The sequence below is a fragment of the Chitinophaga sp. YIM B06452 genome, from assembly GCF_039655965.1.
Taxonomy (GTDB): domain Bacteria; phylum Bacteroidota; class Bacteroidia; order Chitinophagales; family Chitinophagaceae; genus Chitinophaga.
This window is the reverse complement of the sequence record NZ_JAWLKY010000007.1, coordinates 1-57,671: the sequence shown is the minus strand read 5'-3', so window position 1 is coordinate 57,671 and position 57,671 is coordinate 1. Positions and strand designations below refer to the sequence as shown.

The following is a 57,671-nucleotide window of genomic DNA, read 5'->3' as shown; positions in this document are numbered from 1 at the left end:
AAAACCCAGCGGGCTCATGGCGCCGATGTAAAAATCCCTGTAAAACGCGGCGGGGCCGCCATAAGCGGCGATCATATCGTATACATACACGCTGCTCACCTCGTAGCTCGGGGGGCCGGGGAATTTAATGCCGCAGGGATCTTCCAGCCGTTTGGAGTCCGTGAAAGGCACGCCGGTAAGCGCTGCGCCGAAGCGGCCGGGGTTGATGCCGATGATCATCCGGCGGGTATGGTGGTCGTGGTAGAATTTATGGTAGAACTGTTTCATCACGTCCACCACCATGGGCTGTTCAGCGAAAGGGTTCATGATATTCACGCCCGGCGGAAGTTTGCCGGCATAGTGCAGGTGAGTGTTGAAGTAGATAATTTTATCAGCGAAAGTTTGCATCTTCAAAAATACCGAACCGCCGCGAAATATGGATGACCGCCAATAATCTCCGGGGCGGCCTTGGATTTTAAATTAAAACTTGTACTTTAGTTACGTTGAAGACGTCAGTGTGCGGCCCGGCTCCAGAATTCCATGTTAGAGATTTAACTTGTTCCACGTGCTCATGAATAAATATCCCGGGTATGAAAACTGACAAGACCTACCTGAATACATTATGGCAGAGAATATCCACGGAAAGCGACCAGCGGGCGTTCGAGGAGTTGTTCCATCACTGCTACCAGCGCCTGGTGCGGTTTGCCGTGGAATATGTGCAGAGCCATGAGTCTGCAGAAGAGATCGTATCCGATATTTTCCTGAAGCTCTGGGCGGGAAGGGAAACTTACCGGGATGTGCAGAACATCGAAAAATATCTTTTTACCGCCGTCCGCAACCAGTCGCTCAATCACCTCCGCAAGTTCTCCGCTTTCAGGGTGGTGAGCACCGACAATCCCGAACAGCTTAATATCGTTTATACCCACGACCCCTACAAAGCTTCCGAGTGGAAGGAGCTGCTTTCCCGGCTGGACAATGCCGTGGAAATGCTGCCGCCCAAGCGGCGCAGGATATTCCGCCTCGTGCGCGAAGAAGGTTTTAAACCCCGCGAGGTGGCCGAGATCATGAATATTTCGCCGCGCACAGTGGAAACGCAGTTGTTTAAGGCTGTGAAAACCCTGCATGCCGTACTGCAGCCGTATTTGTCCGCCCGGCAGAAAACATTCCCCACAGCCGCGGATACTGCGGCGTTGCTTTCTCTTTTACTGGCCGCTTCGGCTATTTAAGCCCGTCATTGCGTGGAGCGGTAGCGCCAAAGCGGGAGGGGCGACGAAGCAATCTCCAACGCCGGCTTATTTTTATTTTTTTTCCTTGAGTACGTAGACCGGTCACTTTTACGTGTCTTGTAATAAACGAGCGCAAACGCGGCTTTTATGCAAACGCACAAAGAACGGTATTTATGGCTGCTTTCCAGGAAGCTTTCCGGCGGCATCACCGAAGAGGAAAAGGAGGAACTGGAATCCCTGGTCAGGGCAGACCCGCAGCTCCGCAAGGAAGCGGAGGCCATGCAGGTATTCTGGGGGCACGACGGCAGGCAGAACGATGAAGATACCAAAACGGCCTTCGAACATCTCAAAGCCCGGATGCACGCCACAGACCCGCAGATGTGGCCGGAAGAAACCACCGGCCGGTCGGGCAAAGGATGGCGCAAATACCTGCTGCGTGCGGCGGCGGCCGTATTTTTTTTGGCGGCGGCCGGGTATATTATAAAGGCCTCCGGCCTGCTGCCTGGCGACGGGAGCGGGTTGCGGGCGGATTACAATGTGCGTGGCACACGCTCGCATATCAAACTGGCAGACGGAACTACGGTATGGCTGAATTCGGACAGTGAGCTGAAATATCCCATGCGCTTCAAAGGCGCTACCAGGGAGGTCTACCTGAGAGGGGAAGCTTTTTTTGACGTTGCCAAAGATGCATCGAAACCTTTTATCGTACATACGGAAACCATGCATGTGAATGTACTGGGCACCAGCTTCAACATCAAAGCCTATCCGGAAGACAGCGCCAGCGAAGCCACGCTGATCACGGGAGAAGTAATGGTGGAGCTGAAAAACAGCCCGGAAAAGAAGATCAGGCTGCGGCCGGCGGAAAAGCTGGTAGTGCCCAACAAGCCGGATTCCCTGCGGGAAGCTTCCGCCGGCGCCGCGCCGGTTATTATGAAACCAACGTATTTTCTGAAAGCAGACAGCGCCATTATTGAAACAGCCTGGGTAGATAACCGCCTGATCTTCCAGGATGAATCCTTCGACCGCCTCGCATCGAGAATGGAGCGCTGGTATAACGTAACCATCCATTTCGAGAATGCCTCCATCCAGCACCTGCGCTTCACCGGCATTTTCGGGAAAGAACAGCTGGAACAGGCGCTCAGGGCGCTCCAGCTCACAGAACATTTTAATTACAGGATAACAGACGACACCGTTATTATTTATTAAACGATCACCAAAATCAATGGCCTATTGACCAGCGAATAAAAAAACGGGAAATGTTGAAGCCATTCCCCGTTCATTAGCCTTTAATGGGAAACAGTCACTGTGAAGGGTTGGCTGTTTCCGGATATTTAATCAACTAATTCTATACAAGTTATGAAAAAAAAGCATTTAGTGCATGCTTGCAGTCCACCGCATGCGCTAATAAAGGTATGCCTGATTATGAAACTAGCCTTTAGCCTTCTCCTGCTCTCGTTTTTACATGTTTCCGGTGCCGTTCACTCGCAGGAAAAAGTTACCCTTAACATACAGTCTGCCGACCTTCGGAAAGTGCTGATGATGATTGAGGCGCAAACCAAGTATCACTTTATTTTCAGTGAACGCAAGGTGATCACCGACCGGAAGATAGACCTGTCGGTGAAAGAAGAGACCGTGTTCAAAGTGCTGGAAACCGTGCTGCCGATGGCTAACCTGGAATACAGGCTGCTGGAAGGCAACCTGATCGCCATTACTACCAAAGGCGAAACAGGAAGCCCCGCTGTCAAAAAAGATGTGCGCGGTACGGTAACCGATACTACCGGCATGCCGCTGCCCGGCGTCACCATTTCCGTGAAAAGCGCGCCCAGCATAGGTACTACTACAGACCTCAACGGGAAATATGTACTGGATATTCCAGACGGCGCCACCGTGCTGGTGTACAGCATGATCGGCTACGACCGCCAGGAGATCCCTATCAGCGGCCGCGACGTGATCAACGTGCAGCTGGCCATCGCTTCCAGCCAGCTGGAAGAAACAGTGATCGTGGGTTTCGGCACGCAAAAGAAAAGGGAAGTGGTAGGCGCAGTGACCACCATCAATCCCAAAGAGCTGAAAGTGCCTTCCAGCAACCTCACTACCGCGCTGGCCGGCAAGCTGGCCGGCGTGATCGCCTACCAGCGCAGCGGCGAGCCGGGGGCAGACAATGCTGATTTCTTCATCCGCGGCGTGACCACCTTCGGTTACAAAAAAGACCCGCTGATATTGATAGATGGTGTCGAAACCACCACCACAGACCTCGCGCGGCTTACGGTAGACGATATCGCGAGCTTCTCCATCCTGAAAGACGCCACGTCTACCGCGCTCTACGGCGCCAGGGGCGCTAACGGCGTGATCCTTATCACCACCAAGGAAGGTGTGGAAGGCAAAGCCCGCGTATCTGTCAGGATAGAAAATTCCAATTCGGCGCCCACGAAAAACGTGGAGCTGGCAGACCCGGTCACCTACATGCGCCTGGGCAACGAAGCCGTGCTCACCCGCGACCCGCTGGGCCAGCTGCCGTATTCCGAAGCCAAGATAGACAATACAGTGGCCGGCAAAAATCCTTACGTATACCCGGCTACAGACTGGCGCAGCGAGCTGTTCAAACAATCTACCATGAACCAGCGCGCCAACTTCAATGTATCCGGCGGCGGCAAAGTAGCCCGCTATTACCTGGCCGCAGCCGCGAACCGGGACAATGGCATGCTGAAAGTTGATAAACGCAATAATTTCAATAACAACATCCGGCTGAATACCTACTCCCTCCGCACGAACGTCAATATCAACCTCACCAAATCCACTGAAGTGGGCGTCCGCCTCTCCGGCGTATTCGACGACTACAATGGCCCGCTGGACGGGGGCACCAGCATGTATAAAAAAGTGGTGCAGTCCAACCCGGTGCTGTTTCCCGCCTATTACCCTGTGGACGATGCACACCAGTACGTGCAGCATATCATGTTCGGCAACGCCGGGAACACGGGCAATTACATCAACCCGTATGCGGATATGGTGAAGGGTTACAGGGAATACACCCGTTCCAAATTACAGGCACAGTTCGAGGTGAAGCAGAACCTTGCCTTCATCACAGAAGGGCTGAACCTGCATGCACTGTTCAACACTTCCCGCGCGTCTTACTTCGACGTTTCCCGCTTCTACAATCCTTTCTGGTACACCGTTTCCAGCTACGATAAATATGCGGACCAGTATACCCTCACCATGCTGAACCCCAATACCGGCACGGAGTACCTGAACTACGACGAGGGCGAAAAGAACATCACCTCCAACACTTACCTGCAGGCTACAGCCAATTACAACCGCACTTTCGGCGACAAACATAATGTGAGCGGCATGCTGGTGTTCCTGATGAACAACAACGTAGCCGCCAACGCAGGGTCGTTGCAGCTTTCGCTGCCGAGGAGGAACATCGGCCTTTCCGGCCGCCTCACTTATGCTTACGACCAGCGTTATTTCTTTGAATATGATTTCGGGTACAATGGTACCGAAAGATTTTACGAAGCCCAGCGTTTCGGTTTCTTCCCCTCAGTGGGCGCCGCCTGGCTGGTGTCTGCCGAGAAATGGTTCAAGCCTTTGCTGAATACCGTGAGCAACCTGAAGCTGCGCGCCACCTATGGACTCGTGGGCAACGACGCCATCGGCGACGAAAAATCCCGCTTCCTGTACCTGGCCGATGTGAATATGAACGATGGTTTCCGCAGCATGTCGTTCGGCACCGATTTCGCTTACACCCGGCCGGGTATTTTTATCAACCGCTACGGCAACAACGAGATCACCTGGGAAACTGCGAAGAAGACCAACTGGGGCGTTGAAGTGGGGCTGTTCAATAAAATCAACATCCTGCTGGATATCTATACCGAAGAAAGAAATAATATCCTCATGAGCAGGGCTTCCATTCCCGTTACCATGGGGGTGCTCAATAACGCGGACGTGCAGGCGAACCTGGGCGAGGCTTCCGGCAAAGGATTCGACCTCTCTGTAGATTACAGCCACAGCTTCAACACGAACCTCTGGCTGCAGGCCCGCGGCAACTTCACGTATGCTACCAGCAAGATCAAGGTTTTCGAAGAACCGGATTATGTAGAGAAATATCTTTCCCGTGTGGGCTACCCGGCTTCCCAGCAATGGGGGTACATCGCCGAGCGCCTGTTCGGCGACGATGCGGAAGTGGCTAACTCGCCGCTGCAGGGCTTTGGCGAATACAAAGCGGGAGACATCAAATACCATGATGTGAACGGCGACGGGCAGATCACCACGCGCGACAGGGTGCCCATCGGCTATCCCACCACGCCGGAGATCGTGTACGGCTTCGGTTTTTCCCTGGGGTATAAGAACTTCGACGTGTCCGCTTTCTTCCAGGGCCTCGCAAGGGAATCGTTCTGGATAGACGCCGATTCCACTGCGCCCTTCGTGAACGAACGTGCATTACTGCAGGCCTATGCAGACGACCACTGGTCGGAAAGCAGCCGCGACCTCTATGCCATCTGGCCCCGCCTCAGCGCCCGGCCTGTTGCCAACAACACCCAGCGGAGCACCTGGTTCATGCGCAACGGGGCTTTCCTGCGCCTGAAGACCGTGGAGATAGGCTACAGCATTCCGCCTGCGGTGCTGCGCCGATACAACATAGACCGCATCCGCATTTACGCCAGCGGCGTCAATCTCCTTACGCTCAGTAAATTCAAGATGTGGGATGTTGAAATGGGCGGCAATGGCCTCGGCTATCCCGTCCAGCGGGTCCTGAACGCAGGCGCGCAAGTTTCTTTCTGAACCAGATTTTTAAAGGCATCTGCTTGAAAAAATAAAACTGTTATGAAAATGTTTAAAAAGTGGCTGATCGTATTTTTCGGGCCTTTCCTCTTCTCCTGTAACTACCTGGACATTGTGCCGGACAACATAGCTACAGTGGATCATATATTCCGCATGCGCAGCACGGCGGAGCAATACCTGTTCACCATGTACAACTACCTGCCCAATTATGTGGATGCATACAACTACCACGTGTTCCTGGGCGGGGATGAGCTCTGGGCCAACGACTACAATGTTGGCCAACCGGCCCCGGCATGGCAGATCGCGAAAGGTTTCCAGAACATAGTGAACCCTTACTCCAACTACTGGGGCGGCGCCAACGGCGGCCGCGGCATGTTCGTCGCCATCCGCGACTGTAATACCTTCCTGGAGAATATCCACAAGGTACCGGACATGGACGATTATGAAAAGAACCGCTGGGCGGCGGAGGCTTTGTTCCTGAAAGCTTATTTTCATTTTTACCTTTTCCGCATGTATGGCCCTATTCCGCTGATTGAAAAGAACCTGCCCATTACCAGCAGTACGGAAGAGGTGAAAGTGAGCCAGATGCCAGTGGATTCCTGCGTAAATTTTATTGCCCGCCTGCTGGACGAAGCAGCGGTGAACCTGCCGGAGCGCATCCTGAATGAAGCTACCGAAAACGGCCGCGTCACCAGGTCTGCCGCAAAGGCCCTGAAGGCCCGGCTGCTGGTAACCGCCGCCAGCCCGCTGTTCAACGGTAATCCCGATTACGGCGCGTATACCGGGAAAGACGGTGTTCAATTGTTCAGTAAAACGTACGACGCCGCAAAATGGGAACGCGCCGCTATCGCCTGCAAAGAAGCGATAGAAGAATGCCATGCAGCCGGCCACCAGCTGTATTATTTCAATCCCGCTTTCCTGCCTTTCCCCGGATCCGCCGAAACGATCACGGAAATGAGTGTGCGAAACGCGCTGTGCGAAAAATTCAATAAAGAGGTGATCTGGACCAGCACCGCCAACAGGGCCACCACGCTGCAACGCGAGAACCTGCCGCGCCTCTATTCCGGCGATAAACAAAGCACCACGCTCTCTTCCTTCGGCGTGCCGATGAAAGTGGCTGAACAATTCTATACCAAAAACGGTGTGCCCATTTCAGAAGACGTGAACTGGAACTACAACACCCGCTACGGGACAAGAAACGCCACCACCGCGGATAAGCTCCGCCTCAAGCCCAACTATACCACCGCCAATCTCAACTTCGACCGGGAAGTGCGCTTCTACGCCAGTCTTGGTTTCGACGGCGCGCGCTGGTTCGGGCAAGGCCGGTTCAACGACGAAGAGCCGGTGTACATGGAAGCCAAGCTCGGCCAGATCGCCAACAACCACGCCTGGGCATATTCCATGACCGGTTACTGGGCTAAGAAGCTGGTGAACCCGCAATCCGTTTCTTCCGCTACCGAGATCACCATACAATCATATCCCTGGCCAGTGATAAGGCTGGCGGACATTTACCTGCTGTATGCCGAAGCGCTCAACGAATGGCAGGGGCCCAGCGCGGAAGCGTACCAGTGGATAGACCTGGTAAGGAAAAGAGCAGGGCTGCAGGACGTGGAAACATCCTGGCAGCAATTCTCCAAAAATCCCGGCGCGCCTGCCAGCAAAACGGGCCTGCGCAAGATCATCCACCAGGAAAGGCTCATCGAGCTTGCCTTTGAAGGGCAGCGTTTCTGGGACCTGCGCCGCTGGAAAGAAGCTGAGGCAGTGCTGAACCAGCCTATCACCGGCTGGAATGTGTTTGGCAAAACCGCGCCCGATTATTACCAGCTGAAATACATCTACACCCAGGTGTTCCGCAAAAAAGACTACCTCTGGCCGGTTCGCGAGGAAGACCTGATCGAAAACAAAAATCTCGTGCAAAGCCCCGGCTGGTAAGTTTTTTACGTTCATCAAACGACAACACAATGCGTAATTATTTTCTCTGCATAATAATCTTCCTCCTCGCAGCAGGCTGTAAAGAGGAAAAAATGGAACCGCTCACCAAAGGCGGCAATGCTCCCGGCCCCGTTACCAACGTGACCGCGGAAGCCCAACCGGGTAAGGTAGTGCTCAAATACAACATTCCCGGCGAACCGGAACTGCTGTACATCAAGGCTGTGTATGAAACGCGCCCCGGCAATAAAATGGAAACGATCGCCACTTTTTATAACAACAGCATGACGCTGGAAGGCTTTGGCGATACGGAAGAAAGAGAAGTGAAACTTTATTCCGTAAGCCGCTCCGAAGCAGCCTCCGAGCCCGTGATCATAAAGGTGCGCCCGCTTAAGCCGCCGGTGCAGTCCGTATTCGAATCGCTGGATTTTGTAGGTGATTTCGGCGGCATTACCGCTACATTCGTCAATGAAGATTCCGCCAATGTCGCCATCGGTGTGGTATCGCGGGATGCGAACGGCGAGGCGGTGCAGGCTGATATGTATTACACCAACCAGGAAGCGGGGGAGTTCTCCGTGCGCGGGTTCGGCGCTACAGAGCAGTGGTTCGGGCTGTACGTGCGCGACCGCTGGCTGAATTATTCAGATACCGTCTGGAAACAGCTTACGCCGCTCTTTGAAGAGCAGCTGGATAAAAAACTGTTCCGCGCCCTGAAACTTCCTACAGATGCGGCCACCTTCGGCTCCGGCAAACTGGAAAATCTCTGGAACAACAAAATAGCCGGCGGCTCCGGTTCGTCAGACACCTGGTTCCGCTCCGCCAACGGCTCGGGCATACCGCACTGGGTAACATTCGACATGGGCGTGACCGCCAAGCTGAGCCGCTTCTCTGAGATCCCGCGCGGCGCAATGGACGAACCAAACCTGCTCTACAGCTCCGGCGACCCGCAGCTGTACGAGATATGGGGAACAGATAACTACAATCCCGACGGCAGCTTCACCGGCTGGACCAAACTCATGGACTGCGAAGTGGTGAAACCCTCCGGCCTGCCCGTGGGCGTGAATTCCAACGAAGACCTGCTGCGCGCGCAGGAAGGCCACCAGTTCAAATTCCCGCCGGGCCTGCCGCCTGTCCGTTACCTGCGCATCAAACTGGTGCAGACCTTCGGCAATGCGGATTATTTCTGGATGGCAGAACTCACGTTCTTCGGCGAAAAACAGTAAAACCATTAAACCTGGAAAAATGAAACGGAATCGATTATATACAGGCTTGTTGCTGGCAGCAGGATTATACCTCGCGGCCTGCAATAAAGCAGATGAAGATTACAAGGATTTTGTGCCGGACGGGGAAAAAGTGTACCCCGGCAAGGTGGAAGAACTGGAAGCCAGTCCCGGCAAGAACCGCATCATGCTGGCATGGCTGCTGAAAACAGACCCGCGCATCGTGAAGTGCCGGATTTACTGGAATCGTAAAAAGGATTCCGCCGACGTAACCGTGAAGCGCACCAATGGCGTGGATACCATTAGCGCCGTACTGAACAACATGACGGAAGGACCTTATCTTTTTGAAGTGTATACCTACAATGCACAAGGCAACCAATCCATCAAAACAGAAGTGAATGGCGATGTGTACGGCGACTTCTACGAAAGCAACCTGCAGAACCGCGGTCTGAAAAAAGCAGCTATCGTGAACGGCACTACCAAACTGGAATGGGACGAGCCGGACCCGCGCTCGCCTGGCGTGAGGCTCACATTCCTGGATGAAGGCGGAGAAACGCACAGCATCACCGTACTGCCCGATGAAAACATGACCGTTCTGAATATTATTCCCAAAACAGGTACAATGGAATTCAAAACCTTGTATCTTCCGGTGGCGAACGCGATAGACACGTTTGCCGCGCCTGTTGTAAAAGTGAATCTATAGACCAGAAAACATAACCCGTGCAAAGAAGGACATTCCTGTATACCGCCGCCCTGGGCGCCCTCGCCGGGGCGGCGGGCATTCCGGCCCTGGCAAAAGGGCAGGAGGCCGGCTACACCGTGATCAACGCCGGCATTGGCGGCAACAATACCGTAGACCTGCTGCAGCGCATAGACCGCGATTGCCTCGCCCATCAGCCGGAACTGACCGTGCTGATGATCGGCACGAACGACATGAACAGCAAGAAATACGTGCCGTTGGAGCAATACCGCAGCAACCTTGCCACGCTCATTGGAAAGATACAGGCAAAAAAGAGCAAAGTGCTGCTGATGACCATCTGCCCGTTCATCGAAGAATTCCTGCTCACCCGCCACAACCGCGAACATTACGGCTCGGAAGGGCCGTCTGGCAGGAGAGCGGCGGTGAACAAAACCATCCGTGAGCTGGCGGCGCAGTACAATACAGCGCTCCTGGACCTCGGCGCGCTGTTCGACAAAGCCGGGAAGATCGGCACCGGCAAAGATTCCCTGCTTCAGAACGTGGAGAATTCCAACAAAACGGACGGCGTGCATCCTACCATGGAAGGCTATCGTTTTATTGGCCTGGCTGTATATGATTTCATCGTATACAACCGCCTGCCGCAGCAGCGTATCGTTTGCTTCGGCGACAGCATCACCGTGGGAGACGGCGGCGTGGAGAAGAATAGCTACCCGGCTGTGCTGAAAAGATTACTCTCGTAAAACATCGCAACATTCATCAACAGATAGTCATTCATGAAGTGTAAAATCTTAATCTCCGCTACGGCGCTCTTTTTCAGCCTGCAAACGGCAAAGGCCCAGCATAAGGTGGACGTATGTGTTTACGGCGGCAGCTCCGCCGGTGTAATAGCCGCCTACACCGCGCAAAAAGCCGGGCGTACGGTGTTGCTGGTGGAACCCGGCGCTTACCTCGGAGGTCTTACCACCGGCGGGCTCGGGTATACAGACATCGGTAACAAATACGCCATCCGCGGGCTGTCCCTGGAATTTTACCGGCAGATCGGCCGGCATTACGGCAAGTTTGAACAATGGGTGTTTGAACCACATGTGGCAGACAGCCTGTTCCAGGACTATGTGAAAAAAGGCGGCTTCCCCGTGCTGTACAAGCACAGGCTCACTACAGCCAGCACCAGCAACGGCGCTATCAAAGAGATCAAACTGAACGCAGGCGGCAAAACGGTGACCGTATCTGCAAAAATTTTCATCGACTGCACCTACGAAGGCGATCTGATGGCCAAAGCCGGCGTCAGCTATACCGTTGGCCGCGAAAGCAACGACGTGTACAACGAAACCTGGAACGGCGTACAGCTGCTGGACGGCCACCAGTTCCCCGACGGCGTGGATCCTTACAAGGTGCCCGGCGACCCGAACAGCGGGCTGCTCTGGGGGATCACTCCCTTCCCGCTGGCGCAGAAAGGCAGCGGCGACAAAAAAGTACAGGCCTACAACTACCGCATCTGCCTCACGAACGATCCCAACAATATGGTGCCCATCACGCAGCCGGATAACTATGATCCTTCCCGCTATGAGCTGCTGGCAAGGCTTTTCAAGGCACAGCCCAATAGGGTGACGCTGAGCGATTATTTCATCTGGAGCCGCATGCCCAATAATAAAACGGACATCAACAACCGGAACGGATTTTCTACCGATATGATCGGGATGAACTACGATTATGCTGAAGCGGATTACGAAACCCGGGAAAAGATCATCAAGCAGCACGAGGATTACACCAAAGGCCTGCTGTACTTCTGCGCTACGGACCGCCGCGTACCCGTGCCCATGCAGGAAGAGATCAAAAAATGGGGATACCCGAAAGATGAATACGTCAACAACGGCCACTGGTCGCCGCAGCTATATGTACGCGAAGCCCGCCGCATGAAAGGCGCTTACATCATGACCCAGGCCAACTGCACCGGGGAAGAAGTGGTGACAGACGGCGTAGGCATGGCCGCTTATACCATGGATTCCCACAACACCCAGCGCCTGGTGATCCATAAAGACGGCAAGGATATGGTGAAGAATGAAGGGAACGTGGAAGTAGGCGGTTTCCCGCCGTATCCTGTTTCGTACCGCGCGCTGATACCGAAAGAAGGCGAGTGCAGCAACCTGCTGGTACCCGTTTGCCTTTCCGCCAGCCACATTGCATACGGCTCTATCCGCATGGAACCCGTATTTATGGCATTAGGCCAAGCCACAGCCGTAGCGGCGGACCTTGCGATCGCCAAAAACATTCCCGTACAAAAAGTAGACGCCGCGCAGGTGAGCAGCATACTGGCCCGTAACCCGCTGGCAGACGGCCGCCAGGGCGATATACTTATGGATAATGCCACCGCTTCCATCCAAAAGGAAGGCGAATGGAAAACCGTGAAAGGCAGTGGAAGTTATGGTACGGATATGCTCGCAGCAGAGAAGAACGCGAAAGCCATTTTCAGGCCGGAGATCGCGAAAACAGGCGATTACACAGTGTACCTGTATTACCCGCGGCTGAAGAACAATGCAGCCGTTACGAACGTAAAAGTAGTAAGCGGTAAAAAAGAACAACTGGTGCCGGTGAAAGCTGACGATGTGAAAGTAGTAGGCCAAACCTCCGGCGAATGGGTGAAGCTTGGTACTTTCAATATCGAGAAAGGGAATGAAGCTTACGTGGAGATTTCCGCGGGTAGCAGCGGGGAAGGGCTTGTGGTAGCGGATGCTGTGATATTTGTGCCGGAGAAGAGATGATTATTTCTATATGAAAAAATAGCCCTCGCAGAATGCGGGGGCTTTTTCGTTACTTCTTTTGAGTACGACCACTTTAAATTAGTTTGGCACTATTTTCTGGTTCTTCTTCAAAATAAAATTGGATAAAATGGGAGCATTCAACATTCTTGAGGCGATGGTGGTTTGTATCAATTGCGGCCATACATATGAAGGCAGGATTCAATATAAATTTGGGAACACGTTTCAGTATCATTATAAGATCGGCGATAAGATCAGATGGGGCGGTAATGATAAGGGCATTCCTGGCCTGGCCAGGGTCAGAGCTTATGGTATTGTGGAAACAATATGCCCTAATTGCCTTGAAGACACTGAGAATCTGTATGACGTTATTATTGAAAAAGATGTCATTACCGGGATAAATAAAATGGTGGACATGTCTGATTATTTAGAGGGCGATAGCGAAGGGAATTACATTGATCTCAGTAATTATCCGTTATAAACAATCCCCCAGATCAAACAATTCATGATCGTATACACTATTAATACCTTACTGATCACGTTGCTGCTGCGCATCATCTTCTTCGTTACCGGGCCTTCATCTGATTGATATTCGGGGGACCATCTCAGCGTGAAAACAGCTAAAACAATCTGCGGAACATCATACCCGCGCCGGAAATCTTCAAATTCCTCTTTTTCGATCCTGATATAGATTATGATATTCAAATAAAAATGTATACTAAAAACAACCACCCATCCCCAATAAAACCAATTGCTATAATCAGCCAGGAAGTCCCTCATATTTCATAAGTATTATACTTAATAATAAGAAAAATCCGGGGAGGAATTCCCTTTCCGTTAACCCATCCGCCCCATTCATTAATCCGCTAACCACTGCAAGCCGCCTCCGCCGCATCTTTGCTGCGTTAAAATTTTTCACCCCCAAAACACTACAATGAAAACGTTATTGAAAAAAACACTGTTGGTATCCATAACAGTTGTCGCAGCAAGTTCCTGTATCAAGGATAAAGCACCAAATCCCGTGAAAAAGTTCAACCCTGCAACGTTTAAGGAAGAACTGAAGAAGAATATTTCCAAGCTCGCTATTACCCAGCCCCGTGGCTATTCCTTCGTGATCAGCCAGAATGGGCGCCTGGCAGACACCTGCTCTATGGGCATCGCCTCCTTTTCATCCGCCGCAGGCGCCAAGATCGGCGGTAACCTTATGCACCCGGATAAAGAGACGAATGTGGCCAGCGTCACCAAAACCTTTACTGCCGTGGCTGTCATAAAGCTGATGGAAAAGAACAACATCAAGCTGGATGACGCGATCGGCCAGTGGCTGCCGAAATATTTTAACGCCGTACAGCCGGTGAAGGACATCACTTTCCGCCAGCTGCTTACGCACCGCTCCGGGATTTCCCAGAGCGCCGGCAAAATTGAATTCATCAAACAAATGGCGCTCAACGGGCTGGATAATCCCGCCAAGCCGAAGAAATACGCCAATATGAACTTCGCGCTGTTCCGTGTAATGATCCCTTACATGATCAACAAAACAGCCGCGCAGCAGGTGGAAGCCAGCCTGGTACCGGGGCAAACCGCGACGTTCGAAAACTGGCTGAGCATACAATACGTTAAATATCTCCAGGAAAATATCTTCACGCCCATCGGTATCACCGAAGCGCTTTGCAAGCCCGGACCGGATTGCGCACAGGCCCTGGGTGAAGGCGAAAGCACCGCCGCATACACGCACTTCGACTGGACGCAGGAGTCCGGCGGCGGCGGGTATTACCTTTCCACGATGGAGATGGCGCGTTTTATGGCTTTCCTTGGCAATACAGAGAAACTGCTCACTAATGAACAGCGTGAGATGATGGATAAGAACTTCCTGGGCTGGGATACCGAAGACAGCTTCATGACCGGCCACGGGCAGAGCTATGGGAAAGACGGCGCCCTGCAATGGGGAGCGCCCGGCATGCAGACGCTGGTGGTGAAATACCCCGGCAACATAGAACTCAGCATATCCGTAACCTCCTGGCCCGGCGACGATTTCCGGAACCTGGCAGAAGCTGCGATGTTTGCTTATAACGATAGTTGGGAATAGGGGAGGCGCAATCCTCCACGAGAATGGGATATTCAGGCGCAGGCCGTACGTATTTGGGCGTACGGCCTTTTTTATGTTACCTGAATTGAAAAGATATACTAGATTTAGATCAACGTTGATCCACTTATTATGGCAGGAAAAATGCAGCTCAACCTCACCCATCACCAACATTTCCCCGGCATCCCCAGCGCCAGCGGTCTTGCTTTTTACAAAGAGCATTACTACATCGTTGGCGACGATGCCACGCGTTTATTCATTCTCAACGCAGACCTCACACCGGCGGACCAGTTGCTGATACCCGGCCATGATCCCACCACGACCGGCCGCATACCCAAGCCCGTGAAAAAGGATTGGGAAAGCCTCAGTACCATACAAACCAATGGCCGCACGGCATTACTGGCACTGGGTTCCGGCTCCCTGAGCCCGCACCGGGATGCGGCACTGCTCTTTTTTCCTGATACGCAAAACATGGAAATAAAAGATCTCAGCGCTTTTTATAAACGATTAAGTGATATCGGGGAACTGAATATTGAAGCTGCCACGGAAATGGGAGAGTGCCTGCTGCTGGGTAACCGTGGCCACATGGGCAGGCCTGAGAACCTGCTGGTGTTGGCGAATACGCAAGAGATATGGCAGCAAGCGGGAAAGCCGCACGTCTGCCGCCTGCAACTGCCGCGGGAAACAGGTTTTTCGGGTATTTCAGGACTGGCATGGTACCCCGAAAAGGACTGGCTCTTTTTCACCACGTCCACGGAAGAAACCGCCAGCACTTACCTCGACGGCAAAATAGGAGAGAGCCGCATCGGCATTATAAAAAACGCCACCACAGCCCTGCGGCAGACCGAAGCCTCCCCGGATGAATGGTTCCCGCTGGAAAAAGTGCACCCCGTTTTCAAAGGCCAAAAGATTGAGTCGATCTGCCTGCGCGGAGAGGCCGATTGGCAGGAAATTACACTGGTAGCGGATAACGACGATGGCGGCAGCCATCTTTTCAGGCTGCGCGCCACGCTTTAAAGAGTTTAATAGAAGAACTGCTCCGATACGATCTGCCCGTCTCTCACTTCGTACAGCATGATCTGGTGGATCTGTATCCTTCCGTGCGGCCGCACAGTTATATCTTTTTTCCTTACTACCGCGAAATGATTGCCGCTCACCAATGGCTCGGAGGTAAACAAGCTGTGCACCGCTTCTATCCGCGATACAAATTCCTCGCCCTTTTTGCGGACATCCGCTTTGCCTTCCGCATACCCGAAATAAGGAGAACCGGCCGGGTCTATGCTTTTCACGTTGTCCGCAAAAAATTCGTCCTGTATCTCGAACCATTTTTCTTGCTGTGCCAGTTCATTGAACCGGTCGGCTACTTCCCGGGTGCCGGGTACTTTTTTATGAGTTGTCATATAGTGCTGATTTTTATTGGAATTGATTGCTAAGCCGGTACGCCTTTGCCTGTGGTGATTAGTTGGGACAGACTTTGGTGCAGGAACCTGTTCCAGCCTTTCACGCAGTCCTCATAGTCTGGCAGTCCCGGCACCATGCCGATGTGCGTGAAATGGATGGCCGCCCCATTTTTTTCAGCGGAGATCACAAACCTGATCCTGGTATCTATCCATTCGCTGACATTGCTGTCTGTAACATGCCAGACAACTGTTTTACCGGGAACGGATTCCGCGACTTTGTGCGTAATGAAGACCTTTCCGAAACGAACGGTAAATACATCGCCCACTTCCTGTGACTGGCCTTCTATGGCCGTCCACCATTCACTGACATTGTTGATGGCCCTGAATACCGCTTCCGGCGTTTTATCAACCTGCAGGGTCGTTGCTATATCTTGTGCTGCCATTGCTGGGTATTTTAAGTGTTTGTAGATTTTCCAATACAAAACTATCGCCCGGGCAGCACTCTGAAGGGGTGTAGAACAGACTTTGTAGCGGGCTGATTTGGACAGTGGGTTAATGGTTGAAATCTTTTTTGATCTTCAGCAGGAAATCCTTCACCGGGAAAAACAGGTTCTTCTTCCCGCGTGTGCGCATTTCGAGCAATCCCTGGTCTGCCAGTCCTGCGAGGTCCGTACGGGCTGTCTGGTTGCTTACGCCATACCGGTTCTGTACCTGCTGCACGGAAAAATACATGTCCTGGTCCTGGATAAGTTCTTGTACGATGAGCACCTGCCGTTCGTTGAAAGTGCTTTCCCGGAGCAGTACCAATGCCCGCTTTTTTTCTTCTGCTTTACGGTACAGGTATTTCTTCAGGTCATCCAGCGCAGCGGCCATGGATTTGAGGTTGTATAGCAGGAAATAGGTGAGGTCGTTGTCGTCCAGTTCCGTATGCAGATAGGCTTTGGCGTATTGTGCTTTAGAATTCAGCAGGATCCTGGAGAGCGGCATGTATTCGATCAGCCAATATTCTTTTTTGACCAGGTACCAGTAAAAGAGTGTGCGGGCCGTTCTGCCGTTGCCGTCTGCAAAAGGGTGGATATAACCCAGCATGAAATGCAGGAAAATAGCTTTCAGGACGGGGTGGAAAAAGAAGGATTGTTTTTCTTCATCATTGGCAAAACGGCAAAGGTCTTCCATCAGCTGCTCCAGCTGGCCGTGAGCGGGAGGGGAGTACATGGTATGGCCCGTTTGCGCATCTACGACTTTTACTTCGTCATCTTTCCGGAAAGCGCCTTCCGCAGAACGTTCGGGCAACGTGCGGCGGGTGATGAGCGCGTGCAGCGTACGGATATTGGCAGGGGTTACAGCTTCATCCTTATGCGCCAGTATCCACTTCATGGCTTCATAATTGTTCAGGATCATCTGCTCAGACGTGTTGCGCGGTTTCCGGCTGGTTTCGAGCATTTCCTTTGCCACCTTGCGGGTGGTAACGGAGCCCTCCAACTGGCTGGAGGCAATGGCTTCTTCCATGAGGGAACTGATGAGGTAACGTTCCCTGTCTTCGGCGGCAATAATGCTTTCCCCCTGGAAAGCGCCTCCCAGGCTGAGATCGAAGGCATGAAGATAATTCAGCAGCACGGAAGGCGCGCCGAGCTGGAAGCTGAAACCTTCCAGGGATGAGAAATGGAATCTTTTATTGCTGATGCGGATGGATTTGACGGCGGCCCAAAGCCGTTTTTCGTCCATATCCCAGTCTTTGGCTGTGTATTTCCATTTATCGAAGTAGGGATATTTGTTTTCATTGATGTCCAGCAGGTCCTGGAACCGCGCTTTGCCGCCCAGTTCGTCCATCACGCTGCGGGAGCTGATCCTGCCGGTATATGGCGGCCGTTCGGGTACTTTCATAATATCTCCTAATTTTTATAAAGTTAGGAGATATTTGGAATAAAAACGATTTCCACCCACCGCCGCCCCATCACAGTCAAATTACCTTATTTCACCATCCGTAAATACCGGCAATTGTGAGAGCAATTTTGTAATTTCGCATGCATTTTATTTACGAACAGGATTTATGATCAACATTACATTCCCGGATGGCGCAGTCAGGCAGTACGAGCAAGGTATTACAGCACTGGACATTGCTAAATCCATCAGCGAAGGGCTCGCCCGAAAAGTATTGGCGGCAAAAGTAAACGGACAGGTGATAGACGCTACCCGCCCCATCACCCACGATGCAACCCTCCAGCTCCTTACCTGGACAGATGCAGACGGAAAAGCCACCATGTGGCACTCTTCCGCCCACCTCATGGCGGAAGCGCTGGAAGCCCTGTACCCGGGAGTGAAGTTCGGCTACGGCCCCCCGCTGGAGAACGGCGGTTTTTTCTATGATGTGGACCTTGACGGCCGTGCTATCTCCGATGAGGAACTGCGCAAGCTGGAAGCCAAAATGGCCGAACTGGCCAAACTGAACAGCGTATACGTGCGCAAAGACGTGTCCAAGGCCGACGCCATCAAGTATTTCACCGAAAAAGGCGATCCTTACAAGATAGACCTGCTCCAGAAGCTGGAAGACGGGTCCATCACCTTCTATACCCAGGGCAACTTCACCGACCTCTGCCGCGGGCCTCACATCCCCAGCACCGGTTTCATAAAAGCCGTGAAGCTGACCAATATTGCCGGCGCATACTGGCAGGGCAATGAGAACAACAAGATGCTCACCCGCATCTATGGCATCACTTTCCCTTCCCAAAAGGAACTGGACGAGTATCTGGCCCTCATCGAGGAAGCCAAAAAGCGCGACCACCGCAAGCTGGGCAAGGAACTGGAACTGTTTGCCTTCTCCGAGAAAGTAGGCCTCGGCCTGCCGCTGTGGCTGCCCAAAGGCGCCATGCTGCGCGAACGCCTGCAGAACTTCCTGCAGAAAGCGCAGATAGAGAGCGGGTATCTGCCCGTGGTAACACCGCACATCGGCAGCAAACAGCTGTATGTGACCAGCGGCCATTACGAGAAATACGGTAAAGACAGCTTTCAGCCCATCCATACGCCGGAAGAAGGGGAGGAATTCATGCTTAAACCCATGAACTGCCCCCATCACTGCGAGATCTATAAAACCTCTCCCAAGAGCTATAAAGACCTGCCGGTACGCTTTGCCGAGTTTGGCACCGTTTACCGCTACGAGCAGCACGGGGAGCTGCATGGCCTTACCCGCGTGCGCGGCTTTACCCAGGACGATGCGCACCTTTTCTGCCGGCCCGACCAGGTGAAAGAAGAGTTCGAAAAGGTGATAGACCTGGTGCTGTATGTATTCAACAGCCTGAGTTTCACCGATTTTACGGCACAGATCTCGCTGAGGGACCAGGAAGACCGCAGCAAATACATCGGTTCGGAAGAGAACTGGAAAATAGCCGAACAGGCGATCATCGATTCCGCTGCGGAAAAAGGGCTCAAAACCGTGATAGAATACGGGGAAGCGGCTTTTTACGGCCCCAAGCTGGATTTCATGGTGAAAGACGCCCTGGGCCGCAAATGGCAGCTGGGCACCATCCAGGTGGATTACAACCTGCCGGAGCGCTTTGAGCTGGAATATATCGGGGCAGACAACAAGCCGCACCGCCCGGTGATGATCCACCGCGCGCCTTTTGGCAGCATGGAGCGGTTTATTGCCGTACTGATAGAGCATTGCGCCGGGAAATTCCCCCTGTGGCTCACACCCACACAGGTGAAAATCCTGCCCATCAGCGACAAGTTCCTGCCCTATACAGAAAAAGTAGCAGAATTGCTAAAAAAAGCGGAAATTCGCGCTGAAATTGATGACAGGAACGAAAAGATCGGCAAGAAGATACGAGAAGCGGAATTAGCAAAAATACCCTATATGCTGGTGGTAGGTGAAAAAGAAGAAGCGGAAGGAAAGGTGTCCGTGCGCAGGCAGGCAAAAGGGGACCTGGGCGCGATGAGCATCGAAGAGTTCAGCAGGATAGTAGGTGAGGAAGTGATCAATCGCAAACCTTTTGAATGATCCGTTTGTTTTTATAAAACAATTTTAACCATTGCAATGGCTTGCCGGTTTAAAATTTAAAGTCCACCGTCAGCGCCATTATTTTTATCTAACAATTCAACATTTTAATGCAACAAGGACCAAGACCAAATTTTAACAACCGGGGCAGAAACCCCAATTTCAGAAGAGAACAACAGCAGGAGCATCGTACCAACCGTATGATCCGTGTACCCGAAGTGAGGCTGGTGGGCGACAACGTGGAACCGGGCATTTACAGGACCGATGAAGCGTTGCGCATGGCTGAAGACCAGGCGCTCGACCTGGTGGAGATCTCCCCCAACGCAGCCCCTCCCGTTTGCCGCATCATCGACTATAATAAATTCCTTTACGAGAAGAAGAAGAAGGAAAAGGAAATGAAGGCCAACGCTCATAAGAGCGAGGTGAAAGAGATCCGTTTTACGCCTAATACAGACGATCACGACTTTGATTTCAAAGCCAAACACGCCGAAAAATTCCTCAAAGAAGGCAATAAAGTAAAAACATACGTGCAGTTCAAAGGCCGCGCCATCATGTTCAAGGAACGTGGTGAGCTCATCCTGCTGAAATTCGCCGAACGCCTTGCGGAAGTAGGCGCCCTGGAAGGGATGCCGCTCATGGAAGGTAAACGTATGATCGCCATCTTCGCACCCAAATCCGCGAAGAAAAAGCCGGCCGGCGCTCCCAAGGAACCAAGGGAAAACACCGGCGAACCGCAGGCTCCACGTCCGCAACAGCCCCGCGAAGAGCAGCCCCAGGCAGCTCCCGTGCGCAGGCCTATCGAGATAAAATACGCGAAGCCGCCCGCGCCTAAAACACCCGCCCCGGACGATAAACCGGCAGACAACGGCGGCAACTAAGTTTTAAGTGTTATTTCGAAATAGATTTCAATAAAAGCCCGGGTGGTTACCCGGGCTTTTTTATGCGTTCATATGAGCGCTCTTCCGCTACCGCTTTTCGCGGGAAGACCGTGCTTTCCCGTTGAAATCAAGGGCCAGTGCCACCCAGTAATTGAAGGCCGCCGCCGGCCGGATGATGTCCTCTCCGACGTGCACGTATCCTTTGTATTCCCGGCCGCCCATGATCACTGTGCTGCCTCCCCGGCCTTTAGCTTCTTCGTGCAAAGCAGGGTCTATACGGCACATCATCCTGCCTTCGCCTGCGTTGAGGCACATTTTGCCGTTTACCATAAAGGCGATGCCGCCGAACATCTTTTTTTCTTCCACCCGTGGTAAATGCGCCAGCGCCTGCCGTATCCTTCCCGCTAATTTTTCATTGTAGGCCATGGGTCATGGTTTCGGTGTGTTCTTATCGAATGTAAGCGTATCGAACCATATCGACAGCGAAGCCAGCTTCCCGTTCCGGGCCTTCCAGATCTCCGCCACATCGCCGTTGATGTTTGCGCCGTTAGGAAAGGTGAAGTCGTAGTTACCGATCACGCAGGCATTTTCACCCTCAACGATCATTTCTTTCACATGCATACGCCGGAACGCGCGCGAGAATCTTTTAATGACCTCGATGTAAGCTGCCTTTCCCGCCAGGGGCACGTTTTGGGTCATATCGCCGCCGATAAAGGTAAAGTCATCTGCAATCACGGATTCCCATCCTTCCTTGCGGACGAAACCTTCGTAGTAAATGTCAAGCAGTTGTTTTGTTGTGTTTGCCATTTTCAAGGTTTTTAAGATTAGTTATCTTTGTTATTGCAATTTGCAAGTACTAAGTTAATAAGTTATTTCAAATTGCAAGTACTTTTCAAAAACAACCGTATGGAAAAAACCAGGTCAGATTGCCCTATCAGCTGTTCGCTCGACGTTTTTGGGGATAAATGGTCGCTGCTGATCATCAGGGATGTGATGCTCCGTGGGAAGGCCTCTTACAGCGAATTCCTGGAGTCTGAAGAAAGGATAGCCACGAATATCCTGGCCAACAGGCTGAGCGTACTGGAAGCGGAAGGCATCCTGCTCAAACAGGTATCCCCGGCCAACCGGTCCAAGTTCATTTACAGCCTTACGCCCAAAGGGATAGACCTGCTGCCGATCGTGATCGAGATCATGGATTGGGGCGCCAAATACAACGCCAACTGCCCGCGCAGGGAACTGGGGAAAAAGATCAAAAAAGATAAAGCGGCAGTGGTGAAGGAATATTACCGGAAATTGAAGGAACAATTCCGTTAAGTTACTTTCCCGTTTTTCAGCGCGGCCAGCTCCTTCAGCGTTTTCATCCCGCGGCTGCGGATGCCGGGTGTGGCTCCTTCGCGCAGATGGTCTTCTATCAGCATTACGATCTCGTTCCGGATATCCGGGTATATTTTGGCCAGGCGGCCGAGAATGGTCATGGAAAAAGCTTTCACGGCCACCGTCTCTTTGGGATCTTCCAGGAACTGGAAACAAAAGTTCATCACTGGCCCCTGCAGGTCTTCCGGGACGGGCATATCGCGCAGGATGCGCACCACGTTGCGCTTTACCGCCACGGGTATGCCGGGGTGCCCCATGCGGTCCACCATAGCGGCCAGGTGCGGCGCCATCAACCGGGGATGTTTATCGCCTACATAGCTCAGTATCCAGGCGGCGCGCTGCACTACGCGGTATTCGTCGTGCAGGAAAAGGTCCACTAGTTGCGCCAGGCGTTTGGGATTGCCGCCCACCCAGGCTGCAAGGGCTTCAGTGTGTTCCTTCGAATTTTCACGAAGTATTTCATCACGCAGTTCCATAGTGCTAAGATAAAAAAGAGCGGCCACAATGGACCGCTCTTTGGTTATTAAACCGCACTGGAAAGATCACTGTACGATGAGCGCGGAAACATGCGGCACCAGCGTGCCTTTTCCGCCTTTGTAACCGCGGGCAAAGAACGTATAGATACGCTGGTTGCCTGTTGCGATGGAACGGGGGCCGGAGAGCACCGCGCCGTTAGGCCCGCTGCCGGCTTCGCGGATATAATACTGGAAGGTGCCGTTGCTGATGTTCACATAAGGCGTTACCGTTTTGTAAGCAACGTTCGCCGCAACCAGGGTAGTGCCCTGGTAAAAATCGACAGCCGGTACATTCGGCATAAGGTTCAGGAATTTGACGCGCGAAAGGCTGTCCGGCGGAGTAGTATCATCTTCTACCATTACGCCGGTGGCATTAGGTACAGAATCCGTAATGAACAAGGTGTACCGCTTATTGGCCTGCAACGATTGGGAAAAACTGAATACAGCCACAGAATCCACGTCTGTGCCTGCTTTTGGCACACTTACATCCACATTGGTTTCGCCTTGCGGGATATTCAGGTAATCGCTGTTGTTGGAACCGCCTGTGTTAAGCCCGCCGCCGGGGAAAGGAGTGGCGTAGCTTACGATGCCGCTCATGCGCTGGCCGTTCACTTTTATTTGTACACCCTGGTTGGTAATACTGGGCGTGAAGATGCCCACTTTCAACCTCACCATGTTGTCCACATACGTGCGCGCGGTGATGTTGAACTCATTCTTCTTACAGGCCGCCAAAATGCTTGTGGCTGCCACTATTCCGATGATATATAATGCTTTCATAAATAGACAGGTTTAATTAAGGGAGCATAAACCACACAGGTTTGGTATGATAGTTTCCTTCCAGTGCGCCAATACGGGCCAGCTCTTCCAGGTTCCATACGTACTCGGAATTGTACCTGGGCCGTGCCCTGGATACCAGCAGGCCATTGTTTTGGGACGATAAGGGAGCGGGCGGCACAAAGCCTTTGTAAACCACCTGGCCGTTGCGCGGATCGGGAATGGCGCCGTAATAGAACCTGCGCAGGTCCACCCATGTTTCAGTGAAGCCCCAGCCCCATAAGGCAATGTATTTCTGCAGCATGATGTCTGCCAGCGTAAGGTCCGCTTCTGTGCGTTTCACATTAGGGGAATTCAGGTAAATGGCCCGCGCAGTGTTTGAAATGGGCTGCCCGTTGTACAGCACGTTGTTGTTGCGGGGAAGGTTAGACCTGTTGATGAAATCGAAATGAGCGTTGATGCCTTTCGTGTATGCATCCAATGCAGTAGCATTGTCGCCCATGCGGTAAGCGGCTTCGGCTTTGATGAACTGTATCTCGGCGTAGGTCATAACCGGCGATACGGCTTTGTCCTTGAAAAGGAACTTACCTGCATTGGGCGTAAATACGGATGCGCTGGGATTTTGATATAAGCTGTCGCCCCAAAGGTTGGCCGCTCTTTTACGGGCGTTGGCCGCGCCGGTACCATTAGGGTCGCCCATGCCGGGATCTACGCCGCGGTAGCCGCCGTTGCCATTCGTGGTATCCTGGCCGGCAGACAGCATGTGGCTGATGCGCGGGTCGCGGTTTTCGTATATACTGGTGTCCCCGGCCAGGATAGTACCGTCAAGCAGCTGCACAATAAAGTTGCTTTGCCTGTAATTGGTGAGGTTGTTCCTGTAAGGGCCGAAGAAATTACTGTCGTCATTCTTGCTGGCATCATGGGGCACCAGGAAGTCGTCTGAAACGTCAGACAGAGATTGATTACAGAATTCGATCACTTTCGCCGGGTCGTAAATGGCTTTGTTGGAAAGATGGTTGTAATTCCTGGCCAATATGCCATACACGAATTTGATCCATTTCTGCCGGTCGCCGCCTAAAGAGTAGTCACCGCGGCTCAGTGGTTTATTGGAAGGGTTGAGGTCTGTCCGGTTCAGGTAGAACAGCGCTGAATCGCACCATACGCGCACGCCGTTGTACACCGTATCCTGCCCGTCGAATTTGAACAAAGCGGTGTTCTCTTTAAATGCTTCGGTGAAGATGATCTCTCCATGATGATCGGTGCAGCTCTGGAACATAAAGGCCTGCAATGCATAAGCTGCGCCCACGTAATCCCACTGGCCTTTTTCACGGCCTACGTTGATAATATAACGAAGGTTCTGGCCCAACCCGAAATAGGTCTGCCGCCAAACGTCGCCGTTGGCATCGCTGCCGCCGGTATAGCCCATCCTGTCCCAGTTCACATCCGCCGAGAGCGTGCTGGATGACGTCAGCCAGTTCTGAACATAGCGGCCAACATACCTTGCGTCGTATTGAATGCCGCGTGGGATACCGGCCAGCTGGGTCGGGAATACAGAAGCGGGATCCGGGTTCTGGGGGGTATCCGGGTCGCTGTTTACGTCCAGCCACTTTTTACAGCCGGCAAGGGTTACCAGCAATAAGTATAGTATGATGAATATCCTTTTCATGGTTTAGTTTTTAGGTCTTAGAACTGCACTTTGATACCGAAGTTGATACCCCTGGGCGTAGACAATGAACCGAAGTCGATGCCGGCCCCGCCGTAGCCGCGGTTGGCGGCAGTATTGGCGTTCACTGCGGGATCGGCCCCGGTGTAGTTGGTGATAATGAACAGGTCTGTTCCAGTCATGAACACGGATGCGTTGGTGATCAGCTTCTGCCTTGCCAGCAGGGTGCGCGGCAGGCGGTACATCAGTGTTACGTCACGCAGGCGCATCCAGTCTACAGACTCAATGAAATCCGCTTCTGTGGCCACGGTGGAGCCCCAGTAATCGGTCCTGTAATAGGGGTTGATCGCGATATTGTTGGGCGTGGGTTTGGAAGTTTCTTCCAGTCCGTCTGCCAATACGCCTTCTATCACAAACTGCTGCTCCCTGTTCAACGTGCGTTTGCTGAGGCCGGCAAGGTAGAGGTAATATTCGTTGCCGTTGAAAACGTCGCCGCCACGGCGGAAGTCCAGGTTGAAGCTCAGGCTCCAGTCTTTGTACGTGAATTCGTTGATAAGCCCCACTTTGAAATCAGGCTGGCGGTCGCCCACGATCACGAAATCGCCGGAAGAAACAGGCAGGCCCGATGATGGATTAATGAGCAACTTGCCCTGGCTGTTGCGGCGCAGGCTGTAACCGCTAAGGTTGCCGGTGAACGCACCTTTGTATGCCTGCGAGCGCAGGTTGCCGAACACCCAGGTGTCTGAATCATAATAAGTGGGCAGGCCGGCCGGCATCTCCAGTATCTGGCCCCTGTTGCGGTCGAAGTTGGCCAGCACGTGCCAGCGGAATTTGCTGGTTTGTATGGGATCGCCGGAAAGCTGTATCTCAATTCCACGATTTTCCACCAGGCCGCCGTTCAGGTATTTGATTACATAACCGGTACCGTAGCTGGCACGGGCGGAAAGTATCTGGTTGCTGCTGCGCAGGGAATACCTTGTAATGTCGATCCCCAGCCTGTTCTCGAAGAACTTCAATTCGGCGCCGAACTCGAAGTTCTTTGTTTTCTCAGGCACCAGCCCCTGGTTGTTGCCGGTAAAACCGAAAGCGTAACCACCGCCAGTGGTGATCTGCGACTGCATCGTATAGTCGATTACGTAAGGCGTGGCTGGTCCTTTACCGGTGGTGGCGTAGGAGATGCGCGCCTTCCCGTAGCTGAGCCATTTCCAGTCCTTCAGCAGGTCGGAGAACACGAAGCTCAGGCCCGCGGCCCCATAGTTGAAGAAGGGATCTTTATCTACGAAGCGGCTCATGAAAGTAGAGTTGCCCTCCCGGGAACCTGCCAGGGATAAGTATAACAGACGGTTCCAGCTTACCTCATAGTTGCCGAAGAGACGTGTTTTGCGGATGTTGCTGTAAGTAAGCTTCGCATCACGGCTCAGCGGTTCGGTGTTGTTGATGGAGATGAACTCAGGCTCGTAGAAACGTTCGCCTTTGTAGGCATCTATCTGCGTGGTGAAATCGTCGAACGCAAAACCAACGGTGAGGATGTTGCCGAATTTCCCGAAAGTCTTATTCGCAGTGCCGCGCAGGATGCCGGAGAAGTTGCGCGTCATGATGTCCTGCCCGGAAAGGAAGCCGTTGCTGGCAAAACCGTAACGGGATTGCGGGTGTGTCATGAAGTAACCGTCTGTCGTGTAAATATCCGCGCTGCCGATGCCGCTGAAGGTGAGCCAGTCTGCCGGGTTGAGGTTCAGCTGCACGTTGCCGGTAAAACGCTCGGTATGGTCGTTGGAAAGGTTTTTATTCACGTCCCAAAAGGGGTTGTCGAACTCGGTGTTGTAAGCCACGCCTCGCAAGGTCTTGCGGCTGCCGTCCGGGTTCATGTAGTCCCGTACATCTTCGTCCACAGGCCAGGTAAGCAGCGTCAGGAAGTAGCTGCCCGCGCCTTTGGAACCTTTATCTGTGGTGGAGTTGGTATAGGTAAAAGAAGCATTCATATCAAACAGCGGGCTTACCTTAGCGGAGCCGGAAAGCCGCACGGTACCGCGGTTGAAGGAGGTATTAGGCACTACGCCTTTCTGGTCCAGGTAGCTGGAAGAAAGCCGGAATGTGTATTTCTCGTTGCCGCCATCCACGGTGAGGCTGTGCCTTTGCTGGAAGCCTTTCTGGAAAAATGCATCGAAGTTGTCGTAGAAGGTGACAGTATCGAGGTCATATTTTGGCCCGAAGAAAGCGCTCATCTGCCCGAATGAAAAGGGATTCACGGTGGCGTTGGGATCGGCAACCCCGTTCAGCCCGCGGCTGTAGGTGGTTTGCACTTCCGGGAACATGTATACGTCTTCTATACGGAAGTTATTGTCGTAGGTAACGGCCGCTCTGCCTGCGCGCCCCCTGCGGGTGGTGATGAGGATGGCGCCGGAAGCCCCGTCTGACCCGTAGAGCGCTGCCGCTTCGGGGCCTTTCAGCACAGTGATATTTTCAATGTCTTCTGGATTCAGGTCCATGGCGCGGTTGCCGTAGTCTGAGTTGCGGTTGGCAAAGGATACGCTCTGGCCGCTGATGAGGGCTTCCTGGTTCAGCGTCTGGTTGTCGAACGGCACACCATCTACCACGAACAGCGGCTGGTTGTTGCCGCCAATGGAGGTAGCCCCGCGGAGTATGATCTGCGAAGACGACCCGGGCGCACCGGAAGTGCCGGTAACGGTAGCGCCCGCAATGCGGCCCGCAAGGCCGTTGATAAAGTTTTCGCGTTGCGTCTGCGCCACGTCAGCGCCATCTACCTTTTGTACGGAAGAGGCAAGGGAGCGGGGATCCTTGGAAATGTTGTAAGCCGTTTTCACGAACTCCTGCAGGTTCTTCCTGTCCACGCTCAGCTCCACATGGATCGTGTTGCTGCTGCCCACGGTAATGTTGCGGGGCACATAGCCGATGTAGCTGAATACCAGTACCTGGCCGGGATTGGCCGCAATACCATAGTTTCCGTTGGCGTCGGTGGCCACGCCGGTACTGGTGCCCTGTATGCGCACCGTTACCCCGGGCAGGGGCTGCCTGTCTTCAGCAGCCGTTACGGTGCCACGCACCATGTTCTGTGCCTGTACGGCAGGAATGATCCCCAGTAATAATAGGAAGAGGAATAGACTTCTCATCATAAAGAACGAGATTTTGGTGATGGAATAAAAGCGATGCCTGTTACTAAAAAAACGGATGCAAGGCATACAACGCGGCCTGTTGCCGGGATATGCCCTGAGCAATGATTTAATTCACGGGAGCGCCATGTCTGGATTTGATTGCTACGCTTGAATTTAGATTTTCGATTACTGCCTGTTGACAATTAGATTTCGATTACTTGTTTGACCCGGTATAGCTGAATTTTAAATGCTGTCAGTGATCCATGTCTTTTCGGATAGCGGTTCTTTCCTGGAACGGTTTAGATTTTGATCAAAACTGAAACAATGTAAAAGGGGCGCCGGATCAATGCGTAAACTAATTTAATCAATTTTAACCGAATAAAAAACCCGGCGCAACTGGTATCGCAACACATTTTACCGTTTCTTTGCTCCTGTTACCAACAAATCTAAACTTGATAAGAAAAGAACTGCGGATCATCCTGCTTTCCCTGGGAATCAGCCTGCTGTTGACGGTTGCCAAGTTTGTGGCTTACTTTTTCACGCATTCCGTAGCCATTCTTTCCGATGCGCTTGAATCCATCATCAACGTAGTGGCGGGCGGCTTTGCCTGTTACAGCATTTACCTGACCGGCAAACCGAAAGACGAGAACCATCCCTATGGCCACGGCAAGGTGGAATTCTTTTCCATCGGCTTCGAAGGCGCCATGATCTTTATCGCGGGCATTCTGATCCTTTTTAAGGCCGGCCAGTATTTCATTTTACAGCCGGCGCTGGAAAAGATAGACCAGGGCATCTGGCTCATTACCGGCACTTCAGTGGCCAACTTCCTGCTGGGGCTGTACCTGGTACGGAGCGGCCGGAAGCTCAATTCCATCACCCTCAACGGCAACGGCCAGCATATCCTTACAGACGCCTACAGCTCCGTGGCCCTCATCATCGCCTTGTTCATCATCCACTATACCGGCCTCCGCTGGCTGGACCCCGCCGTATCCGTAGCCATGGCCATCCTCATCCTCCGCAAAGGCTACCAGCTCATGCGGCAGTCTATCTCAGGGCTCATGGATGAAACGGATATGAAAGTGGTGGACCAGGTGATCGGCATCCTGAACCGGCACCGCCGCGAACATCCCAACTGGATAGACGTGCACAATATGCGCGTGCAGCAGTATGGCAACAATTATCATATAGATTGCCACGTAACCCTGCCGTATTACCTGGAGCTGACCCTTGTGCATGAGGAGGTCAAGGCCATGGAAGAGCTTGTAAATAAAGAACTGGAGGGTCATGAAGTGGAATTCTTCATCCATGTGGACCCCTGCATTCCCAGCAGCTGCCCCCATTGCACCCTGGAAGAATGCCCGGTACGCCAGCACCCTTTCAGCCACACCATCGAATGGACGCGGGAAAACGTGCTGCCCAACCGCAGGCATACCGCATGACGCCGTTTATAAGACAAACAAGTCTCCCTTAACCGTTACTCCCTTTCCCCGGTTATTTCATTTTTTCCTAGATTAGCAGATTATGCAAAGGATCCTGATCGTGGAAGATGAAGTAAAAGTGGCCAACGCCGTGAAAATGGGGCTGGAAGAAAATGGCTTCGAGGTAGACGTGGCCTACGACGGCCGCATCGGCAAAGGCCTGGCAGCCAGCCAGGACTACGACCTGGTGATACTCGACCTTAACCTGCCCCACCACAACGGCTACGAGATCTGCGAAGTGATCCGCCGCCGCAACAACAAAGTGCCCGTTATCATGCTCACCGCCCTCGGCGGCATGGACGACAAAATGCAGGCCTTTGAACTGGGGGCGGACGATTACCTGGTGAAACCCTTCGATTTCCGGGAACTGCTGGCCCGCATCCGCGTATTCCTCAAGCGCGCCGGGGCCGACGTTTCCGCCGCGCAACGCTACAAGCTCATGATCGCGGACCTGGAGATAGACCGGGAGCGGAAAGAAGTGAGCCGCGCCGGGAAAAAGATACCCCTTACCGCCAAGGAATTCCAGCTACTGGAGCTGCTCGCCCTGCACAAAGGAAAAGTGATCTCCAAGCTCACCATCGCGGAAAAGGTCTGGAATATCGATTTTGATACAGGCACCAACGTGATAGAGGTATATATGAACTTCCTCCGCAAAAAAATAGACAAGGACTTTGAACTGAAGCTGCTCCATACCAAAACAGGGATGGGGTATTATATTTCGGAAGACCAATAGCGCCCGGTTTGAATATCAAGTACAAAATAGCCGTCTATTATACGCTGTCTGCCGCAGTGCTGCTGATCGCATTCGCCGTGCTGGCCTACTACTTTTCTTCGGAAAGCAGGCGCGCAGAGTACCAGGACCGGCTGGAATACCGCGCCCGCTCCATTGGCAGCGTGATCATCGAGAACGATCATGTGCAGATCAACCTGCTGCGCAAGCTTGATAAGACCACTTTCCAGGACCTTTACCGCGAAACCATCCTCGTATACAACGAGCGCTACGACCTGCTCTACACCAATATGCGCGACACCGCGGTGCGCACGCCCAAGCACCTGCTGGATTACATCAAAGAGCATAAGTATTACATACACAACGACAGCAACGGCGAAACGGCCGGTATTTATTATACGGAAGACAATGTATCCGTACTCGTGATCGTGTCTTCCTTCGACAAATACGGTTTCCAGAACCTGCAGAACCTCAGCCGCATCCTCGTGATAGAACTGCTCGTGGCCGTGGTGCTGCTGGTGGGAGTGGGGTACTTCTTCGCGAAAAAGATGGTGCAGCCGATAGACAGCCTCGTGCAGCAGGTAGATTCCATCAATGCCAACAACCTGCAGGACGTAAAGGTGGACGTAAAAGGCAAGGACGAAATAGCCCAGCTGGGCGCCAACTTCAATACCATGCTGCAGCGGCTCAGCCATAGTTTCGACCTGCAGAAGAGCTTCGTGAGCAATGCCTCCCACGAGCTGAGAACCCCGCTGGCGGCCATTATCAGCCAGCTGCAGGTGGCGCTTGCCAAAGACCGGACGGGAGCGGAATATGCAGTGGTGCTGCATTCCGTACTGGAAGACGCGCAAAGTTTATCCGACCTGTCTAACGGTTTGCTGCAGCTCGCGCAATCGGAGCTGAACCGGCAGGAATTTGTATTCACGCCCGTGCGGGTAGACGAATTGCTTTGGGAAACCAGCGAGCAGGTACGCGAAAAAAGAAAACCTAACGGGAAAGTGGAGATACAGTTCCTGCGCGAGCCCGAGCTGGAAACCTATCTCACCAGCAACGGCAACGAAACGCTGCTGAAAGTGCTTTTCCTCAACCTGCTGGACAATGCCTGCAAATTCTCCGCAGACCAGTCTGCCTGGGTTACGATCGACTTCAACGACAAGTATATCATCGTGCATGTAAAAGACCAGGGGATGGGCATACCGGCGGATGAGCAGGGCCGCGTGTTTGAGCCTTTCTTTCGCGGCAGCAACGGTCAAACAGTGAGAGGGCACGGGCTGGGGCTGTCTATCTGCAAAAAGATCGTGGAGCTGCATGAAGGGCGGCTGAGTTTGTTTTCCATACCTGGCGAAGGTTCTACCTTTACTGTGCAGTTGCTGCACGTGTAGGGCGACAAACCCCGTCATTACGAGGAACAGCATAGCCAAAACGGGCGCGCGGCCACGCACTTGCGCTCTGCTTCCCGCAATGATGACACCTCTTATTTTAATCCTTTTTTAAGCCGCCTTAAAGCCCCCTTTAATTCCCGGTTTGGAGCTTTGTATTCAAATGAAACAGCTCCGGCTCATATTATTCGTTCTTCTATCAACAAAAGCACTGGCACAGGATGCACAGCCGCTTACGCTCCCGGAAGCGGAAAAACAATTCCTGCAAAACAACCTGCTGCTGCTGGCGCAGCGCTACCATGTGGATGCGGATGAAGCGCTGGTAGAGCAGGCCCGTAAATGGAACAATCCCTCTTTTTCGACCACCCTGGGCTTCGGCACCCTCAACAAGGTGCAGCCCTTCAATATAGGCAGCGGCGGACAGTTTGAAGGCAATATAGACCAGCTGATCTTACTGGCAGGCAAAAGGAACAAACAGGTACAACTGGCACAATGGAATGCAGCCTCGTCCGCCGCCGCCTTTAATGAACTGATGCGCACCCTGCGCCTGCAGCTGCGCAGCAGCTACTACCAATTATACTTCCTGAAAGAAACCGAAAAAACACTCCGCGAACAGCTGGGCAATCTCCAGAAAATATTAGACGCATACCGCGAAGCAGACAGCAAAGGCAGTGTGGCGCATGCTGACGTGATCCGCCTGCAGGCCCTGCAGGTAGGCATTTCAAATGATTATACCGATCTGCGGCAGCAGGAGCTCGCTGCTTCGCTGAACCTGCAAACCTTGTTGGGAAGTCCGCTCCCGGTTACACCAGTGGTGGGTGGTGATGTGCTGCAGCAATATACAATAGGGTCATACACGCTGCAGTCGCTCACCGACACCGCCCTGGCTAACCGGCCGGACCTTGCACTGGCGGGCAACCAGCTGCAAATGGCCCGTGTGAACTACAAGCTGCAAAAAGCCCTGGCAGTACCAGACCTGCACCTGGGCGCTACTTACGACAAAAACGGCAGCTACGCCGCTAATTTCGTCGGGCTCACCCTGGGCATAGACCTCCCGCTCTGGAACCGCAACAAAGGCAATATCAAAGCGGCCGCCGGCGAAATGAAAGCACAGGACGCACTTTTTCAACAGCAACGCCTCAACGTAAGCGCAGAAGTGGCTAACGCCCTGGAAAAGATCCGGTTCCTGGAAAATGGCTCCGGCTGGCCCGATCTCAAATCCTTCAACACCGAATACGAACAGCTGATCGCCGAAGTAGCCGCCAACTTCCGCAAGGGCAATATTTCCCTGCTCCAGTTCATCGACTACTTCAACAGCTACAGCGATCACGTAAAACATACCAATAAGTTCCTGAACGACCGCGTGCTGGCCTACGAGGAGCTGAATTACACCACCGGCACGCAATTATTCAACACCGTGAATTAACCGTTTTGACAATGAGAACATTTGCACTTCCCCTTGCGCTTATCGCTGCGCTCGCCACCTGGTCGGGCTGCAAACATACGCAGGCGGAAGCCGCGGAAGCCGCCACCTTCGTGCTCAGCGATACCATGCTGGCCTCAATAAAAATAGATACCACCGTGATCAAACCCGTCGAAAACGAGCTGCGCCTCTCCGGCAAAGTAACGCCGGACATGAGCAAGGTGCTCAAGCTCTACCCGCTGGTGAGCGGCTACGTGAAAGACATCAAAGTGCAGCTCGGCGATTACGTAAAAAAAGGGCAGGTGCTGGCGGTGATCCAGAGCGGCGAAATAGCCGATTACGACAAGCAGCTGGCACAGGCGCGTACAGACCTCGCCGTGGCGGAAAAAGGGCTGAAAGTAGCGCAGGACCTCTACAAAAGCCAGCTCTCCACCGAAAAGGACGTCGTGAATGCCGAAGGCGAAGTGAACAAAGCCCAGGCTGAGATCGCCCGGCTCAATGAGCTGCTGCTGATCTACCGCAAAGGCAGCGGTTCCACTTCCATCGTAACGGCGCCTATCAGCGGTTACGTGATAGAAAAGAACATCAACAACGGCATGGAGCTGCGGGCAGACAACAGCCAGCATATGTTCACCATCTCCGAGCTGGACGATGTGTGGATCATGGCCAACGTGTTCGAGACAGACATCGCCCGCGTGAAAGAAGGATATCCTGCGGATATTTCCACCATCAGCTACCCGGATAAGGTTTTCCATGGACGGATAGACAAAGTCTACAACGTGCTGGACCCGGAAACGAAAACCATGCAGGTGCGCATCCGGCTGGACAATGAAGGCATGCTGCTGAAGCCCGAGATGTTTGCCTCCGTATTGCTGCGGTATAGCGAAGGCACTGAAATGCCCGCCATTCCCAGCTCTGCCGTCATTTTCGACAAAGGGAAAAATTTCGTGATGGTGTTCCGGGACAAATTCAATGTAGACACACGGGAAATAAAAGTAGCCAAGGCCCTGAACGAAACATCGTACATCAGCCGCGGGCTGCAGCCCGGCGAAAAGATCATTTCCCGCAACCAGTTATTGATATACGACGCGCTGAACGACTAACAGGATATGAACCGATTCATCAGAAATATTGTAGGCTTTTCGCTCAGGAACAAATTCTTCGTGTTCTTCATGCTGGCAGTGCTGAGCATCGGCGGGGTAGTGGCTTTCCTGCATACGCCCATCGAAGCATTCCCCGACGTGACCAACACGCAGATCGTGATCGTGACCGAATGGAACGGGCGCAGCGCGGAAGAAGTGGAACGGTTCGTGACCACGCCCATCGAAATATCCATGAACGGGGTGCAGCGTAAGACCAGCGTGCGGTCCATTTCTATGTTCGGGCTTTCCGTGATCAAGATCATATTCGAGGACGATGTGGATGATTTCTTCGCGCGGCAGCAGGTGAGCAATATGTTGCGCAACGTGAGCCTGCCGGAATCCGTGGAGCCTGAAGTGCAGCCGCCTTACGGGCCTACAGGCGAAGTGTTCCGCTACTGGCTTAAAAGCGATCATCGCGACAGCCGGGGGCTGCTCACTTATCAGAACTGGGTGATAGACCGCCAGCTGCGCAGCGTGCCCGGCGTGGCCGATGTGGTGGCCTTCGGCGGGCAGGAAAAAATATACGAGATCACGGCGGATCCTGTACGCCTCGCGAAATACAACATCACGCCGCTGGAGCTTTACGAGGCCGCCAGCAAGAGCAACATCAACGTGGGCGGCGATGTGATCGAAAAGAACGGGCAGGCGTATGTTGTGCGGGGCATCGGGCTGCTGGATAACATCAAAGATATTGAGAACATCATCGTAGAGAACATAGACGGCACGCCCATACTCGTCAAGAACGTAGCCGAAGTGCGGGAAACCTCCGCGCCAAGGGTAGGGCAGGCGGGGCTTGACGGCAACGATGATATCGTGGAAGGAATCGTAGTGATGCGCAAAGGAGAGAACCCGCATGAAGTGCTGGGGCGCATCAAAGACAAAGTAGCCGAACTGAACGGGAAAGTGCTGCCGTCGGACATTAAAATGGTCACCTTTTACGACCGCGACGTGCTGATGAGTTATTGCACCAAAACAGTCATGCATAACCTGCTGGAAGGGATCATCTTCGTGACCGTGATCGTATTCCTTTTCATGGCAGACTGGAGAACCACGGTGATCGTGGGCATCATCATACCGCTGTCGCTGTTATTTGCCTTCATTTGCCTGAAGCTGAAGGGGATGAGCGCCAACCTGCTGTCTATGGGCGCCATCGACTTCGGGATCATAATAGACGGCGCGGTGGTGATGGTGGAGGGCATCTTCGTAATGCTGGACCATAAGGCCAAACATTTCGGGATGGAACGCTTTAACCGGCTCGCCAAGATGGGCTGGATCAAAAAGACGGGCGGCGAGCTGGGTAAAGCGGTATTTTTCTCCAAACTCATCATCATTATTTCATTGCTGCCCATCTTCTCTTTCCAGAAAGTGGAAGGCAAAATGTTCTCACCGCTGGCCTGGACGCTGGGTTTCGCCCTGCTGGGCGCCCTGCTGTTCACGCTCACGCTGGTGCCGGTCCTTACATCCATCCTGCTTAAAAAGAACGTACGCGAAAAGCACAACCCCGTGGTGAATTTCTTTCACCGCATCGTGATGAAAGGTTTCAACTGGACGTATGCCAGGAAGAGGCTCAGCCTGCTCATCGCCATTTTATTCATGGGAGTTAGTTTCGCCTCCGCCCGGTTTCTCGGCTCAGAATTCCTGCCCCAGCTCAATGAGGGGGCATTATGGGTGGAGGCGAAGCTGCCCATGAGCATGAGCCTCAACGAAACCGTGAAATTCGTGCACAAGTTCCGGCAGGAGCTGGCCAGCTTCCCCGAAGTGAACGGCGTGCTGTCGCAAACCGGCCGCTCCAACGACGGCACCGATCCTTCCGGTTTTTATTATGTGCAATGCCAGGTGAACCTGAAGCCGAAAGAAGAATGGAAACGGAAGATCACCATGGACCAGCTCGTCGAAGAAATGGACAAACGGCTGAAACAATACCAGGGCGTAGGTTACAACTATTCCCAACCGATCATCGACAACGTGGCCGAAGCCGTGGCCGGCATCAACGCCAGCAATGCGGTGAAGATCTATGGGGACGACCTGGAGGAGCTGGACAAGCTCGCCAACCAGGTGATAGCCCGTATCGAAGGCGTGCCCGGCATTAAAGATGTCGGCATCCTGCGCAACGTAGGCCAGCCAGAAATGAGCGTGCACCTTGAAGAACAGAAAATGGCGCTGTACGGCGTAAAGACCGCTGACGCACAGGCCGTCATCGAAATGGCTATCGGCGGAAAGACCGCCACGCAGCTCTATGAAGGCGAACGCAAGTTCGACGTGCGCATCCGCTACGATCAGCAATCGCGCAAAGATGAAGAAGACCTCCGCAACCTGATGGTGCCCGCCATGAATGGCAACCGCATCCCGCTGAAGGAGATCGCCACCATCCAGACCGTTACGGGGCCGGCATTCATTTACCGCGATAATACCAAACGTTTCATCGGCGTAAAATTCTCCGTCCGCGACCGCGACCTGGGCAGCACCATTGCCGAAGCGCAGGAAAAAGTGAACAATGGCGTGAAGCTTCCTAAGGGCTACTCCATCGGCTGGACGGGCGAATTCGAGAACCAGGTGCGCGCCACGCAGCGGCTGGGGCAGGTAGTGCCGGTGAGCCTGGTGGCTATTTTCATCATCCTGTTCATCATGATGGGCAGCGTAAAAGACGCGGGGCTGATCTTGCTGAACGTGCCCTTCGCGCTGATCGGCGGCATACTGGCGCTGCATGTAACAGGTATCAACTTCGGCATTTCAGCGGGAGTGGGCTTCATTGCCCTGTTCGGGATATGCATCCAGAATGGCGTGATCCTCATCTCGGTATTTCACAAAAACCTTCAATTAAAAATGCCGCTGAACGACGCGATAAGAATGGGAGTGGAGGAACGCATCAGGCCGGTGGTGATGACCGCGCTGATGGCCGCCATCGGTCTGATACCGGCAGCCGTCAGCACCGGCATCGGTTCCGAAACACAAAAGCCGCTGGCAGTAGTAGTGATAGGAGGGCTGGTAACCGCTACGGTGCTCACGCTGCTCATTTTCCCGCTGATATTTTACAGCGCATACAGGAATACATCGAAGAAGCTAATACTTACCATTAACAATTAAAACAAGTAAAAATGAAAAAGATCATGTTTCTGATGGCCGCCGCAATGATCACCTTTGGTGGCATCACCGCAGCAAATGCACAGGTAAAACCCGTTGCAAAAACAGAACAAAAAGCTGAGAAAAAAGAACATAAGGCAGAAAAGAAAGCCGAGCATCATCACGCTAAAAAACACGAAGCGAAAAAGGAAACGCCGGCTAAGCAATAGACAGGTTACAGGTTTTAGTTCGCATAAATAGGTTGATAGAATGGTCATGAAACAGCTCGTTTCATGCATTAATCCTCTCCGCCCTGCCGTAAACGAGAAAACGCAGGGCGGATTTTTTTCATCATGCTCAATGAGACAGCGCAAGTTCCTGCGTCCAGTGGTTGCGCACCCGCGCGATGCCGGTTTCTTTCAGCGCCGGGTCCATCATCGCCATGCAGTGCGTTTTGCTGCCCATCCATCCGTCTACGACAGACTTCTCATTGAGTATCCCCAAAGCAATATTTTCGGCATAGGCTTTCCAGTTGTATCCCATCCTGCGGATGCGGTCGCCGCCGCTGCTGCCGTTGAGGCCGGTATGGCTCATGTAAACGCTGTCGTTCATTTCCTTGCTGTGCAGCCAGGCCGCCTTTTCCAGCTTGATATTCCAGGCCAGCGGCGGTGCGGGAGGCATCCATGTACCGCCACAGTTGCAGCCTTTTGCGCGGTATGCATTCACGAGTGAAAGCATGTTCGCGCTGTCTACCCGGGGAGTCATAGTGAAGGCGCTGTCTTTATACGCGAGAGACAACTTGGCGCCGTCTTTGGCGGGAACGTATTCTTCAAGCGGTTCTTTAGAGCAGGCGCAAAGGAGGGCCAGGCATGCTGCTGCGCATGCAAGTGTCAGATTTTTCATAACAATACTTTTTAGCTCCGCCCGGAGGCGATGTGAATAATGGGCTGCTATGGGGCATGAGGAAAACAGCCGGCCCGCAGACTGCGGCCGTGAAGATTCCGACATGCTATGCCACTGGCAGCAATGATGGAATGTAAATCGGGAGAGAAGACCGGGGAATAAAGTTTGTCGGTGTAACAGCGGTCGCCCAAAAGGGCTGGTCATCTAATGCAGTAAAGCTATTCTTCAATCTGACACAAAAATACACCCCTGCGGACCCCGTTTCAATGACCGCAGTCAACGTTTTGCATGATCGTCAGGAGCAGGCCGGGATGACCGGCGTTATATTATTCTTCTCCTGCCTCTTCTCCATCGCTATGCCCGATGATCTCGCGAAGCGGTTTCACGGCCTGGTAAATGCCGCGGTTGTAGCGGTTTCCGAGGATGATGACGGTCGCGGAATCTTTTATAAAGCGGTAGAAAACAGTGTTGTTGCCATGCCACCAGCCGTTGTGGTAGATGATCTTCCGGGTACTGTCAGGATAAACGAGCAGGCGCCAGCCGAGGCCATAGTTGCGGATGCCGGGCTTTTCATTGCTATAGGGAGTAAATGCTTCTTTGAGTGTTTCGGGCTTGAAGAGCTTGCCGGAATACAGCGCCTGGTCCCATTTGAGCATATCCTGGGCGGTGGAATAAATGCCTTTATCGCCTACGGAGCCGTCAAAACTATTGTCCGGCTCGGGCCGCCAGCTGGAAAGGTGGCTGATGGTCTGGTGCGGGCGGGGCGTTTTTGAAGGGTCCGCCACGAAAGTGTTGTTCATTTCAAGCGGGGTGAAGAAGGTCTGCTGGAGGTAATCCGCATACTTCTGACCGCTCACTTTTTCGATGATGGCGCCGAGGATAAGGTAATTGGTATTGCAATAATTAAAATGCCTGTCCGGCGGGTACTGCGCTTTAGGCTTATGCACCGTCATCAGGCTGATCACTTCTTCATTGGTCAGGAAGTGCGATTTGTCTTTGATGAGGCTGTCGCAGAAATAAAGGTAATTGGGCAGGCCGCTGCGGTGGTTCAGCAGCATGCGTATCGTAATGCCGGGATACGGGAAATCAGGGTAATAATGCTGGATGGAATCTTCCAGCCCCAGTTTCCCTTTTTCCAGCAGGCTCAAAACAGCCATGCCGGTAAAGGTCTTGGACACGGAGGCCAGCTGGAACATCGAACTGTCTGTTACCGGGGTTTTGTTGGCATGGTTTTCCAGCCCCTGGTAATGTTCATATAAGATCACGCCCTTTTTGGCCACCAGCACAGCGCCGCTGAAAGAGGAGGCTGAAAGGCGGGTGCGCACGAGCTCAGCCACTTCACGGCTGATGCGTTTGTTGCGCGGATCGTTGAGGACGGCTTTTTCTTCTTCGGCTGACAGCCCGACGGTATAGACAGAAGTTGATTTTGCAGAAGCGTTTTTTTCTTTGTTCCGGTGAGCTGAGCTGCTGTTGCACGCGGAATAAAAAAGTGTACTGGCAGATATGGCCAGTAATACAATTGCCTTCGAACGGTTCATTTAGTGCTTGCTGATAAGTATATTTAAAATCAGATTGTTAGCAATTTTCATGCCCTTTATACGGCTGAAGGGTGGAAATTATTTAAAAAAGACCAACGAAGACCCTTCTTTTTTCACCAATCTCTAATTTGCCGGGGGTCTTATTTGATTTCTGATCAAACTAGGCTAGGTTTGCGGTGAATTTAATGACAAAACCCCTGCTATAATTGTCAGGTTATTGTCATTGAACCGAAATATACCAGCACCATGAGCCAAAGAAAATTAACGAGTTATCCGAAAGAGAAGATCAACATCCTTTTATTGGAGAACATTAGTGATGCCGCGGTGGCGGAGTTCAAAGAAGCGGGGTATGTGAACACCCGTAAAATTACAGGCGCCCTCAGTGAGGCGGACCTGATCAGGGAAGTGAAAGATGTTCATTTACTGGGCATCCGGTCCAAAACCCAGGTAACCTCGGCTGTACTGGCCGCAGCCAACAAGCTCCAGGGGATCGGCTGCTTCTGTATCGGCACTAACCAGGTGGACCTTAAAAGCGCCACTGAGCATGGGGTAGCCGTATTCAACGCCCCTTATTCCAACACCCGTTCGGTTGCCGAGCTGGTGATCGGCCTGTCGATCATGCTGATCCGCCGTATTCCTGATAAGAACACGGCAGCCCACCAGGGAACCTGGATGAAAGAAGCTACCGGTAGTTACGAGCTGCGCGGTAAGACCATCGGCATCGTGGGTTATGGCAACATCGGCAGCCAGGTGAGCGTGCTGGCGGAAGCACTGGGCATGAACGTGCTGTATTATGATGTGGAAACAAAACTTCCCATGGGTAATGCCGTTCAGATCAGGACTTTGAAAGACCTTTTCAAACAATCAGATATCATTTCCCTGCACGTGCCTTCCAACAAGAGCACTATGGATATGATCAATAAAGACACGCTGAAACATGTGAAAAAAGGCGCTATTTTCCTGAACTATGCACGCGGGGAAGTAGTGGTACTGGAAGATCTGAAGGAAGCGCTTGAAAAAGGCCAGCTGTCCGGCGCGGCGATAGACGTGTTCCCGGTGGAACCCGAAAAGAACGGCGCTGCTTTCACCACGCCGCTGCAAAAACTGCCCAACGTGATCCTGACCCCGCACATCGGCGGCAGCACGGAAGAGGCCCAGCACAACATCGGGCTGGATGTAAGCAGCAAAATGCTGAATTACCTGGAAAAAGGCGCTTCATTCGGTTCACATACCGTTCCTGCGCTGAGCGTGCCGGCTATTGAGAATACCCACCGCATCCTGCACATCCACCGCAACGTGCCGGGGGTATTGTCTGAGATCAACAGCGCTTTATCCGGCAAGAACATCAACATCCTGGGCCAGTACTTAAAAACCAACGACCAGATCGGTTACGTGGTGCTGGATGTGGATTCCAAGCTTTCAGCGGAAGCTTTTGCGCTGTTGAAAGAAGTGAACCATACTATCAAGACGAGAATGTTGTATTGATATTTTCAACAATATAAAAAGCCTCTCCGGATCATGGAGAGGCTTTTTTAATGCTATATTATCCACGGACCAGGTCCGGATCAAGTCCACGTCAACCCCGCCGTTCTTCAGACTCCATGCGGCATTCCTTTCTTTGCTGATCGATGGTAATAGCGCCTAATATGCTATCAGCCTGCATTATTTTGTTATCCCGCTAAATCTGCTGAGCTTTGCCCTTCAAACGACCGATCGAAATATGACCAAATTGCTGAAACTGGAAGAAGCAGCCATGTTTGTGCTGGCCATGCTGATGTTTGAACAACAGTGCACCATTTCCTGGTGGTGGTTCTGGGGCTGCCTGCTGCTGCCGGATCTCAGCATGCTGGGTTACCTGGCCAACGCACGTGCGGGAGCTTATGTTTACAATTTTTTCCATCATAAAGGAGTGGCTTTACTGATCTACTTCGCAGGCACCTGGTTCCAGGTGGAGCCGCTCACTTTTGCAGGTATCATATTGTTCGCCCATTCTTCCATGGACCGTGTTTTCGGCTACGGCCTCAAACTGGTGACCGGCTTCCAGGATACCCACCTGGGGCGCATAGGGAAAAATAAATAACCGGGATTACGGCACTACCGTGATCGTATCGCGGTACCAGATGTCATTATACCGGAAGAATTTCAAATAATGAGTGCCGGCAGTTGCAAAAGTATGCATCAGGCTCTTGGTTTCATACCTTATCTCTTTCGTGCAGTTGGGGTGTTCCGGCCTGAGGCACCATACTCTTACCATTAATGTATCCGCTTCTTTCCAGGTTTCAAAGGAATCAAACGAGCTGCAGCTGACTGGCAGGGCAAATCTTACATCTATCTTGAAAGGTTTGCCAGCCTGGGCGGGCTCTGCTGATTGTGTGAAAGCAACATTGCCTGTATCCTTTACCATCGTGATGGGATCAGGATCATCGCTGCAGGAAACAGCCAACAGCGATACAGCAGTCATAAGCATAAGCATGTACAGTTTCATAATAATTGATATTTGGTTGAAAAAAAATCTCCCTAGTTGACTACTACGGTATCCCGGTGTACGCTGCCTTCAGGCTCTCCCTGGCCGGGACCCACCCATTTGATGTAATAAGTGCCGGGCTTTGTATATTCTTTGGTGAAGGTCGTAGTGAGCGCGGGAAGGTTATCCGTGCAGAAAGCGTTTGCCGGATAACGGGCCACCACTTTCATTACCAGCGTATCTTTCTGCCACGAGGACGAAAAGGAATCGAACGCACCGCAGCCATTGAAAACGATAAATGTCACCTTCATTTTAATCGTGTAGGGGTGGCCGCCGTCCAGCCGTTCGGTGTTCACCACCGGGCTGAAATCCTTGGTGAACTTACCGCCATCTTTATTTTTTTTGCAGGACGAGGACGCCAGCAGCACAGCCGCGGCTATGAGGTACATTTTCATACTGTCCGTTTCGGGTTAAAACGGGGTGGTATAATAAAAAGTTACAATCTGCCCAAAAAACAGAGGCCGCTCAAACGAGCGGCCTCTTCCAGTGAAAGAATCGGTTTCCTGTTTACCGGGTAGCTATCTTACAACGGTCACGTCGCCTTTGATGATGAAGGCCGGGCCGTTTGTCACTTTTTTATAGGTGAGCCACCATACAAAGGTTCCTACATCTACCGGGCGGCCTTTGTAAGTGCCGTCCCAGCCCTGGTACTGGTCTTTGCTGATGTATACCATTTCACCCCAGCGGTTGAAGATGCGCAGTTCATAGTCGTACATCGGGCCTCTTACCACGGGGCGGAACAGGTCGTTGTTCCCGTCTCCGTTCGGCGAGAAGGCGTTCGGCACTTCAGGCTTGCTGTCGCACTCTTTCACGTCGATGGTGATCTCGTCTGTCGTACTGCCGCAATCGTTGAACACTGTCACGCTGTAGGTGCCCGGCAGCGTTACTTCGATGGTGGCGGTAGTGGCGCCGGTGCTCCACCTGTAAGCCGTAGCGTTGGTCGCGTTGGTCTTCAGGATGTGGCGGCGGCCTTTACAGATGATGGTATCGTTGCCCAGGTTCACCGTCGGCGGGCCTGCAATGGTCACGCGGATGCTGTCTTCCTGGTACCTGTCGCAATAGCGGTCCAGTATGCCCAGTTTGTACACACCGCCGGTGCTGATGCTCTTCACAGGGTTCAGGTCTCCGTCGTTCCAGCGGTAGACGCCTGCATCAGGATGGCGTGCGTCTATGATGATGCTTCCGCCGGGGCACATGATGCGGTCTGGTCCGAGGTCGAAGGTCATGTTCGGGCGTTCTGCCACTCTCACGGATTCCCTCACCACGCAATTGTCCCTGTACACGGCCACTGAGTAAGTACCGGCCCTGCTTACGAGGATGGAGTTGCCCATTTCGCCGGTGCCCCACTGGATGCGTCCTGCATTCGTGTTTACGGTCAGCATGACGGTCTGGCCCGGGCAGATAGTGGTATCCCTGCTCAGCGTGATATCCGGCGGCGGGTTCACGGTTACATTGATGGTATCGATCGTGATGCAGCCGTTTTTGATCACCTGTACCCAGAAGCGTTCCTGTGTGCTCACATTGATGCTCGGCGTAGTGGCCCCGGTGCTCCAGAAGTAGCTGGAAGCGCCTTCCACGGTGGCGTTGAGCGTAACGCTCTGGCCGCGGCAGATGGTGGTGTCGGGGAGGTTTATCAGCGGCATCGGGATTACATCTACTTCTATCGAATCGGTGGCTGTACACATGCCGTTGCTTACGGTTACGCTGTACTTGCCGGCCTGTGTTACCCTGATGCGCTGGGTGGTCTCGCCGGTGCTCCAGGTGATGCTGTAGCCGAAGTTGGCCGGGCCTGCATCGAGTACCATACCGTTACCGCCGCAGAGGCTGGTGTCTTTGCCAAGGTTCACTACCGGCATGGCCACGTAATTGATGGTGTAGGTCATGGTGTCTGACACACAACCGGTCACACCGTCGCGTACGATGAAGGAAGCTGTGGTGGCGCCGTTCACGTTGAACCTCGGGTTGCCGGATGTGATCGGTACCTGTACTGCATTGGCAGGAGTTACACCTACCAGTGTGTATACCGGCCTGTTCACATTACCGCGCGTTCTGAGGGTGATGAACGGAGTAGTGCTGCAGTTGGTGAATACTTCCGCTTCAAGCTCAGGTTTCGGGCAAGGCATCACGATGATGCGCTGTATCACGTCCTGGGCTGCATTGCCGCACTGGTCTGTAATGCTCCACCTCCTGGTGATGGTGTAGCCGTTGCAGAGGTCCGGCGTATACGGATCCACGGTGTATTTCACTTTTTTCGGGAAGCTGGCGTCACAGTTGTCTGTGGCGTTCAGTTCTATCATGGTTGCCGGTACCGGTTCGCCACAGGTAAGCGTGATGTCTGCCGGCGGCGTTTCGATCACAGGTCTTGTAGTGTCCCTTACCGTGATCACCTGGCGCATTATGGAGGTGTTACCGCATTCGTCTTTGGCCGTCCAGGTGTAGATCAGGCGGTAGTTGCTGGTGCAAGTGCCCGGGATGTTCTCACGCTGCTGGTTGAAGGTTACGCTTACCGCGCCCGGCATGCTGCAATTGTCTGATGCAGTGATGCTGATGGGTGAGGGGATCGCATCGCAGCTCACCATCGTGTCTGCAGGGGCTGCCATGTTAAATACCGGCCTGGTGGTATCTATCACGGTGATCACCTGTGTGGCGGTGGCTGTATTGCCGCACTCGTCGCGGGCGATCCACGTGCGGGTGAGCCTGTAGTTGTTAATGCAATCGCCGGACAGTTGCATTCTCCTGAAGCTATACGTTACGGTAACGTTGTTGCCTGAACAGTTGTCTGTAGCGGTCATTGCAGGCGCGGCAGGTACGGCGTCGCAGTTTACGGTGATGTTGGTAGGCGGCTGCATGGTGAATACCGGTGCAGTTTTGTCTTCCACGGTCACTGTCTGCCTTATGGTGGTGCTGTTGCCGCATTCGTCGGTCACGGTCCAGGTGCGGATAAGGCGGTAGTTGTTTGCACAGGCGCCAGGGATGTTCTCGCGCACCTCGTTCTTCACGATGTTCAGCATGCTCACGGGTGAACAGTTGTCTGTCGCTGCCAGGTCCGGCTGCACGGGTATCGCGTCGCACGGAACGGTGATGTTGGCAGGGGCGGAAGTGGTGAACACAGGGGCCGTAGTGTCCCGGACGGTGATGATCTGTTCAACGGTCCTGCTGTTGCCGCACTCGTCTGTTGCCGTCCAGGTGCGTACCAGGCGGTAGTTGTTCGCGCAGGCGCCGGCTATGTTTTCGCGGCGTTCTGCTTTCACGATACGTACGCTGGCAGCCGGGCTGCAATTATCCATGGCCGTCAGGTCCGGCTGTGCAGGGATGGCGCTGCATTCCACGGTGACGTTGGCCGGTGTGCTCATGGTGAAGACCGGCGCTGTGCGGTCTGTTACCGTCAGTACCTGCCTTACCGCGGTGCTATTGCCACATTCGTCGGTGGCCGTCCAGGTGCGGATGAGGCGGTAGTTGTTTGCACAGGCGCCCGGGATGTTCTCGCGCACTTCGTTCTTCACGACGGTTACGCGGTCAGACGGTGTGCAGTTATCGGTCACGCTCAGGTCCGGCATTACCGGGATGGCGTCGCATTCTACGGTAGCATCTGCCGGTACGGACACGGTGAAGGTGGGCCTTGTGGTATCCTGTACGGTCAGCGTCTGTGTTACCACCCTGGCGTTGCCACATTCGTCTGTTGCAGTCCAGGTGCGGATCAGGCGGTAGTTGCTCATGCAGGCGCCCGGTATGTCTTCACGGCGTTCTGCTTTCACGATACGGATGTTGTTAGTGGCAGAACAGTTGTCTGTGGCGGTCAGGTTCGGCTGCGCGGGGATGTTGTTGCAATCCACGGTAGCATCTGCCGGTACAGGCATGGTGAATGTTGGTGCAGTGGTATCTGTTACCGTGATCACCTGCGTTACGGTGGCGCTGTTACCGCATTCGTCTGTCGCTGTCCAGGTGCGCACCAGGCGGTAGTTGTTCGCACAGGTTGCGCCAGGTATTTCTTCCCTGCGCTCGGCACGGGTGATGGTCACGCCGGCGGACGGGCTGCAGTTGTCGGTAGCGGTCAGCTGCGGCTGTGCCGGGATGGCATTACATTCCACGGTTACGTTCACTGGTACCGGCAGGGTGAATACCGGCCTGGTGGTATCCTGAACGGTCACGATCTGTGTGCCGGTAGTGGTATTGCCACATTCGTCAACGGCGGTCCAGGTGCGGATCAGGCGGTAATTGTTCACACATGCGCCGGCGATGTTCTGGCGGATTTCATTCCTGGTCACGGTTACGTTGGCAGCAGGACTGCAATTATCCGTGGCAGTCAGCACCGGTTGCGTCGGGATGGCGTCGCAATTCACGGTGATGTTCGCAGGGATCGGCATGGTGAATACGGGTTTGGTGGTATCCTGTACGGTGATCAGCTGTATCACGCGGGTGATGTTGCCGCATCCGTCGTTGGCAGTCCAGGTGCGCAGCAGCCTGTAATTGTTGGCGCAGGCGCCGGGTATATCCACGTGTTGTTCATCGTAAGTAATGCTTACAGTGGATGCGCAATTGTCTCTTGCGGTCATTACCGGCGCGGTTGGGATAGCGTCGCAGTTCACAGTGGTGTCGCGCGGGATCACGGTAGTGAATACCGGTTTGGTGCGGTCTGCCACTATGATGGTCTGCGTGAGGGTGGTGACGTTGCCACACACGTCTGTTGCGGTCCAGGTGCGGATCAGGCGGTAAGTGTTGGCGCAGGTGCTGTCTATCCTTTGCTGTGCTTTGGTGATGCTCACAATGCCGGAGCAGTTGTCCGTAGCGGCCAGGTCAGGTTGTGCAGGCACTGCGTCGCACTCAATGGTGATGTTCGCAGGGGCCGGGGTGGTGAACACCGGCGGCCTTGTATCCTGTACGGTGATGGTTTGTACGGCGGTAGTAAAGTTGCCGCACTCGTCGGTCGCTGTCCAGGTTCTGCGGAGCAGGTAATTATTCACACAAGCGCCCGGGATATTTACGCGTGTTTCGTTGAAGGTGATAGTGATCCTGTTGGCCGCGCTGCAATTGTCTCTTGCAGTCATTGCCGGCACTGCAGGGATGTTGTCACATTCTACCGTTACGTTGGCCGGGATGGCAGACGTGAACACAGGTGCTGTACGGTCTACCACGGTGATGGTCTGTGTTACGGTCGCGGCGTTGTTACATTCATCCAGCGCTGTCCACGTGCGGATCAGCAGGTAGTTGTTCGCGCAGGCGCCGGGTATGTTCTGCCTGATCTCGTTCTTCAGTATCCTGATGGTGTTGGCAGGGCTGCAATTGTCGGTAGCAGCCAGGTCGGGCATCGTCGGGATGGCGTTACATTCCACGGTCACGTTGGCCGGCGCAGCGGTGGTGAATACCGGCGGCCTTGTATCCTGTACCGTGATGGTTTGCGTTACCGTAGCCTGGTTGCCGCATTCGTCGCGGGCTGTCCAGGTGCGGATCAGCAGGTAGTTGTTCACGCAGGCATTGGGAATGTTCTGACGCACTTCGCTCTTCGTAACGGTCACGTTTGCGGCAGGGCTGCAATTGTCTGTAGCGCTCAGATCCGGCATTACGGGGATGGCGTTACATTCTACGGTTACGTTGGCTGGAGCTGAAGTGGTGAACCTCGGCCTGGTGGTATCCTGCACGGTAATGGTCTGTGTTACCACGGTCTGGTTGCCGCACTCGTCGCGGGCGGTCCACGTGCGGATGAGGCGGTAGTTGTTCACGCAGGCGCCCGGGATGTTCTGGCGAACTTCGTTCCTGGTCACGGTTACGTTGGCAGCGGGGCTGCAATTGTCCGTGGCGGTCAGGTTCGGCTGCGCCGGGATGGCGTCGCAGTTCACTGTGGTATTAGCCGGGGCGGGTGTGGTAAATACCGGCCTGGTCGTATCCTGGACGGTCAGGAGCTGGGTGAGCACAGTGGTGTTGCCACACTGATCTACCGCTGTCCAGGTTCTGCGGAGCTGGTAGTTATTGATACAGGCGCCGGGGATATTGATCCTGGTTTCAGCTTTGGTGATGGTGATCGTTGTAGCGGGACTGCAATTATCTGTGGCTGCCAGATCCGGCTGTGCGGGGATGGCGTCGCAGTTCACTGTGGTATTGGCCGGGGCTGCGGTGGTGAACACCGGCCTGGTAGTATCCTGTACGGTGACGATCTGGGTCAATACGGTGGTATTGCCGCACTGATCTACCGCTGTCCAGGTTCTGCGGAGCTGGTAGTTGTTGATACAAGCGCCGGGGATATTGATCCTGGTTTCAGCTTTGGTTATAGTGATCCCTGCTGCAGGACTGCAATTGTCCGTAGCGGCCAGGTTAGGCTGTACCGGAACAGCGTTACAGTTCACGGTGGTATCACGCGGAGCCGGGGTGGTGAATACCGGCCTTGTGGTATCCTGCACAGTGATAATCTGTGTCAGCACGGTGGTGTTGCCACACTGGTCACGGGCAGTCCAGGTTCTGCGCAGGCGGTAATTGTTTACACATGCGCCGGCGATGTTCTCACGCACTTCATTTCTTGTTACCGCCACGTTCGCGCCGGTACTGCAGTTATCGGTAGCATTGATGACCGGTTGTACGGGGATGGCATTACAATTCACAGTGGTATCGCGCGGGGCAGGAGCGGAGAATACCGGCCTGGTGGTATCCTGTACAGTGATGATCTGCGTCAGCACAGTGGTGTTACCACACTGGTCACGGGCGGTCCAGGTTCTGCGCAGGCGGTAATTGTTTACACATGCGCCGGCGATGTTCTCACGCACTTCATTTCTTGTTACCGCCACGTTCGCGCCGGTACTGCAGTTATCGGTAGCATTGATGACCGGTTGTACGGGGATGGCATTACAATTCACAGTGGTCTCGCGCGGGGCAGGAGCGGAGAATACCGGCCTGGTGGTATCCTGTACAGTGATGATCTGCGTCAGCACAGTGGTGTTACCACACTGGTCACGGGCGGTCCAGGTTCTGCGCAGGCGGTAATTGTTTACACATGCGCCCGCGATGTTCTCACGTACTTCGTTTCTTGTTATCGTCACGTTGGCGCCGGTACTGCAGTTATCGGTAGCGTTGATGACCGGTTGTACCGGGATGGCATTACAGTTCACGGTGGTGTCGCGCGGGGCAGGAGCAGAGAATACCGGCCTGGTGGTATCCTGTACAGTGATGATCTGCGTCAGCACGGTGGTGTTGCCACACTGGTCACGGGCAGTCCAGGTTCTGCGCAGGCGGTAATTGTTTACACATGCGCCCGCGATGTTCTCACGTACTTCGTTTCTTGTTATCGTCACGTTGGCGCCGGTACTGCAGTTATCGGTAGCGTTGATGACCGGTTGTACCGGGATGGCATTACAGTTCACGGTGGTGTCGCGCGGGGCAGGAGCAGAGAATACCGGCCTGGTGGTATCCTGTACAGTGATGATCTGCGTCAGCACGGTGGTGTTGCCACACTGGTCACGGGCGGTCCAGGTTCTGCGCAGGCGGTAATTGTTTACACATGCGCCCGCGATGTTCTCACGTACTTCGTTTCTTGTTATCGTCACGTTGGCGCCGGTACTGCAGTTATCGGTAGCGTTGATGACCGGTTGTACCGGGATGGCATTACAGTTCACGGTGGTGTCGCGCGGGGCAGGAGCAGAGAATACCGGCCTGGTGGTATCCTGTACAGTGATGATCTGCGTCAGCACGGTGGTGTTGCCACACTGGTCACGGGCGGTCCAGGTTCTGCGCAGGCGGTAGTTGTTTACGCATGCGCCGGCGATGTTCTCGCGTACTTCATTTCTTGTTACCACCACGTTAGCGCCGGTGCTACAGTTGTCGGTAGCGTTGATGACCGGTTGTACCGGGATGGCGTTACAATTCACAGTGGTGTCGCGCGGAGCGGCGGTTGCAAAGGACGGTTTAGTCGTATCCTGTACGGTCACGATCTGTGTCAGCACGGTCGTGTTACCACACTGGTCAACAGCGGTCCAGGTTCTGCGAAGGCGATAGTTGTTCACGCATGCACCTGTGATGTTCTCACGTACTTCGTTTCTTGTTATCACCACGTTGGCACCGGTGCTACAGTTATCGGTAGCGTTGATGACCGGTTGTACGGGGATAGCATTACAATTTACGGTGGTGTCGCGCGGAGCGGGAGCTGCGAATGCCGGCCTGGTCGTATCCTGTACGGTCACGATCTGTGTCAGCACAGTCGTGTTACCACATTGGTCAACAGCGGTCCAGGTTCTGCGCAGGCGATAGTTATTTACACAAGCACCAGCAATATTTTCACGCACTTCGTTTCTTGTTATCACCACGTTGGCGCCAGTGCTGCAGTTGTCTGTAGCGTTGATAACCGGCTGCACGGGGATAGCATTACAATTTACTGTGGTGTCGCGCGGAGCGGGAGCTGCGAATGCCGGCCTGGTAGTATCCTGAACAGTCACGATTTGCGTCAGCACGGTCGTGTTACCACACTGGTCAACAGCGGTCCAGGTTCTGCGCAGGCGGTAGTTATTCACGCATGCGCCGGCGATATTCTCACGTACTTCGTTTCGTGTCACTACCACGTTGGCACCGGTGCTACAGTTATCGGTAGCATTAATGACAGGTTGTACGGGGATGGCATTACAGTTCACGGTTGTGTCCCGCGGGGCAGGAGCGGAGAATGCCGGCCTGGTAGTATCCTGAACTGTGATGATCTGGCGCACAGAATCGATATTGCCACAAGCATCACGGGCAGTCCATACCCTGAACAGACGGTAATTGTTTATACAAGCACCCGGAGCAGACTCACGGCGTTCATTGAAGCTCACCGTTACCAGAGTAGCACTGCAATTATCAGTAGCTGTTAACAGCGGCGGAACAGCCGGGACNTCCCTGCGCTCATTGAAGCTCACCGTTACAAGAGCAGCACTGCAATTGTCCGTAGCCGTCAGTAAAGGCGGCACCGGAGGAATGGCATCACAATTCACAAGCACATTGGCCGGAGCAGGAACTGTGAAGGTCGGCCTGGTGGTATCCTGTACGGTGATGATCTGACGCACAGAATCAATATTGCCACAAGCATCTCTGGCAGTCCACACACGGAACAGGCGGTAATTGTTTATACAAGCACCCGGTGCGGACTCACGGCGTTCATTGAAGCTTACTACCACTAAAGCAGCACTGCAATTATCCGTTGCCGTTAACAGCGGCGGAACAGCCGGGATGGCGTTACAATTTACGGTGATGTTCGCCGGAGCAGGAACTGTGAAGGTCGGCCTGGTGGTATCCTGTACGGTGATGATCTGACGCACAGAATCAATATTGCCACAAGCATCTCTGGCAGTCCACACACGGAACAGGCGGTAATTGTTGATACAAGCACCCGGTGCGGACTCACGGCGTTCATTGAAGCTTACTACCACTAAAGCAGCACTGCAATTATCCGTTNTGTGGTGTCGCGCGGAGCGGGAGCTGCGAATGCCGGCCTGGTAGTATCCTGAACAGTCACGATTTGCGTCAGCACGGTCGTGTTACCACACTGGTCAACAGCGGTCCAGGTTCTGCGCAGGCGGTAGTTATTCACGCATGCGCCGGCGATATTCTCACGTACTTCGTTTCGTGTCACTACCACGTTGGCACCGGTGCTACAGTTATCGGTAGCATTAATGACAGGTTGTACGGGGATGGCATTACAGTTCACGGTTGTGTCCCGCGGGGCAGGAGCGGAGAATGCCGGCCTGGTAGTATCCTGAACTGTGATGATCTGGCGCACAGAATCGATATTGCCACAAGCATCACGGGCAGTCCATACCCTGAACAGACGGTAATTGTTTATACAAGCACCCGGAGCAGACTCACGGCGTTCATTGAAGCTCACCGTTACCAGAGTAGCACTGCAATTATCAGTAGCTGTTAACAGCGGCGGAACAGCCGGGACAGCGTTACAATTTACGGTGATGTTCGCCGGAGCAGGAACTGTGAAGGTCGGCCTGGTGGTATCCTGCACAGTGATGATCTGACGAACGGAGTCAATATTACCACAAGCATCACGGGCTGTCCATACACGGAACAGACGGTAATTGTTTACNAAGCACCCGGAGCAGACTCACGGCGTTCATTGAAGCTCACCGTTACCAGAGTAGCACTGCAATTATCAGTAGCTGTTAACAGCGGCGGAACAGCCGGGACAGCGTTACAATTTACGGTGATGTTCGCCGGAGCAGGAACTGTGAAGGTCGGCCAGGTGGTATCCTGCACAGTGATGATCTGACGCACAGAATCAATATTACCACAAGCATCACGGGCTGTCCATACACGGAACAGACGGTAATTGTTTATACAAGCACCCGGAGCAGACTCCCGGCGTTCATTGAAGCTAACAGGTACCAGAGTAGCACTGCAATTATCAGTAGCTGTTAACAGCGGCGGAACAGCCGGGATGGCGTTACAATTTACGGTGATGTTCGCCGGAGCAGGAACTGTGAAGGTCGGCCTGGTGGTATCCTGCACAGTGATGATCTGACGAACGGAGTCAATATTACCACAAGCATCACGGGCTGTCCATACACGGAACAGACGGTAATTGTTTACACAAGCACCCGGAGCAGATTCCCTGCGCTCATTGAAGCTCACCGTTACAAGTGCAGCACTGCAATTGTCCGTAGCCGTCAGTAAAGGCGGCACCGGAGGAATGGCATCACAATTCACAAGCACATTGGCTGGCGGAGCGACCGTGAACGTGGGCCTGGTGGTATCTTGTACTGTAATTATCTGGCGCACAGAATCAATATTGCCACAAGCATCACGGGCTGTCCATACCCTGAACAGACGGTAATTGTTTATACAAGCACCTGGAGCAGACTCACGGCGTTCATTGAAGCTAACAGGTACCAGAGTAGCACTGCAATTATCAGTAGCTGTTAACAGCGGCGGAACAGCCGGGACAGCGTTACAATTTACGGTGATGTTCGCCGGAGCAGGAACTGTGAAGGTCGGCCTGGTGGTATCCTGCACAGTGATGATCTGACGCACAGAATCAATATTACCACAAGCATCACGGGCAGTCCACACGCGGAACAGGCGGTAATTATTTATACAAGCACCCGGTGCGGACTCACGGCGTTCATTGAAGCTTACTACCACCAGGGCAGCACTGCAATTATCCGTTGCTGTTAACAGCGGCGGAACAGCGGGGATAGCATCACAATTTACAAGCACATTGGCTGGCGGAGCGACCGTGAAGGTCGGCCTGGTAGTATCCTGCACAGTAATGATCTGACGAACGGAGTCAATATTACCACAAGCATCACGGGCTGTCCATACACGGAACAGACGATAGTTATTTATACAAGCACCCGGAGCAGACTCACGGCGTTCATTGAAGCTCACCGTTACAAGAGCAGCACTGCAATTATCAGTAGCTGTTAACAGCGGCGGAACAGCTGGGATAGCGTTACAATTTACGGTAATGTTCGCCGGAGCAGGAACTGTGAACGTGGGCCTGGTGGTATCCTGCACAGTAATGATCTGACGAACAGAGTCAATATTACCACAAGCATCACGGGCTGTCCACACACGGAACAGACGATAGTTATTTATACAAGCACCCGGAGCGGACTCACGGCGTTCATTGAAGCTCACCGTTACAAGAGCAGCACTGCAATTATCAGTAGCCGTTAACAGCGGCGGAACAGCCGGGATGGCGTTACAATTTACGGTGATGTTCGCCGGAGCAGGAACTGTGAAGGTCGGCCTGGTGGTATCCTGGACAGTAATGATCTGACGAACGGAGTCAATATTACCACAAGCATCACGGGCTGTCCATACACGGAACAGACGGTAATTGTTTACACAAGCACCCGGAGCAGATTCCCTGCGCTCATTGAAGCTCACCGTTACAAGTGCAGCACTGCAATTGTCCGTAGCCGTCAGTAAAGGCGGCACCGGAGGAATGGCATCACAATTCACAAGCACATTGGCTGGCGGAGCGACCGTGAACGTGGGCCTGGTGGTATCTTGTACTGTAATTATCTGGCGCACAGAATCAATATTGCCACAAGCATCACGGGCTGTCCATACCCTGAACAGACGGTAATTGTTTATACAAGCACCTGGAGCAGACTCACGGCGTTCATTGAAGCTTACTACCACCAGAGCAGCACTGCAATTGTCCGTAGCCGTCAGTAAAGGTGGCACCGGAGGAATAGCATCACAATTTACAAGCACATTGGCTGGCGGAGCGACCGTGAAGGTCGGCCTGGTAGTATCCTGCACAGTAATGATCTGACGAACGGAGTCAATATTGCCACAAGCATCACGGGCTGTCCACACACGGAACAGACGATAGTTATTTATACAAGCACCCGGATCANTCTGACGCACAGAATCAATATTGCCACAAGCATCTCTGGCAGTCCATACACGGAACAGACGGTAATTATTTATACAAGCACCTGGAGCGGACTCACGACGTTCATTGAAGCTCACCGTTACAAGAGCAGCACTGCAATTGTCAGTAGCCGTTAACAGCGGCGGAACAGCTGGGATAGCGTTACAATTTACGGTAATGTTCGCCGGAGCAGGAACTGTGAACGTGGGCCTGGTGGTATCCTGCACAGTAATGATCTGACGAACAGAGTCAATATTACCACAAGCATCACGGGCTGTCCATACACGGAACAGACGATAGTTATTTATACAAGCACCCGGAGCAGACTCACGGCGTTCATTGAAGCTTACTACCACCAGGGCAGCACTGCAATTATCCGTTGCTGTTAACAGCGGCGGAACAGCGGGGATAGCATCACAATTTACAAGCACATTGGCTGGCGGAGCGACCGTGAAGATCGGTCTGGTGNTGTTAACAGCGGCGGAACAGCTGGGATAGCGTTACAATTTACGGTAATGTTCGCCGGAGCAGGAACTGTGAACGTGGGCCTGGTGGTATCCTGCACAGTAATGATCTGACGAACAGAGTCAATATTACCACAAGCATCACGGGCTGTCCACACACGGAACAGACGATAGTTATTTATACAAGCACCCGGAGCGGACTCACGGCGTTCATTGAAGCTCACCGTTACAAGAGCAGCACTGCAATTATCAGTAGCCGTCAGTAAAGGTGGCACCGGAGGAATGGCATCACAATTCACAAGCACATTGGATGGCGGAGCTACCGTGAACGTCGGCCTGGTCGTATCCTGCACAGCAATGATCTGACGAACGGAGTCAACATTGCCACAAGCATCTCTGGCAGTCCACACGCGGAACAGGCGGTAATTATTTATACAAGCACCCGGAGCGGATTCCCTCCGCTCATTAAAGCTCACCGTTACGAGAGCAGCACTACAATTATCAGTAGCCGTCAGTAAAGGCGGAACAGCCGGAATAGCATCACAATTCACAAGCACATTGGCTGGCGGAGCGACCGTGAACGTGGGCCTGGTCGTATCCTGCACAGTAATGATCTGACGAACGGAGTCAACATTGCCACAAGCATCTCTGGCAGTCCACACGCGGAACAGACGGTAATTATTTATACAAGCACCCGGTGCGGATTCACGGCGCTCATTAAAGCTCACCGTTACAAGAGCAGCGCTACAATTATCAGTTGCCGTCAGTAAAGGCGGCACCGGAGGAATGGCATCACAATTTACAAGCACATTGGCTGGCGGAGCAACGGTGAAAGTCGGCCTGGTCGTATCCTGCACAGTAATGATCTGACGCACAGAATCAATATTGCCACAAGCATCACGGGCTGTCCATACCCTGAACAGGCGGTAATTATTTATACAAGCACCCGGAGCGGACTCACGGCGCTCATTGAAGCTTACTACCACCAGGGCAGCGCTACAATTATCCGTTGCTGTTAACAGCGGCGGAACAGCGGGGATAGCATCACAATTTACAAGCACATTGGCTGGCGGAGCAACGGTGAACGTCGGCCTGGTCGTATCCTGTACTGTGATGATCTGACGCACAGAATCAATATTGCCACATGCATCACGGGCAGTCCATACACGGAACAGACGGTAATTATTTATACAAGCACCTGGAGCGGACTCACGGCGTTCATTGAAGCTCACCGTTACAAGAGCAGCACTGCAATTGTCAGTAGCCGTTAACAGCGGCGGAACAGCTGGGATAGCGTTACAATTTACGGTAATGTTCGCCGGAGCAGGAACTGTGAACGTGGGCCTGGTGGTATCCTGCACAGTAATGATCTGACGAACAGAGTCAATATTACCACAAGCATCACGGGCTGTCCACACACGGAACAGACGATAGTTATTTATACAAGCACCCGGAGCGGACTCACGGCGTTCATTGAAGCTCACCGTTACAAGAGCAGCACTGCAATTATCAGTAGCCGTCAGTAAAGGTGGCACCGGAGGAATGGCATCACAATTCACAAGCACATTGGATGGCGGAGCTACCGTGAACGTCGGCCTGGTCGTATCCTGCACAGCAATGATCTGACGAACGGAGTCAACATTGCCACAAGCATCTCTGGCAGTCCACACGCGGAACAGGCGGTAATTATTTATACAAGCACCCGGAGCAGATTCCCTCCGCTCATTAAAGCTCACCGTTACGAGAGCAGCACTACAATTATCAGTAGCCGTCAGTAAAGGCGGAACAGCCGGAATAGCATCACAATTCACAAGCACATTGGCTGGCGGAGCGACCGTGAACGTGGGCCTGGTCGTATCCTGCACAGTAATGATCTGACGAACGGAGTCAATATTACCACAAGCATCACGGGCTGTCCAAACCCGGAACAGACGGTAATTGTTTATACAAGCACCCGGAGCGGACTCACGGCGTTCATTGAAGCTCACCGTTACAAGAGCAGCACTGCAATTATCAGTAGCTGTTAACAGCGGCGGAACAGCCGGGATAGCGTTACAATTTACAGTAATGTTCGCCGGAGCAGGAACTGTGAACGTCGGCCTGGTGGTATCCTGCACAGTGATGATCTGACGAACGGAGTCAATATTACCACAAGCATCACGGGCTGTCCACACCCGGAACAGACGATAGTTATTTATACAAGCACCCGGAGCGGACTCACGGCGTTCGTTGAAGCTTACTACCACCAGGGCAGCGCTACAATTATCAGTAGCCGTCAGTAAAGGCGGCACCGGAGGAATGGCATCACAATTC

General features: G+C 53.3%; 39 protein-coding genes (1 of these 39 running past the window's edge). 23 read left to right on the top strand and 16 right to left on the bottom strand.

Features of this window, described 5'->3' with window-relative positions:
* Window positions 1–387, bottom strand: the 5' portion of a protein-coding gene (locus R3I13_RS24435) for a uracil-DNA glycosylase family protein (RefSeq protein ID WP_346320614.1). The gene continues 303 nt to the left of window position 1, outside the view; the window shows 387 of its 690 coding nt (coding positions 1–387); its start codon is at window positions 385–387; the stop codon falls past the left edge of the window.
* A 182-nt stretch (window positions 388–569) separates the two neighbouring features.
* On the opposite strand from R3I13_RS24435, the gene R3I13_RS24430 reads away from it, so the two are divergent.
* The 9 genes from R3I13_RS24430 to R3I13_RS24390 all read left to right on the top strand — a co-directional run bounded on the left by R3I13_RS24430 (window position 570) and on the right by R3I13_RS24390 (window position 13,070).
* Window positions 570–1,205 (top strand): RNA polymerase sigma-70 factor, encoded by a 636-nt coding sequence (locus tag R3I13_RS24430; RefSeq protein WP_346320613.1) that lies wholly within the window; start codon window positions 570–572, stop codon window positions 1,203–1,205.
* Window positions 1,206–1,352: 147 nt separating this feature from the next.
* Complete coding sequence (locus R3I13_RS24425; RefSeq protein ID WP_346320612.1) at window positions 1,353–2,411, top strand: FecR domain-containing protein; 1,059 nt, start codon at window positions 1,353–1,355, stop codon at window positions 2,409–2,411.
* A 216-nt stretch (window positions 2,412–2,627) separates the two neighbouring features.
* Window positions 2,628–5,984: a TonB-dependent receptor gene (locus R3I13_RS24420; RefSeq protein ID WP_346320611.1), complete on the top strand. Its 3,357-nt coding sequence runs from the start codon at window positions 2,628–2,630 to the stop codon at window positions 5,982–5,984.
* Between the two features lie 42 nt (window positions 5,985–6,026).
* A complete protein-coding gene (locus tag R3I13_RS24415; protein WP_346320610.1) occupies window positions 6,027–7,916 on the top strand; it encodes a RagB/SusD family nutrient uptake outer membrane protein in 1,890 nt (629 codons plus the stop codon).
* Window positions 7,917–7,945: 29 nt separating this feature from the next.
* Complete coding sequence (locus tag R3I13_RS24410) at window positions 7,946–9,136, top strand: DUF5000 domain-containing lipoprotein (protein ID WP_346320609.1); 1,191 nt, start codon at window positions 7,946–7,948, stop codon at window positions 9,134–9,136.
* Between the two features lie 19 nt (window positions 9,137–9,155).
* Window positions 9,156–9,836, top strand: a complete 681-nt coding sequence (locus R3I13_RS24405; RefSeq protein WP_346320608.1) for a DUF4998 domain-containing protein — start codon at window positions 9,156–9,158, stop codon at window positions 9,834–9,836.
* A 17-nt stretch (window positions 9,837–9,853) separates the two neighbouring features.
* On the top strand, window positions 9,854–10,573 hold the full coding sequence (locus R3I13_RS24400) for a GDSL-type esterase/lipase family protein (RefSeq protein ID WP_346320607.1): 720 nt from the start codon (window positions 9,854–9,856) through the stop codon (window positions 10,571–10,573).
* Between the two features lie 33 nt (window positions 10,574–10,606).
* The gene (locus tag R3I13_RS24395) at window positions 10,607–12,592 is read left to right on the top strand and encodes an FAD-dependent oxidoreductase (RefSeq protein ID WP_346320606.1); all 1,986 of its coding nucleotides are present in this window, start codon (window positions 10,607–10,609) and stop codon (window positions 12,590–12,592) included.
* 127 nt (window positions 12,593–12,719) lie between these two features.
* A complete protein-coding gene (locus tag R3I13_RS24390) occupies window positions 12,720–13,070 on the top strand; it encodes a hypothetical protein (protein ID WP_346320605.1) in 351 nt (116 codons plus the stop codon).
* Here the strand turns inward: R3I13_RS24390 and R3I13_RS24385 are convergent.
* A complete protein-coding gene (locus tag R3I13_RS24385; protein ID WP_346320604.1) occupies window positions 13,058–13,369 on the bottom strand; it encodes a hypothetical protein in 312 nt (103 codons plus the stop codon). The genes R3I13_RS24390 and R3I13_RS24385 overlap by 13 nt on opposite strands.
* 241 nt (window positions 13,370–13,610) lie before the next feature.
* Here R3I13_RS24385 and R3I13_RS24380 point away from each other — a divergent pair, with 241 nt between their 5' ends.
* Together R3I13_RS24380 and R3I13_RS24375 are read left to right on the top strand one after the other, a co-directional pair.
* Complete coding sequence (locus R3I13_RS24380; protein WP_346320603.1) at window positions 13,611–14,672, top strand: serine hydrolase domain-containing protein; 1,062 nt, start codon at window positions 13,611–13,613, stop codon at window positions 14,670–14,672.
* Window positions 14,673–14,801: 129 nt separating this feature from the next.
* Window positions 14,802–15,686, top strand: a complete 885-nt coding sequence (locus R3I13_RS24375; RefSeq protein WP_346320602.1) for a hypothetical protein — start codon at window positions 14,802–14,804, stop codon at window positions 15,684–15,686.
* A gap of 5 nt (window positions 15,687–15,691) precedes the next feature.
* Here R3I13_RS24375 and R3I13_RS24370 read toward each other — a convergent pair whose 3' ends face one another.
* From R3I13_RS24370 to R3I13_RS24360, 3 genes are all read right to left on the bottom strand, one after another.
* The gene (locus R3I13_RS24370; RefSeq protein WP_346320601.1) at window positions 15,692–16,069 is read right to left on the bottom strand and encodes a nuclear transport factor 2 family protein; all 378 of its coding nucleotides are present in this window, start codon (window positions 16,067–16,069) and stop codon (window positions 15,692–15,694) included.
* Window positions 16,070–16,098: 29 nt separating this feature from the next.
* Window positions 16,099–16,512 (bottom strand): SRPBCC domain-containing protein, encoded by a 414-nt coding sequence (locus R3I13_RS24365; protein WP_346320600.1) that lies wholly within the window; start codon window positions 16,510–16,512, stop codon window positions 16,099–16,101.
* A 109-nt stretch (window positions 16,513–16,621) separates the two neighbouring features.
* Window positions 16,622–17,953 (bottom strand): Fic family protein, encoded by a 1,332-nt coding sequence (locus tag R3I13_RS24360; protein WP_346320599.1) that lies wholly within the window; start codon window positions 17,951–17,953, stop codon window positions 16,622–16,624.
* A 166-nt stretch (window positions 17,954–18,119) separates the two neighbouring features.
* Here R3I13_RS24360 and thrS point away from each other — a divergent pair, with 166 nt between their 5' ends.
* Window positions 18,120–20,063 (top strand): threonine--tRNA ligase, encoded by a 1,944-nt coding sequence (thrS, locus tag R3I13_RS24355; protein WP_346320598.1) that lies wholly within the window; start codon window positions 18,120–18,122, stop codon window positions 20,061–20,063.
* A 107-nt stretch (window positions 20,064–20,170) separates the two neighbouring features.
* On the top strand, window positions 20,171–20,938 hold the full coding sequence (gene infC / locus R3I13_RS24350) for a translation initiation factor IF-3 (RefSeq protein ID WP_346320597.1): 768 nt from the start codon (window positions 20,171–20,173) through the stop codon (window positions 20,936–20,938).
* An 87-nt stretch (window positions 20,939–21,025) separates the two neighbouring features.
* Here infC and R3I13_RS24345 read toward each other — a convergent pair whose 3' ends face one another.
* Window positions 21,026–21,364, bottom strand: coding sequence for a TfoX/Sxy family protein (locus R3I13_RS24345; RefSeq protein WP_346320596.1), 339 nt, complete (start codon window positions 21,362–21,364; stop codon window positions 21,026–21,028).
* A gap of 3 nt (window positions 21,365–21,367) precedes the next feature.
* Window positions 21,368–21,745, bottom strand: coding sequence for a nuclear transport factor 2 family protein (locus R3I13_RS24340; RefSeq protein ID WP_346320595.1), 378 nt, complete (start codon window positions 21,743–21,745; stop codon window positions 21,368–21,370).
* A 99-nt stretch (window positions 21,746–21,844) separates the two neighbouring features.
* On the opposite strand from R3I13_RS24340, the gene R3I13_RS24335 reads away from it, so the two are divergent.
* Window positions 21,845–22,252 carry a helix-turn-helix domain-containing protein gene (locus R3I13_RS24335; RefSeq protein WP_346320594.1) on the top strand — a complete coding sequence of 136 codons (408 nt, stop codon included), beginning with the start codon at window positions 21,845–21,847 and terminating at the stop codon, window positions 22,250–22,252.
* Here the strand turns inward: R3I13_RS24335 and R3I13_RS24330 are convergent.
* The 4 genes from R3I13_RS24330 to R3I13_RS24315 all read right to left on the bottom strand — a co-directional run bounded on the left by R3I13_RS24330 (window position 22,249) and on the right by R3I13_RS24315 (window position 28,395).
* Complete coding sequence (locus R3I13_RS24330) at window positions 22,249–22,788, bottom strand: hypothetical protein (RefSeq protein ID WP_346320593.1); 540 nt, start codon at window positions 22,786–22,788, stop codon at window positions 22,249–22,251. The genes R3I13_RS24335 and R3I13_RS24330 overlap by 4 nt on opposite strands.
* 66 nt (window positions 22,789–22,854) lie before the next feature.
* On the bottom strand, window positions 22,855–23,604 hold the full coding sequence (locus R3I13_RS24325) for a DUF4397 domain-containing protein (RefSeq protein ID WP_346320592.1): 750 nt from the start codon (window positions 23,602–23,604) through the stop codon (window positions 22,855–22,857).
* 16 nt (window positions 23,605–23,620) lie between these two features.
* On the bottom strand, window positions 23,621–25,267 hold the full coding sequence (locus R3I13_RS24320) for a SusD/RagB family nutrient-binding outer membrane lipoprotein (protein WP_346320591.1): 1,647 nt from the start codon (window positions 25,265–25,267) through the stop codon (window positions 23,621–23,623).
* A gap of 17 nt (window positions 25,268–25,284) precedes the next feature.
* Window positions 25,285–28,395 (bottom strand): SusC/RagA family TonB-linked outer membrane protein, encoded by a 3,111-nt coding sequence (locus tag R3I13_RS24315; protein ID WP_346320590.1) that lies wholly within the window; start codon window positions 28,393–28,395, stop codon window positions 25,285–25,287.
* Window positions 28,396–28,826: 431 nt separating this feature from the next.
* Here R3I13_RS24315 and R3I13_RS24310 point away from each other — a divergent pair, with 431 nt between their 5' ends.
* The 7 genes from R3I13_RS24310 to R3I13_RS24280 all read left to right on the top strand — a co-directional run bounded on the left by R3I13_RS24310 (window position 28,827) and on the right by R3I13_RS24280 (window position 37,816).
* Entirely contained in the window at window positions 28,827–29,813 is a 987-nt protein-coding gene (locus R3I13_RS24310; RefSeq protein ID WP_346320589.1) for a cation diffusion facilitator family transporter, read from the top strand.
* Between the two features lie 82 nt (window positions 29,814–29,895).
* Entirely contained in the window at window positions 29,896–30,585 is a 690-nt protein-coding gene (locus tag R3I13_RS24305) for a response regulator transcription factor (protein ID WP_346320588.1), read from the top strand.
* 8 nt (window positions 30,586–30,593) lie between these two features.
* On the top strand, window positions 30,594–31,964 hold the full coding sequence (locus R3I13_RS24300) for a HAMP domain-containing sensor histidine kinase (protein WP_346320587.1): 1,371 nt from the start codon (window positions 30,594–30,596) through the stop codon (window positions 31,962–31,964).
* Window positions 31,965–32,124: 160 nt separating this feature from the next.
* Complete coding sequence (locus R3I13_RS24295) at window positions 32,125–33,387, top strand: TolC family protein (protein ID WP_346320586.1); 1,263 nt, start codon at window positions 32,125–32,127, stop codon at window positions 33,385–33,387.
* A gap of 11 nt (window positions 33,388–33,398) precedes the next feature.
* On the top strand, window positions 33,399–34,487 hold the full coding sequence (locus R3I13_RS24290) for an efflux RND transporter periplasmic adaptor subunit (protein ID WP_346320585.1): 1,089 nt from the start codon (window positions 33,399–33,401) through the stop codon (window positions 34,485–34,487).
* 6 nt (window positions 34,488–34,493) lie between these two features.
* Entirely contained in the window at window positions 34,494–37,610 is a 3,117-nt protein-coding gene (locus tag R3I13_RS24285; protein ID WP_346320584.1) for a CusA/CzcA family heavy metal efflux RND transporter, read from the top strand.
* 11 nt (window positions 37,611–37,621) lie between these two features.
* The gene (locus R3I13_RS24280) at window positions 37,622–37,816 is read left to right on the top strand and encodes a hypothetical protein (RefSeq protein WP_346320583.1); all 195 of its coding nucleotides are present in this window, start codon (window positions 37,622–37,624) and stop codon (window positions 37,814–37,816) included.
* 127 nt (window positions 37,817–37,943) lie between these two features.
* Here R3I13_RS24280 and R3I13_RS24275 read toward each other — a convergent pair whose 3' ends face one another.
* On the bottom strand, window positions 37,944–38,489 hold the full coding sequence (locus tag R3I13_RS24275) for a CAP domain-containing protein (protein ID WP_346320582.1): 546 nt from the start codon (window positions 38,487–38,489) through the stop codon (window positions 37,944–37,946).
* Window positions 38,490–38,815: 326 nt separating this feature from the next.
* Entirely contained in the window at window positions 38,816–40,027 is a 1,212-nt protein-coding gene (locus tag R3I13_RS24270; protein ID WP_346320581.1) for a serine hydrolase domain-containing protein, read from the bottom strand.
* 246 nt (window positions 40,028–40,273) lie between these two features.
* Between R3I13_RS24270 and serA the strand changes: the two genes are divergently transcribed.
* Both serA and R3I13_RS24260 read left to right on the top strand, forming a co-directional pair.
* On the top strand, window positions 40,274–41,512 hold the full coding sequence (serA, locus tag R3I13_RS24265) for a phosphoglycerate dehydrogenase (RefSeq protein WP_346320580.1): 1,239 nt from the start codon (window positions 40,274–40,276) through the stop codon (window positions 41,510–41,512).
* A gap of 235 nt (window positions 41,513–41,747) precedes the next feature.
* Window positions 41,748–42,107, top strand: coding sequence for a DUF4260 domain-containing protein (locus tag R3I13_RS24260; protein WP_346320579.1), 360 nt, complete (start codon window positions 41,748–41,750; stop codon window positions 42,105–42,107).
* A 6-nt stretch (window positions 42,108–42,113) separates the two neighbouring features.
* Here R3I13_RS24260 and R3I13_RS24255 read toward each other — a convergent pair whose 3' ends face one another.
* The 3 genes from R3I13_RS24255 to R3I13_RS24245 all read right to left on the bottom strand — a co-directional run bounded on the left by R3I13_RS24255 (window position 42,114) and on the right by R3I13_RS24245 (window position 51,817).
* Window positions 42,114–42,494 (bottom strand): hypothetical protein, encoded by a 381-nt coding sequence (locus R3I13_RS24255; protein ID WP_346320578.1) that lies wholly within the window; start codon window positions 42,492–42,494, stop codon window positions 42,114–42,116.
* Between the two features lie 50 nt (window positions 42,495–42,544).
* Entirely contained in the window at window positions 42,545–42,946 is a 402-nt protein-coding gene (locus tag R3I13_RS24250; protein ID WP_346320577.1) for a hypothetical protein, read from the bottom strand.
* A 123-nt stretch (window positions 42,947–43,069) separates the two neighbouring features.
* Complete coding sequence (locus tag R3I13_RS24245; RefSeq protein WP_346320576.1) at window positions 43,070–51,817, bottom strand: gliding motility-associated C-terminal domain-containing protein; 8,748 nt, start codon at window positions 51,815–51,817, stop codon at window positions 43,070–43,072.
* Window positions 51,818–57,671 lie beyond the last annotated feature (5,854 nt).

Bases quoted from the DNA above. Each gene is read 5' to 3' on its own strand.
- R3I13_RS24370 (WP_346320601.1), bottom strand. From the start codon at position 16,069: ATGACAACTCATAAAAAAGTACCCGGCACCCGGGAAGTAGCCGACCGG.
- R3I13_RS24335 (WP_346320594.1), top strand. From the start codon at position 21,845: ATGGAAAAAACCAGGTCAGATTGCCCTATCAGCTGTTCGCTCGACGTT.
- R3I13_RS24285 (WP_346320584.1), top strand. From the start codon at position 34,494: ATGAACCGATTCATCAGAAATATTGTAGGCTTTTCGCTCAGGAACAAA.
- R3I13_RS24390 (WP_346320605.1), top strand. From the start codon at position 12,720: ATGGGAGCATTCAACATTCTTGAGGCGATGGTGGTTTGTATCAATTGC.
- R3I13_RS24270 (WP_346320581.1), bottom strand. From the start codon at position 40,027: ATGAACCGTTCGAAGGCAATTGTATTACTGGCCATATCTGCCAGTACA.
- R3I13_RS24425 (WP_346320612.1), top strand. From the start codon at position 1,353: ATGCAAACGCACAAAGAACGGTATTTATGGCTGCTTTCCAGGAAGCTT.
- R3I13_RS24325 (WP_346320592.1), bottom strand. From the start codon at position 23,604: ATGAAAGCATTATATATCATCGGAATAGTGGCAGCCACAAGCATTTTG.
- R3I13_RS24255 (WP_346320578.1), bottom strand. From the start codon at position 42,494: ATGCTTATGACTGCTGTATCGCTGTTGGCTGTTTCCTGCAGCGATGAT.
- R3I13_RS24280 (WP_346320583.1), top strand. From the start codon at position 37,622: ATGAAAAAGATCATGTTTCTGATGGCCGCCGCAATGATCACCTTTGGT.
- R3I13_RS24295 (WP_346320586.1), top strand. From the start codon at position 32,125: ATGAAACAGCTCCGGCTCATATTATTCGTTCTTCTATCAACAAAAGCA.
- R3I13_RS24345 (WP_346320596.1), bottom strand. From the start codon at position 21,364: ATGGCCTACAATGAAAAATTAGCGGGAAGGATACGGCAGGCGCTGGCG.
- R3I13_RS24415 (WP_346320610.1), top strand. From the start codon at position 6,027: ATGAAAATGTTTAAAAAGTGGCTGATCGTATTTTTCGGGCCTTTCCTC.
- R3I13_RS24430 (WP_346320613.1), top strand. From the start codon at position 570: ATGAAAACTGACAAGACCTACCTGAATACATTATGGCAGAGAATATCC.
- R3I13_RS24375 (WP_346320602.1), top strand. From the start codon at position 14,802: ATGGCAGGAAAAATGCAGCTCAACCTCACCCATCACCAACATTTCCCC.
- R3I13_RS24305 (WP_346320588.1), top strand. From the start codon at position 29,896: ATGCAAAGGATCCTGATCGTGGAAGATGAAGTAAAAGTGGCCAACGCC.
- serA (WP_346320580.1), top strand. From the start codon at position 40,274: ATGAGCCAAAGAAAATTAACGAGTTATCCGAAAGAGAAGATCAACATC.
- R3I13_RS24275 (WP_346320582.1), bottom strand. From the start codon at position 38,489: ATGAAAAATCTGACACTTGCATGCGCAGCAGCATGCCTGGCCCTCCTT.
- R3I13_RS24250 (WP_346320577.1), bottom strand. From the start codon at position 42,946: ATGAAAATGTACCTCATAGCCGCGGCTGTGCTGCTGGCGTCCTCGTCC.
- infC (WP_346320597.1), top strand. From the start codon at position 20,171: ATGCAACAAGGACCAAGACCAAATTTTAACAACCGGGGCAGAAACCCC.
- R3I13_RS24360 (WP_346320599.1), bottom strand. From the start codon at position 17,953: ATGAAAGTACCCGAACGGCCGCCATATACCGGCAGGATCAGCTCCCGC.
- R3I13_RS24405 (WP_346320608.1), top strand. From the start codon at position 9,156: ATGAAACGGAATCGATTATATACAGGCTTGTTGCTGGCAGCAGGATTA.
- R3I13_RS24420 (WP_346320611.1), top strand. From the start codon at position 2,628: ATGAAACTAGCCTTTAGCCTTCTCCTGCTCTCGTTTTTACATGTTTCC.
- R3I13_RS24365 (WP_346320600.1), bottom strand. From the start codon at position 16,512: ATGGCAGCACAAGATATAGCAACGACCCTGCAGGTTGATAAAACGCCG.
- R3I13_RS24395 (WP_346320606.1), top strand. From the start codon at position 10,607: ATGAAGTGTAAAATCTTAATCTCCGCTACGGCGCTCTTTTTCAGCCTG.
- R3I13_RS24290 (WP_346320585.1), top strand. From the start codon at position 33,399: ATGAGAACATTTGCACTTCCCCTTGCGCTTATCGCTGCGCTCGCCACC.
- R3I13_RS24315 (WP_346320590.1), bottom strand. From the start codon at position 28,395: ATGATGAGAAGTCTATTCCTCTTCCTATTATTACTGGGGATCATTCCT.
- R3I13_RS24385 (WP_346320604.1), bottom strand. From the start codon at position 13,369: ATGAGGGACTTCCTGGCTGATTATAGCAATTGGTTTTATTGGGGATGG.
- thrS (WP_346320598.1), top strand. From the start codon at position 18,120: ATGATCAACATTACATTCCCGGATGGCGCAGTCAGGCAGTACGAGCAA.
- R3I13_RS24260 (WP_346320579.1), top strand. From the start codon at position 41,748: ATGACCAAATTGCTGAAACTGGAAGAAGCAGCCATGTTTGTGCTGGCC.
- R3I13_RS24410 (WP_346320609.1), top strand. From the start codon at position 7,946: ATGCGTAATTATTTTCTCTGCATAATAATCTTCCTCCTCGCAGCAGGC.
- R3I13_RS24320 (WP_346320591.1), bottom strand. From the start codon at position 25,267: ATGAAAAGGATATTCATCATACTATACTTATTGCTGGTAACCCTTGCC.
- R3I13_RS24330 (WP_346320593.1), bottom strand. From the start codon at position 22,788: ATGGAACTGCGTGATGAAATACTTCGTGAAAATTCGAAGGAACACACT.
- R3I13_RS24340 (WP_346320595.1), bottom strand. From the start codon at position 21,745: ATGGCAAACACAACAAAACAACTGCTTGACATTTACTACGAAGGTTTC.